The 57,671-nt window shown below is 53.6% G+C and carries 40 protein-coding genes and 1 pseudogene (2 of these 41 running past the window's edge); 7 read left to right on the top strand and 34 right to left on the bottom strand.

All coding sequences use genetic code 11. The annotated features are described in order from the left end of the window. The 31 genes and pseudogenes from xrtU to gmd all read right to left on the bottom strand — a co-directional run. Positions 1-752 carry the 5' end (the start) of an exosortase U gene (xrtU, locus tag VN12_RS06645; RefSeq protein WP_168164257.1) on the bottom strand. Its footprint begins 973 nt before the window's first position, so only the first 752 of its 1,725 coding nucleotides appear in the window; the start codon lies at positions 750-752; the stop codon falls past the left edge of the window. Between the two features lie 237 nt (positions 753-989). After that, complete coding sequence (locus tag VN12_RS06640) at positions 990-1,682, bottom strand: sugar transferase (RefSeq protein ID WP_205855207.1); 693 nt, start codon at positions 1,680-1,682, stop codon at positions 990-992. 18 nt (positions 1,683-1,700) lie between these two features. Continuing rightward, positions 1,701-2,906: a UDP-N-acetylglucosamine 4,6-dehydratase gene (locus VN12_RS06635; RefSeq protein WP_146676089.1), complete on the bottom strand. Its 1,206-nt coding sequence runs from the start codon at positions 2,904-2,906 to the stop codon at positions 1,701-1,703. 24 nt (positions 2,907-2,930) lie between these two features. Next, positions 2,931-3,581: an acetyltransferase gene (locus VN12_RS06630; RefSeq protein WP_146676088.1), complete on the bottom strand. Its 651-nt coding sequence runs from the start codon at positions 3,579-3,581 to the stop codon at positions 2,931-2,933. Further along, positions 3,578-4,774, bottom strand: coding sequence for a LegC family aminotransferase (locus tag VN12_RS06625; RefSeq protein WP_146676087.1), 1,197 nt, complete (start codon positions 4,772-4,774; stop codon positions 3,578-3,580). The genes VN12_RS06630 and VN12_RS06625 overlap by 4 nt, the downstream gene beginning before the upstream one ends. After that, positions 4,771-5,400 carry a DapH/DapD/GlmU-related protein gene (locus VN12_RS06620; RefSeq protein WP_146676086.1) on the bottom strand — a complete coding sequence of 210 codons (630 nt, stop codon included), beginning with the start codon at positions 5,398-5,400 and terminating at the stop codon, positions 4,771-4,773. Before VN12_RS06620 ends, VN12_RS06625 begins: the two co-directional genes overlap by 4 nt. 2,776 nt (positions 5,401-8,176) lie before the next feature. After that, positions 8,177-8,368 carry a hypothetical protein gene (locus VN12_RS25720; protein WP_168164256.1) on the bottom strand — a complete coding sequence of 64 codons (192 nt, stop codon included), beginning with the start codon at positions 8,366-8,368 and terminating at the stop codon, positions 8,177-8,179. After that, the gene (locus VN12_RS06615; RefSeq protein ID WP_146676085.1) at positions 8,369-9,115 is read right to left on the bottom strand and encodes an SDR family NAD(P)-dependent oxidoreductase; all 747 of its coding nucleotides are present in this window, start codon (positions 9,113-9,115) and stop codon (positions 8,369-8,371) included. It abuts the gene before it with no gap. After that, the gene (locus VN12_RS06610) at positions 9,112-10,458 is read right to left on the bottom strand and encodes an AMP-binding protein (RefSeq protein WP_168164255.1); all 1,347 of its coding nucleotides are present in this window, start codon (positions 10,456-10,458) and stop codon (positions 9,112-9,114) included. The genes VN12_RS06615 and VN12_RS06610 overlap by 4 nt, the downstream gene beginning before the upstream one ends. Next, positions 10,439-10,672, bottom strand: a complete 234-nt coding sequence (locus VN12_RS06605; protein WP_146676083.1) for a phosphopantetheine-binding protein — start codon at positions 10,670-10,672, stop codon at positions 10,439-10,441. The genes VN12_RS06610 and VN12_RS06605 overlap by 20 nt, the downstream gene beginning before the upstream one ends. After that, positions 10,644-12,755, bottom strand: coding sequence for a heparinase II/III family protein (locus VN12_RS06600; RefSeq protein ID WP_146676082.1), 2,112 nt, complete (start codon positions 12,753-12,755; stop codon positions 10,644-10,646). The genes VN12_RS06605 and VN12_RS06600 overlap by 29 nt, the downstream gene beginning before the upstream one ends. Positions 12,756-12,851: 96 nt before the next feature. Further along, positions 12,852-14,069, bottom strand: coding sequence for a glycosyltransferase family 4 protein (locus tag VN12_RS06595; protein WP_146676081.1), 1,218 nt, complete (start codon positions 14,067-14,069; stop codon positions 12,852-12,854). Between the two features lie 1,067 nt (positions 14,070-15,136). After that, positions 15,137-17,281: a bi-domain-containing oxidoreductase gene (locus VN12_RS06585; RefSeq protein ID WP_146676080.1), complete on the bottom strand. Its 2,145-nt coding sequence runs from the start codon at positions 17,279-17,281 to the stop codon at positions 15,137-15,139. 369 nt (positions 17,282-17,650) lie between these two features. Next, entirely contained in the window at positions 17,651-18,874 is a 1,224-nt protein-coding gene (wecC, locus tag VN12_RS06580) for a UDP-N-acetyl-D-mannosamine dehydrogenase (protein WP_146676079.1), read from the bottom strand. 234 nt (positions 18,875-19,108) lie between these two features. Continuing rightward, on the bottom strand, positions 19,109-21,055 hold the full coding sequence (asnB, locus tag VN12_RS06575; protein WP_146676078.1) for an asparagine synthase (glutamine-hydrolyzing): 1,947 nt from the start codon (positions 21,053-21,055) through the stop codon (positions 19,109-19,111). A gap of 347 nt (positions 21,056-21,402) precedes the next feature. Then, the gene (locus VN12_RS06570; protein WP_146676077.1) at positions 21,403-22,218 is read right to left on the bottom strand and encodes a class I SAM-dependent methyltransferase; all 816 of its coding nucleotides are present in this window, start codon (positions 22,216-22,218) and stop codon (positions 21,403-21,405) included. A gap of 147 nt (positions 22,219-22,365) precedes the next feature. After that, entirely contained in the window at positions 22,366-23,418 is a 1,053-nt protein-coding gene (locus VN12_RS06565; protein WP_146676076.1) for a glycosyltransferase, read from the bottom strand. Between the two features lie 234 nt (positions 23,419-23,652). Further along, positions 23,653-24,663 carry a glycosyltransferase family 4 protein gene (locus tag VN12_RS06560; RefSeq protein ID WP_146676075.1) on the bottom strand — a complete coding sequence of 337 codons (1,011 nt, stop codon included), beginning with the start codon at positions 24,661-24,663 and terminating at the stop codon, positions 23,653-23,655. Positions 24,664-25,029: 366 nt separating this feature from the next. After that, positions 25,030-25,746: a class I SAM-dependent methyltransferase gene (locus tag VN12_RS06555; RefSeq protein WP_146676074.1), complete on the bottom strand. Its 717-nt coding sequence runs from the start codon at positions 25,744-25,746 to the stop codon at positions 25,030-25,032. Between the two features lie 62 nt (positions 25,747-25,808). Then, positions 25,809-26,732, bottom strand: a complete 924-nt coding sequence (locus VN12_RS06550; RefSeq protein WP_146676073.1) for a hypothetical protein — start codon at positions 26,730-26,732, stop codon at positions 25,809-25,811. Between the two features lie 466 nt (positions 26,733-27,198). Continuing rightward, a complete protein-coding gene (locus tag VN12_RS06545) occupies positions 27,199-28,251 on the bottom strand; it encodes a glycosyltransferase (protein WP_146676072.1) in 1,053 nt (350 codons plus the stop codon). Positions 28,252-28,334: 83 nt separating this feature from the next. Further along, a complete protein-coding gene (locus VN12_RS06540) occupies positions 28,335-29,264 on the bottom strand; it encodes an alpha-1,2-fucosyltransferase (RefSeq protein ID WP_168164254.1) in 930 nt (309 codons plus the stop codon). A 209-nt stretch (positions 29,265-29,473) separates the two neighbouring features. Next, positions 29,474-30,217, bottom strand: coding sequence for an FkbM family methyltransferase (locus VN12_RS06535; protein ID WP_146676070.1), 744 nt, complete (start codon positions 30,215-30,217; stop codon positions 29,474-29,476). Between the two features lie 350 nt (positions 30,218-30,567). Continuing rightward, entirely contained in the window at positions 30,568-31,125 is a 558-nt protein-coding gene (locus VN12_RS06530) for a hypothetical protein (RefSeq protein ID WP_168164253.1), read from the bottom strand. Between the two features lie 386 nt (positions 31,126-31,511). Continuing rightward, positions 31,512-32,180, bottom strand: a complete 669-nt coding sequence (locus tag VN12_RS26785) for an FkbM family methyltransferase (RefSeq protein ID WP_146676068.1) — start codon at positions 32,178-32,180, stop codon at positions 31,512-31,514. A 104-nt stretch (positions 32,181-32,284) separates the two neighbouring features. Next, positions 32,285-33,598 carry a lipopolysaccharide biosynthesis protein gene (locus VN12_RS06520; protein WP_146676067.1) on the bottom strand — a complete coding sequence of 438 codons (1,314 nt, stop codon included), beginning with the start codon at positions 33,596-33,598 and terminating at the stop codon, positions 32,285-32,287. A 33-nt stretch (positions 33,599-33,631) separates the two neighbouring features. Next, positions 33,632-34,966 (bottom strand): nucleotide sugar dehydrogenase, encoded by a 1,335-nt coding sequence (locus tag VN12_RS06515; protein ID WP_240491340.1) that lies wholly within the window; start codon positions 34,964-34,966, stop codon positions 33,632-33,634. Beyond that, entirely contained in the window at positions 34,959-36,737 is a 1,779-nt protein-coding gene (locus VN12_RS06510) for an acyltransferase family protein (protein WP_205855206.1), read from the bottom strand. The genes VN12_RS06515 and VN12_RS06510 overlap by 8 nt, the downstream gene beginning before the upstream one ends. A 379-nt stretch (positions 36,738-37,116) precedes the next feature. Beyond that, on the bottom strand, positions 37,117-38,262 hold the full coding sequence (wecB, locus tag VN12_RS06505) for a non-hydrolyzing UDP-N-acetylglucosamine 2-epimerase (protein ID WP_146676065.1): 1,146 nt from the start codon (positions 38,260-38,262) through the stop codon (positions 37,117-37,119). 237 nt (positions 38,263-38,499) lie between these two features. Further along, positions 38,500-38,847, bottom strand: a pseudogene (locus VN12_RS26705) (four helix bundle protein). A gap of 177 nt (positions 38,848-39,024) precedes the next feature. Beyond that, complete coding sequence (gene gmd / locus VN12_RS06495) at positions 39,025-40,146, bottom strand: GDP-mannose 4,6-dehydratase (RefSeq protein ID WP_146676064.1); 1,122 nt, start codon at positions 40,144-40,146, stop codon at positions 39,025-39,027. A 417-nt stretch (positions 40,147-40,563) separates the two neighbouring features. On the opposite strand from gmd, the gene VN12_RS06490 reads away from it, so the two are divergent. Beyond that, positions 40,564-40,794: a hypothetical protein gene (locus VN12_RS06490; protein ID WP_168164252.1), complete on the top strand. Its 231-nt coding sequence runs from the start codon at positions 40,564-40,566 to the stop codon at positions 40,792-40,794. A 327-nt stretch (positions 40,795-41,121) separates the two neighbouring features. On the opposite strand, the gene VN12_RS06485 is transcribed toward VN12_RS06490, so the two are convergent. The 3 genes from VN12_RS06485 to VN12_RS06470 all read right to left on the bottom strand — a co-directional run bounded on the left by VN12_RS06485 (position 41,122) and on the right by VN12_RS06470 (position 48,519). Beyond that, complete coding sequence (locus VN12_RS06485; RefSeq protein ID WP_205855205.1) at positions 41,122-42,456, bottom strand: sensor histidine kinase; 1,335 nt, start codon at positions 42,454-42,456, stop codon at positions 41,122-41,124. A gap of 1,583 nt (positions 42,457-44,039) precedes the next feature. Then, positions 44,040-46,619 (bottom strand): YidC/Oxa1 family insertase periplasmic-domain containing protein, encoded by a 2,580-nt coding sequence (locus tag VN12_RS06475; RefSeq protein WP_146676060.1) that lies wholly within the window; start codon positions 46,617-46,619, stop codon positions 44,040-44,042. Positions 46,620-47,127: 508 nt separating this feature from the next. Beyond that, positions 47,128-48,519: a sigma-54-dependent transcriptional regulator gene (locus VN12_RS06470; RefSeq protein ID WP_146676059.1), complete on the bottom strand. Its 1,392-nt coding sequence runs from the start codon at positions 48,517-48,519 to the stop codon at positions 47,128-47,130. 2,577 nt (positions 48,520-51,096) lie between these two features. Here VN12_RS06470 and ccoN point away from each other — a divergent pair. The 6 genes from ccoN to VN12_RS06440 all read left to right on the top strand — a co-directional run. Beyond that, entirely contained in the window at positions 51,097-53,511 is a 2,415-nt protein-coding gene (gene ccoN, locus VN12_RS06465; protein WP_146676058.1) for a cytochrome-c oxidase, cbb3-type subunit I, read from the top strand. Positions 53,512-53,515: 4 nt separating this feature from the next. After that, positions 53,516-53,704: a hypothetical protein gene (locus VN12_RS06460; RefSeq protein WP_146676057.1), complete on the top strand. Its 189-nt coding sequence runs from the start codon at positions 53,516-53,518 to the stop codon at positions 53,702-53,704. Beyond that, positions 53,704-54,288 carry a cbb3-type cytochrome c oxidase N-terminal domain-containing protein gene (locus VN12_RS06455; protein ID WP_146676056.1) on the top strand — a complete coding sequence of 195 codons (585 nt, stop codon included), beginning with the start codon at positions 53,704-53,706 and terminating at the stop codon, positions 54,286-54,288. The genes VN12_RS06460 and VN12_RS06455 overlap by 1 nt, the downstream gene beginning before the upstream one ends. Positions 54,289-55,034: 746 nt before the next feature. Then, complete coding sequence (gene ccoG, locus VN12_RS06450; protein WP_146676055.1) at positions 55,035-56,585, top strand: cytochrome c oxidase accessory protein CcoG; 1,551 nt, start codon at positions 55,035-55,037, stop codon at positions 56,583-56,585. Further along, positions 56,585-57,067, top strand: a complete 483-nt coding sequence (locus VN12_RS06445; protein WP_146676054.1) for a FixH family protein — start codon at positions 56,585-56,587, stop codon at positions 57,065-57,067. Before ccoG ends, VN12_RS06445 begins: the two co-directional genes overlap by 1 nt. Next, a protein-coding gene (locus VN12_RS06440) for a sulfite exporter TauE/SafE family protein (protein ID WP_146676053.1) crosses the window boundary here: on the top strand, positions 57,064-57,671 show its 5' portion. The gene runs 418 nt beyond the window's last position; only the first 608 of its 1,026 coding nucleotides appear in the window; its start codon is at positions 57,064-57,066; its stop codon lies beyond the right edge, outside the window. The genes VN12_RS06445 and VN12_RS06440 overlap by 4 nt, the downstream gene beginning before the upstream one ends.

Here is a 57,671-nt window from a genome sequence, read left to right as displayed (position 1 = left end):
AATCGGAGGATGTTGCTGCACGAGGCCCACACGGGGACCATGCACAATGCTCCAATAGCGACCGAAAGTGGTTGACGCATCCAAAGAACCAGCGTCAGTGAAATGGCCATCAACGCATAAAGACTGTCAACGCCGCTGCAAGCCTCATCGACAAACAATCTCTTCTCCATCAACTGAAGAATGTTTCCTTCGCGGACATGGAGGATCCCAATCGCGTCGAGCACCATGCTCGCTGTGTAGCTCGATTGCGCTTGCAGATACTGAATGAGCTTGTTGTCGTAACCCGCGGGCAAGGGGACGGTGATCCAGAGCAAACTGGAGATTCCGAGCACCTGATGCCATCCCAATCTGGTTACGCGAAGCAACATCCAGGAGACGATGACCAAAACGCCAGCGACATACGAGAGCCACGGCGAAGAAATCAACACCGCCTCGACAGCGGCCACCAAGCTGACGAGCATGACTCCGATCGCAGCAACTTGACGCTGCGAATTGGCGATTCCCAGCACGCCCTTGCTGCGATCGAAGAGAAAATATCCAAATGCCAACCAAGCGAGCGGGAAGAACTGCAGGTGCGGGCGATTCCACAAACTGTTGGCTTGGAGCCAGACCATTGGCCCCAAACTCAGCAAGATCAACGCGTAAACGATGTCGATCGGGGAGGCGATGCGGACCGGACTCGAGGTCGAAGTGGTGCCCGATGTCGTCGGCGGCGTTGCCGCTGGAGTCGTGGTTGGAGCGTTATCCATCATTCCCATTCGTCTTTCGTAACCTACCAAGTACTCAACATCAGTCCTCGAAGCCGTCGCACAGTAGTAGCCGGTCCCCCGACCCGCGTTTCTGTTCCCGCGTTCTCCGAACGCGATACTTGCTCCCTATGATATCTTGAAAGAGATCACTGGGGATGCGAAGTGGGGTGGGAATGCCTGCCTGAGACAGGCTAAAACGGGACGCCTTTTTGAAAAAGGCTACTACTTGAGGCTGCTGGTTTACGGTGTAACGCCAAGGACATCTTGGAGGATCGGAGACTGAGGCTTCGGGATGCCTGGGAACCAATTCCAAAATCCTCGCCAGCGTGGAAAAAGGACTGCAATGGCGGTCGCGACGAGAATCTTGAAATCGGTGAGGATCCCCGGATGGTCCACATACCAACTTTCAAGCTCCCCTTTGAAAGGCATGATGTCCTCGCGGTAGCACTGCCGCAAATCCCGACCATCTTTTTGTGCCCGAGCGATGATCGCTTCTTCATCTCGAAAAACGAGCGAGCCGATCCCCGTCAAACCCGGCTTCACGTGCACGATTTTTTCTTGCACCCACTGCGGATAATCGGCAAAGCCCTTGGGCATCAGCGGTCGCCATCCGACCAATGACAGTTTGCCTACGAAGACGTCCCACAGCTGCGGTACTTCATTGAGCTTCGACTTGCGAAGAAACTTGCCAACGGGTAGGACGCGTGGGTCATTGCGCAACGTGATGTCCCGCGTCCCGATATTGGGACTGTTCTTGACCATCGTGACAAACTTCGTCACGGGAATGATCTTCCCCATGAAACCCACTCGGTCCTGAAAGTAAAAGGCTTCACGTTCTCCCGTCAGTTTGAGAATGAGAATGACCACTACTAGCACTGGAGATAACAGGAGGAGTACCGTCCCGGAAATCACCAAATCCATCAAACGCTTCACGTTCGCCTCTCTTTTCACTTACATCCGGTTATCAAGTGTCTTGCCGGTCTCTTTGTGGGCAAAGTTGGGTAGCAGTTTTGAAAACGCTTCCAACAATTCCCCCTTCGTCCACCGGTGGGTTTCTCGCATCCGCTGCAGAGTCGTTTCGAATTCGCGAAGGAGCCCGGCATCGACCAACAATTCGTTCTTCACCACTCCGATCTCCTTGTAGCGATCCCAATCGACTTCCTCGGTATCGGTGTAGAACTCTTCGAAATCCTTTTCGCCTGTCGTATCGCTTGGGAAAAAATAAACAGGCCATTTCTTTTGAGCCGCGAACTCCTCGACACGGGAACGCGCCTCTTCCTCGGTCTCGCATTCGACCGCTTCATAGCCCAGCGACGAGAGATACTTCACCGCCATCGATGAAAAGGTTATTAGGTGGAGTCGAGGACTCAGTTTCGGAAAGTAAATCTCTCGATCGTTCCCTTGCAAGATGGAGAACAAGCACAGGTGGGCGCCCTCTTGCGGAGTGACGAAGTATCGGCGGACATCGTTTGGCGCGGAGAGCGGCTGTCGCTTCTGAATACGCTGCGTCCAAGCGTGGGGCAGCGAACCATCCGAGAAAGCGACGTTGGCAAATCGTGCTGTCGAAACGGGTGTTTGGCTGTTCTCCCCCAAAAGGAACATCTCCATGATCCGTTTGGAGCCCCCCATCATGTTCACGGGATTGGCAGCTTTGTCCGTCGAGACGCAGAAAAACTTTTTTGCATGGCAGGCCCTAGCGAAGTCGAGCAGTTTCTTGGTGAGAAACACATTGACGTCGATCAGACGCATCAAGGTATACGGGTCCTTCTCGCTCCGCACATGTTTGAGCGCGGAGAAATTGAGAACGTAGTCGTATCCCTTCCCCTCTTCGAGCGTGTTCTTCGCAAATGACTCGAACTCGGGTCCCAAGCCATCGAAGCAATACGCGTGAAACTCGCCATCGATGTACCCGAGCGATGACCGCACATCGCGCACCATCTCGGCCAAGTTGTTTTCGGAGGTATCGATGACATGGAGCACTTTGGGATTCCGAGCGAAAATCTCGCGCACCACCGCGCTCCCAATCGATCCCGCGCCACCGACGACCAAGAAACGCGAGGAACGGACCAACTCGCTAAACTCCGCTTCCGACGCGCGCAAGTCCTCGACAAACAACGGTTCGTACCGACCGATCTGCTCCAATAGTTTCGTATTCATAAGGTCTCGCGATTACAGATGCGGTCAGGTCTGAGGAGGAAATGGCTTTGCGGGAACGCCGCGCACCCGGGAATGCGGTGAAAGAGAGGTGACGACGACGGAGCCAGCTGCGATCAAACTCTCCGCCCCAATCTCAATGTCGTGGATGACGGAGGCGCCTGTCCCTAAATGACAACCCGATCCGACACGAACGTTTCCGGATAAGGTTACGCCGGGAGCCAAATGGCAAAAAGAGCCGATGGTGCAGTCGTGATCCACGGACGCTTTGGTGTTGATCAATGCAAAAGGACCGATGGCCGCGCCGGGCTGGACAACGGCACCTGCGTGAATCTGCGCCGTCGAGTCGACTTTCGCTTCGGGGGCAACCCAAACGCAAGGATGTTGAAAACCGGTGAACCGGAATCCCTTCACTTGAAATTCGTGAACAATCCGTTGCGCCAGAGAGGAGGCGTTGTTGGGGGAAGTCCAGCCGATCCCTAATACCAACTCGATCTGGTCTGGGCTGTATCGTGAAAGTAGTTCTCCATCGGTCATGATTTCCCAAGGGAACATGGTCCGATCTACTTGTGTTGGATCCATACAGGTCGAAACAAGGATCGTTCGATGGAGCGCGAGCAAAGCGGACCGCACCACGCTCGCATGCCCACCACAGCCGATGATCGCGATGGGTTTCATAGGGGAGTCACGGCCTCTAATAGGTGGGAAGGTACGAGGTCGGCCGAACTGGGGATGTTGACGATCTCCCCTTTCAGTTGTTCGGTTCGGGGCAAGTCGTCACGGGGGCTGTTCGCGAACATCGGAAGTTGATGCATCGGCTCCCAGATTGGACGGCTTTGATATCCGGCGCTATTGAGCGCATCGAGTACTGCGTCTCGTTCGGCTACCGAGGCTCCAGGGATGCGGAATCCGTTGAGCCAATAGTTGCTTTGGCCATCGGATGGCTCGCTGAGCAAGGTGACTGGCTCGAGATCGCCGAACGCTCGTTCGTAACGGTCCTTCAACTCCCGTTTGGCCGCCAGAAGCTGAGAGAAGATTTCGAGTTGCGCTACGCCGAGCGCGGCGTTGATGTTAGGCATTCGAAAGTTCCACCCGATGCGATCGTGGTGGAATTCCCATCGGTGAGGGACTTTCGCAGTGGTTGTCACATGTTTTGCCAAATCGGCCAATTGCTCATCGTCGGTCAAGATGGCACCACCACCTCCAGTCGTGACAATCTTGTTCCCGTTGAAGCTCACCGCGGACAAAAGCCCGAGCCTGCCGGTGTGCGAGCCCCGGTAGTAGGAACCCAGCGATTCCGCCGCATCTTCGATGAGAGTGAGATCGAATTCCCGACAGATCGCGAGGAGGTCATCGAGTGCTGCGGGATGTCCAAAGCAATGCATCACGCATAGTGCACCTATGCGTCGACCTGTTTGCCTGTTTACCAGCTTTCCATGGCTTCCGGTCGTCGCAATCGCCTGCAAATACCGGCGCAATGCTTCAGGGCAAATGGAAAGCCGTTCGACCGAAACGTCGACGAAGTGGGGGATGGCTCCACAGTGGTGGATGGCATTGGCGGTGGCGACGAATGTAAGCGAGGGTGCGAGAACTTCATCGCCGCTCTGGACTCCTGCCAAACGAAAGCACATTTCCAATGCTGCGGTCCCATTGACGGTGGCAACCGCTCTTTTGGCACCGGTGGTTTGGGCGAGGAGCTGCTCGAAACGCGTGACATAGGAACCGGCGGAGCTTACCCACCCCGTGTCCACGCATTCTTGGACGTATCGATTGGTCGAGGGAGGGAAGTAGGGGCGATGCAGAAGGATCGTCTCATTGCTCCTCCCGATCGCTTGTTCGACCCGTGCTACGATTTGTTGAGCCAAATTCATTCAGTGACTCCAGAGAGATTGACTCGTGGAACCGGTCGTGGTGATCGAGTGGAAACAAGCATCCCCGGAGGTAAATGGCGGGAGACGTAGGTCAAGGCATCGACCTGCGAGTCTTCGCCGATGGAGATTCCTGCATTGAGAAACGCGTTGCTACCGATCAGAGCTCGTTTGCCGATTCGGACATTTCCGCTGACACGTGCGCCTGGGAGGACTGCGGAGTAGGCGCCTACGTGGGCATCGTGTCCGATGGAAGCATGAAGGTGGACAATGGCATGCTCGGCGACTTGGGCATGCGAAGAGATAACCGCGAGCGGACCGATGAAAACGCCATCCCCGATGTGGGCTGAAGACGCGACCACGGCTGAGGGATGGATGACCGTGGCGGGTTGCCAACCTCGCGCGGAGCAAGCGGAAATAATTCTCAGTTTAGCCATCACATCCGCGACACCCGCGAGGTAATGCACGGCACCCAATTGCGATTCTAGCTCCGGTGCGAGCGATTGCGAGAACTCGGGTTCCGCGAAGAATCGGACCAGGATGGTGTCGAACAAGTGCTTGCACCCAAGCTCTGCAGCCTCAGCAACTTCGACTGCCGTTCGATTTCCGAAGATGACTAAGCCAGCCATGCCATGGTTCCGTTTTCACGAATCAGCCGCCAAAGTAGTAGCCCTTTTTCAAACGGCGCTTATGGTAGTAGCCACTTTCCAAGCGGCGTTTGTGATCCTACCGTTTTCAAAACGGTATTCCGAGCTGCCCTCGGGCGGTCGGAATGCAAATACCGTTCTGAGAACGGTAGGAACAGAAACACCTTTCGGAGAACGGCGAATACTTGCCGGTCGCTAATCTAGCTCCCGGAACACCGGTTTGAAACCGGTTACTACTTAGGCTTGCGAAAATGGGCGTATTCGTCGGCCCGCAAATTCGCTTTTATCGGATTTTCCCGGGGAAATGAGCGGCGAGTGGCAATGTCGAACGGCTCGTCCTCGACCGTTCATGCGCCGAGTACCACCATACTATCGACTAAGCCACCTCTCCCGTACGCTGTCTTGGAAAATCCTGCACTCTGTCCGGGAAAGATACTTAACTTGCGTGATGCGTTAGGCGATGCAGATCTGTTGAGGACAACAGATCGACATTGTCGAACGGCTCGTCCCCGACCGTTCCTGCGCCGAGTACCACCATACCATCGACCAAGCCACCTCTCACTCACGCTGACTTGGCAAGTCCCGCAGGCTGTCTGGGAGAGCTTCCTAACTGGCGTGATGCGTTAGGCGATGCAGATCTGTTGGGGACAACAGATCGACATTGTCGAACGGCTCGTCCTCGACCGTTCTTGCACCGAGTACCACCTTTCTATCGACTAAGCCACCTCTCCCTCACGCAGTCTGGGAAAGTCCCGTATGCGGTCCGGGAAAGATACTTAACTTGCGTGATGCGTTAGGCGATGCAGATCTGTTGAGGACAACAGATCGACAATGTCGAACGGCTCGTCCTTTTGTCCTGAAAGGACTTGAGCCATTAGCCGGGGATTGAGCGCAAGCGACACCCCCGGTGTGTTTCCCAAGGTTTACGCATCCCGACGGGATGCAAGATGACTCTGTAATCCCTTCGGGATAGAAGAGGGTGTGGGGCGTGACCGGGGGTGTTGCTGCGCTCAACCCCCGGCTACAAGCTTTGATCCTTTCAGGATGAAAAGCCAAAGCGAATGTTCGCTCACCTTGCCGATGCTCTTACGGGAATCGCCCCGCCGCCATCCGGTACACGGGAATCTCCCCCCGAATGCTTCCTCAACGCACGGTTGCCGAAACGATCTTACCTTGTGCCATGCGTCAATCGCTCCAGATCTGTTGAGGACAACAGATCGACAATGTCGAACTGCTCGTCCTCGACCGTTCCCGCACCGAGTACCAGCTTTCTATCGACCGGACCACGTCTCGCTCACGCTGTGTGGAGATTCCCGTACGCTGTCTGGGAAAGATACTTTTCTTGCGTGATGCGTCAGGCGATGCAGATCTGTTGAGGACAACAGATCGACAATGTCGAACGGCTCGTCCTTTTGTCCTGAAAGGACTTGAGCCATTAGCCGGGGGTTGAGCGCAAGCGACACCCCCGGTGTGTTTCCCAAGGTTTACGCATCCCGACGGGATGCAAGATGACTCTGTAATCCCTTCGGGATAGAAGAGGGTGTGGGGCGTGACCGGGGGTGTTGCTGCGCTCAACCCCCGGCTACAAGCTTTGATCCTTTCAGGATGAAAAGCCAAAGCGAATGTTCGCTCACCTTGCCGATGCTCTTACGGGAATCGCCCCGCCGCCATCCGGTACACGGGAATCTCCCCCCGAATGCTTCCTCAACGCACGGTTGCCGAAACGTTCTTACCTTGTGCCATGCGTCAATCGCTCCAGATCTATTGAGGACAACAGATCGACAATGTCGAACGGCTCGTCCTCGACCGTTCCTGCACGGAGTACCAGCTTACTATCGACCGGACCACGTCTCGCTCACGCTGTGTGGAGATTCCCGTACGCGGTCTGGGAAAGATACTTACCTTGTGCCATGCGTCAATCGCTCCAGATCTGTTGAGGACAACAGATCGACAATGTCGAACTGCTCGTCCTCGACCGTTCCCGCACCGAGTACCAGCTTTCTATCGACCGGACCACGTCTCGCTCACGCTGTGTGGAGATTCCCGTACGCGGTCTGGGAAAGATACTTTTCTTGCGTGATGCGTCAGGCGATCCAGATCTGTTGAGGACAACAGATCGACATTGTCGAACGTTTGCTTGGTTTGTCCTGAAAGGACTTGAGCCATTAGCCGGGGTTGAGCGCAAGCGACACCCCCGGTGTGTTTCCCAAGGTTTACGCATCCCGACGGGATGCAAGATGACTCTGTAATCCCTTCGGGATAGAAGAGGGTGTGGGGCGTGACCGGGGGTGTTGCTGCGCTCAACCCCCGGCTACAAGCTTTGATCCTTTCAGGATGAAAAGCCAAAGCGAATGTTCGCTCACCTTGCCGATGCTCTTACGGGAATCGCCCCGCCGCCATCCGGTACACGGGAATCTCCCCCCGAATGCTTCCTCAACGCACGGTTGCCGAAACGATCTTACCTTGTGCCATGCGTCAATCGCTCCAGATCTGTTGAGGACAACAGATCGACAATGTCGAACGGCTCGTCCTCGACCGTTCCTGCACGGAGTACGATCATACTATCGACTAAGCCAAGCCTCCCGCACGCTGTCTGGGAAAGTCCCGTATGCGGTCTGGGAAAGATACTTAACTTGCGTGATGCGTAAGGCGCTCCAGATCTGTTGAGGACAACAGATCGACATTGTCGAACGGCTCGTCCTCGACCGTTCCTGCGCCGAGGAAAATCTTACGTGTGGCCCGCGAGTCTCTCTGATTTTTAAGGCCCTTCGCTCCATGCTCCATACTCCTCACTCCATGCTCCTCGCTCCATGCTCCTCACTCCATGCTCCTCGCCACTCGCCACTCGCTCCTCGCTCCTCGCTCCTCGCTCCTCGCTCCTCGCCACTCGCCACTCGCCACTCGCCACTCGCCACTCGCCACTCGCCACTCGCCACTCGCCACTCGCCACTTACAAACTTCCTGCGTCGACGATGATGTCTTGGCCGGTGATAGAACGGGCGGCGTCGCTCAAGAGAAAACAGACCGTCGAGGCTACGCTCTCCAAATCCGTTGCCTGCCGTAACGACGTGCGATGGTAAATCTTCTCTCGCTGCTCCACGGACAATCCACCCGACATGTCGGTCTCCATGAAACCAGGTACTACGCAATTGCTCCGTATCCCCTTGCTCCCCCACTCACGCGCGACTCCCTTCGAAAACGATTCCAACGCCCCCTTCGTGGCTCCATACATCGCTAACCCCTTGTACCCGGTCCGACTGCATATGGAACTGATATGAACCAACGAACCTCCGCGTCGGTGCAACAGCATGTTGCGAATAACAAATCGGGTCAGCTCCATCGGTGCGAAGACATTCACTCGAAAGCTATGCTCAAGCTCGCTCAGCGATAAATTCGTCACAAGATCGTCGTAAGCGATGGCCGCGTTGTTGACCAAGCCATCGAAGGGGATCGCGTTGCTATCGATTCCTTGCGATAAAGCCCCTTTCAGCCCAGCGATGTCGGACAAGTCTGCTTGAACCCAGTGCGTTTGGTCCCGCCACTTCGGCTCGCACTCCGCAGGCCACTCGGCTGGCCAATCCCGGGTTGAAGACTCCGAATCGCGGGCCAAGATCCACACATGGTCCCCCCGACGAAGAAGGGATTCGGCGATGGAACGACCGAGCCCTCGTGTTCCTCCCGTCAGCAAGATGTTCAACTTCGTCGCTCCTTCTTTCCCGTTGGCGAAATAACCAGCCCCTCGCGGAAGCTTATCACGCGGGGAATGGCATGCGTGGGCAGAATCCCTTGCAGGAGCTGACGGACATCGGCAACACGGAGCGAGGAGGAGGGTTCGATCGATAGTTCGGCCGCGACCAAGCTCCCAGTGACCGAATTCGGGACACCAAAGACCCTCGCATCGAGCACTCCGGGAAGAGAACAAAGCGCCGTTTCGACTTCATGCGGATTGACCTTCATCCCTCCCACATTGATCCAATCCGAACGCCGACCCGTGATGCGAATCTGAAGCGGCTCGTCGCCAAGGACTTCGACGGAATCCCCGGTATCCCAAAAACCATCGACACATTGGGAGCGAAGATTCTCCGCAACCAGGTCTTGATGAACCCAAAGTCGTTGCTCCTGGATTCGAATGGAATTGCGAACGGAATCGGGAACCAAAAAGGAATCGCCGTGGGAGTGAAAAAGAGTCCCCAACTCACTGGAGGCGTAGACGTTCCGGAATCGAGCGTTAGGAAAAAGCTGCCCCAGACGAGCTCGAATCGATGCATCCGCCACTTCCCCTCCCACCGTAACCGCTTGGACGAGCGGATAAGCCTCCGTATCCGCGGCAAGCAATCGGAAGTATGTCGGTGTGGCGCTCAAGTGCGAGACTTGGAAGCGGCGGATCCACTCCCGCGCCGTTGGCACCGGGAGACCGAAAAGGTTCACCAGCGTGTTCCCGTTGCAAAGGGCTTGCAGGAGAACTTGGATACCCGCAATCTTGGTCGGTTGGTACGCCAGACCCCAAACATCGTTCCCATGTTTCGGGGAGATTTGGACAGCTCGGGCAAGGTTTCCGATCGACTGCCGGATCGGCTTGGGATCTCCGGTGGTTCCCGAAGTCGATAGGACGATATGGCTCTTCGACGCTAGAACCCGCGACGAAAGTGCTTCGCCGTCGAAGGTGCCATCTGGCAATAGGAACGCCATGTCCGAACGATCTGCGTCCGACGACTGCGTCAAGCCTGACCATGAGGGTGGGTTTGAAAGAAGTTCGACTCCGGCCGAAGTCGACAAATCGCAGTCCCTATCGCGAAGGATCCTTGCGATCACCCCCAGCAAAAGGTAATAACCGTTCTCAGAACGGTGATCTTTGCTCTCGCCATTGCCCGAACGTCCCTCCACCGGCCCGTCGACTCCCCCCAACACACTCGTTTCCCCACGAGATAGGGCGGCGAGATCGGACAAAAGATCTCGGTAGGTCCAGATGGTGGGAGCGGATTGCTCGGCGAGGATTGGGTGATCGACGAAGAAGGGGCGATCAGCGTTGCATTTTCGCAAGGATCTCTCCGACGGTTTCGACGAGACCATCCGCAAAGATGTCGATTCCTGTAGCGGCCTCGATTTTCACGGTGAGGACTGCCAAGTCGAGGGAGTCCAAGTCGAGATCTTGCTTGAGGCGAGCGAGCGGCGTTAGCTCTGCCACTCTCTCCCTCCCCGACTCCTCCAGGACCTCGTTGATTTTGTTATGAAGGATTTGAGCGTTGGGCGTCATCGCAGCATTCAATACGCGTCTCTAATTCGCCATTCTGAAATCGAACTTCCATGACGGGCAGCTTCGATTTGCTCCCATAATAGAGGGATTCCCATCCCTCCACAATCTGCGTGTCGATGCGGCACGTGCTTCGGAACTCGATGCGGCATAGGGTCCGATCATCTTTCACCCCGACCCATTGTGGCTCGTTCCATTGCCATTGCCAATTGGGACTGATACGCCACCGGCAGACGTAATCGCCCTCTCCGTTCTTTCCATCGAGCGTTTGAAGTGAATCGCGAATGATGTAGAGCGAACCGTCTCGATCGATTTGGCGGCAATGCCGATAAGGAGTTGTCGTGTTGTAACGCACCGTGAGTTTCAGGTGAGTGGGGTGAACGATTCGCTCCTCGACGAACGGCCAATGGAACCAAAGAAAATTCGGGCCCTTGGTCATCTGCTCCCGCGATCCATATTGCACACTATTGTGCGAAGCGACTGAGTAAAAGAGTTTCTTCCACTGAGGATCTCGATGGTAGTAGAAGTAGCTCCCGGCATCCCGTAGGACATTTTCATGCTCATGCCATAGGTCGACATGCTGCATGTCGCATTGGCCTGGTCTGTCTCGGTAGTTCGATCCCTTGAGAAGCAAATAGCCTTTCCCATGGCGTAGGATGGCATAGCCTCCCTTCGGTGCATCCCAATAAGATTCTTCGGCAGGAGTCGTCGCAGGCTTGTTGGTCGCGATGGAGGCATCACCGTTCAACCAAAGGGACTTTTCCACTGCGAGTCCGTACTCTCGATCGCGTACGGGGATGCCAAGCATCGTGGAACCAGCCAGGAGTACCGGCCGATAATCGAGGTAGTCGCTGCAGGATAAAGGCAGGATATTCGCACCATCGTTCGAACCGAGGTTGGGGACTCGGCCTGTCGTATCGTCGACGAATTGATCCAACCAGCGAATTGCACTACCGACTCTCTCGATCGTCTCACTACGAAGCGGATCGTTGTTGATAGAACCAAGTCGGATCGCCCACAGCATGTCGTCGAGCATGACACGATGGTAGGACATCGAATGTTGCACGTAGGAACCGTCCTCGTAAATCTGCCGGGAGACTTCCGATTCGAGGGTTGTTCTGCCTTGGCGTTTCCATTGCTCTGCTTCCGGAAGTTCCGGGTACATGAGGCCGACCGTCCACAGCCCAACCGCTTCGCTCAACGCATGGTTGTTTTCTTGACTGATCGCGTAGTTGATATTGGACGCGATCCGTTTCGCGGACTGCCAAGCCAGGAGGTCAACCTTCTTGAGTCGGTCAGGGGTTGTGGCTGGACTCTCCAATACCGCGATGACGCTGAACAAGACGGCCATCCATCGAAACGCGACTTCTTGCCCGCACCCCCAAGCCACCGTTTGATTCACCGGATTCTGGTCCACCCAGGCTTCGATCAACTCCCAAACGGCCTGAGCAAACGTTTCGTCGCCATCGAATCGATAGGCACGCGCCAAGTGATAGAGCAGGGTAAGCCGCGAAGGCTCCCATACCAGTTTGATATCGTCGCGTTCTCCTCCCGATCGGGTGGTGCGCGGCCATAGGGGGCCGACGGGCCAATCGATTTGATGGGTTGCATCGGACTGGAAGTTCGGTGGCCAGCCGACAGGAGAGGTCCAATGGCTGAACATAGGATAATGGCCCGCCAAGGCGGATTGGATGGGTGCAACGACTTGTTCATTCCAAGTATCCTGTGGAACGATCGAACGAAGTTTTTCCGATTGGGGCATCGGAAAAAAGCGTTCGCGCCGTCGGTGCCATTGCGATATCCGGTTGGAGGGTTCTATCGATGCGAGAGGGCATCGATCCGAAGCATAGAGGCTTGGGTTTTGGCTCCGAATCAAACGACCGGAACGGAGTGCAAACGATTGAAGGAGCCGGCGAGGAACATTGTCCCATCCGACCCCTTTCGCGATCCAATAAGCTTTAGCGAGAGGATTCATCAAGTAATAGCCGTTTTCCGAACCGCGTTTATGTACCAGCCGTTCTCCGAACGGTGTCGCGCGTCCTAGCCAGTCTCTGACCGCAATCTTCGCTTTTCTTTTACCATCCAAGGGACGATCGCGATGCGAGATTGCGGGGAGGTGTTGCCTGTCGAAGACAAGCAGCAACAGAAACGCCGTTTGGAAAACGGCTATTACAAGCCGCTACTACTTGGCAGCTTGTTCGAGGACGTCGACGAAGGAGTCGGAGAGACGGTCGCGGTTGAACTCGCGCATCGCCAGGGCGCGGGAGGCAAGTCCCATGGCGCGACAGGCCTCGCGGTTGTCTGCCATCCAACACAGCGCGTCGGCAAACGCGTTGGAATCGTCCGGTGGAATGGCTTTGCCACACTGGTTCGCTTGGACTAAATCTGCAACCCATCCGGGGTAATTGTTGAGGACGGGTACCCCTGCGGCGAGATAGTCGAAGAATTTGTTGGGGGATGTTCCGTAGTAAAATGCAGGAACGTTGGCCAAGATCTGCATCCCCACATCGGCTCCCTGCAATAGGCCCGGTACCAGCTCCTTGCGAACATTGCCATGAAAGAGGACGTTGGTGATGTTCTCGTCGTTGACACGGCGGATCAATCGATCTTTGGTTTTCCCATCTCCGACCAGCAGAAGCTTGATATCGTTTCGTCCTCGTTGCTGGAGAACTTTACCGGCATCGAGAACGGCATCCAGACCGTTGGCGGGCCCGTGGGTGCCTGCGAAGATCGCTACGAAGTCATCCGAGGCGATCGATTCGGGGCGCCAAGGTTTGTTCGTTTCTGGATCAAAGAAATCCAGATCGCAACCGTTGGGGACCAAGGCGACGCGCTCGCGAGGAATATGCTTCGCAATGCCATCGACGATGCCGGGAGCAAGCCCAATGCATCGTTTCGAAGCTCGATACGCTCGCTTCTCCAAAACAGCCATGAGAAAGAGGACGACCGGGTTCTTGATGACTCCCATCGCCTTGGGAAGCTCCGGCCAGAGATCGCGGACTTCGAAAACAAAGGGACGCCATCGGAACCAGCTTGCTACCAAGCCTGGGATTGCGGCAGTCAAAGGAGTTGAGGTCGCGAAGACAAGATCGCATCGAGTTGTGAGCGCGATCCAGGAGCTGCGGAGCGAGTATTTCAGAAAGGTCCAAGTTCGTTGGAGCAGGCTATCGCGATTGGAAATGGGCAATTCCAGTTCGATGACATGGATGCCATCGACAGTCCCCTCGCGGCGTCCGTTTTGGAATGGGGCAGTAAGACCTGTATTCGCAGCCCCGTAGCTGGCGCAGACCATGGTGACCGAATGTCCTCGTTGGAGCAGCTTTTGCGCCATCTCATAGGATCGCGTCCCCGTGCTACCTTGTCGCGTCGAAAAATACTGATGGAAATACAATACGTGCATCTTGCTCAATTAGCGAGTAACGAGTGGTGAGTAGCGAGTAGTGAGTAGTGAGTAGTGAGTAGTGAGTAGTGAGTAGTGAGTAGTGAGTAGTGAGTAGTGAGTAGTGAGTAGTGAGTAGCGAGTAGTGAGTAGCGAGTAGTGAGTAGTGCATTGTCGAACGGCTCGTCCTCGACCGTTCCAGCACCGAGTACCACCTTTCTATCGGCTAAGCCACCTCTCCCTCACGCTGTGTAGGAGAGTCCCGCACGCTGTCTGGGAAAGATACTTAACTTGCGTGATGCGTTAGGCGCTCCAGATCTGTTGAGGACAACAGATCGACATTGTCGAACGGCTCGTCCTCGACCGTTCCAGCACCGAGTGCCACCTTACTATCGACTAAGCTACCTCTCCCGTCACGCTGTCTTGGAGAGTTTCCTAACTTGCGTGATGCGTTAGGCGCTCCAGATCTGTTGAGGACAACAGATCGACATTGTCGAACGTTTTCTTCGTTTGTCCTGAAAGGACTTGAGCCATTAGCCGGGGGTTGAGCGCAAGCGACACCCCCGGTGTGTTTCCCAAGGTTTTCGCATCCCGACGGGATGCAAGATGACTCTGTAATCCCTTCGGGATAGAAGAGGGTGTGGGGCGTGACCGGGGGTGTTGCTGCGCTCAACCCCCGGCTACAAGCTTTGATCCTTTCAGGATGAAAAGCCAAAGCGAATGTTCGCTCACCTTGCCGATGCTCTTACGGGAATCGCCCCGCCGCCATCCGGTACACGGGAATCTCCCCCCGAATGCTTCCTCAACGCACGGTTGCCGAAACGATCTTACCTTGTGCCATGCGTCAATCGCTCCAGATCTGTTGAGGACAACAGATCGACATTGTCGAACGGCTCGTCCTCGACCGTTCTTGCACGGAGTACCAGCTTACTATCGACTAAGCCACCTTTCCCGTACGCGGTCCGGGAAAGTCCCTCACGCTGTCTGGGAGTGAATCCTAACTTGCGTGATGCGTTAGGCGATCCTGATCTGTTGAGGACAACAGATCGACATTGTGGAACGGCTCGTCCTCGACCGTACTTGCTTACTTACACAAGGTGCGTGATGGTGGTATGGGTCGAGGCGGATTCGACGGCGGCGAGCGATGCGAGCGTTGTGTTGACGTAGCGACCTAAATCGCTTTCGAATGCCCGCTTGCCTTGCAATGCTTCGAGCAAGCCTGTGAATTGCTCTTTATGCCCCTTCTCCTGCCGGGCTGTTTTGAATCTTCGAAATCCCTTGAACCCATAACCGTGGGTCACGCGGAAGTTATCGATCTCCAGAACCCGATCATCCGAAAAGACGCGGTAGGTTTCTTTGGGATAGGCTTTGCTGCCATTGGCGAAGTAGCAAAGGTTGCCGATACTGCCATCTTCCAATGTAACATTGATGGTCATCTTGTCCTCGTGGATCGCTTCCCCGCCTGCCAGCTGTGATGCGGAAACGATTCGAATCTCGCTGTCGGTCACATAACTCATCCAGTCGAGGAAGTGACAGGCTTCTCCGATGATCCGCCCGCCACCGACCAAGGGATCGTGAACCCAGTGGTTCGCAGGGATGCTCCCGGCGTTGATCATGATCTGCATCGCTACCGGACCGGTACGTCCCCGAAGCAGTTCTTTGCAACGAACGGTGTGCGGACTAAACCGACGGTTGAACCCGACGATCAGTCTGCACGATGGCGCGTTCGCCGCCGTCGCAATGACGCTGTCGAGCTGTTCGCGAGTAATCGCTAAGGGCTTCTCCACGAAGACATGCTTCCCGGCCTCCAGCGATCGACAGATGAGCTGGGCGTGCGAATCGTGATTCGTGGTGAGGAAGACGAGATTGATTTCAGGATCCGACAGTACTTCGGTGAGATCGGTTGTTGCGCGTTCAAAACCAAACTTCTTGGCCGTATGCTGCACTTCCGAGGGAGTGGAACGTCCGGCGACAAATTTCCACCGGACCGGTAGCCCCTTCATCGCAGGCAACAGTGTGGCGCGTGTGAAGTTCCCTGCTCCGATCGCGGCTGCCGTTACCTGGGAGAGGGACGATGCAGAGGGGGACGCATGGGCGATCGACAGGGTCTGTGTTCGAGGAGTGTCCTGCGGAAATTCAAGGAGAACCCCGAGCGAGCTAGGGTTCTTTTGAATAGTTTCGTAGGCCGCGACCGCTTGATCGATCGGATATCGGTGCGTGAGAAGTTTGGTGAACGAAACTTGCCCTCTCCCCAACATCTGCAAGATCGCTTCGAAGTTGCGTTGCTCGGTCCAACGAACAAATCCGATGGGATAGTCGTTCCCTCCCTCTTCGTACGACGCGTCGTAGCGACCGGGACCATAGGAGCAGGAGACTTGGAAAGAGAGTTCCTTTTCGTAGAAATCGCTTCGGTTCAATTGAAGTCCGACGACACCCACCAATACGATACGCCCTCGTTTGCGGCACGACTTGGCGGCATGCCGGACAATGTCATCCGATTTGGCGGAAGCAGTGATCAAGACCGCATCGGCCCCGCGTTGCTGCGTGAGGTTATGGACCATGCCGCCGATATCACTGCATTCCAGGCCGTGAATCGTTTCGGCACCGAAGTCGCGTGCGAGCTTCAATCGGTCCGGGTGGATATCGATCCCGATGACATGGCATCCATTGGCGCGAAGGAGTTGAACCGTGATAAGGCCGATCAATCCCAATCCATAGACCACGACCGATTCACCCAGAGTGGGGGCAGCAAGGCGGATCCCTTGCAGCGCGATACTGGCCAGCACCGTAAAGGCGGCTTCCTCGGAAGGGACATTATCCGGGATCCGTGCGCATAGGTTTTTAGGTACTGAGACAAAGCCGGCATGCGGGCCATTCGAGACCACACGGTCGCCGATTTGAAATTCGGTGACACCGCTGCCGATATCAACGACGGTACCCGCGTTGCAGTATCCGAGTGGAAGGGGTTCCCCAAGCTTGGTGAATACGGCTTCGAGGGTGGGGAGCAAGCCATCGGTTTTGATTTTGTCGAGAACCTGCTTGACCTTCTCCGGTTGCGCTTTGGCTTTCCCCAGCCAACCTGCCTTCCCGAACTCGACCAGCATCTTCTCTGTACCTGCGGAGATAAGAGTCGATTCCGTGCGGATCAAGAGCCTGCCAGAGGAGACCGCCGGCACGGGAACTTCTTCGAGCATCGTTTGTCCATTACCGAGGTTTTGCAAAACTTGCAGCATAGGGGGGAACCGTTCTCCGAACGGTGTTCTTAGTTCTTAGTTCTTAGTGCTTAGTGCTTAGTGCTTAGTGCTTAGTGCTTAGTGCTTAGTGGCGAGTGGTTTTAGTCCCGGTAGGGACGAAAGAGCATCCCGGAATAGTGGAATTGTATCATCGCGATGTGAGGCAATATCGGATGGGCGCGGCTTCTTGTTTTGCGTCTTGCGCGAATGATCGTATCGGGGTGCCTTGAACAATGCGAGTTGCGTGTGGGCGAGATCTTTTACGAAGGCTTGAAAAACCATCTTTCGTCCCTAACAGGACTAAGGCCTCTCAACTCTCACTGCTTCTTTCTTATCTCGCTACTCGCTACTCGCTACTCGCTACTTTCTTCATTTCCAGCATCCTCGGGTGTCGATGACGACGCGTTGATCGAGGATACGTTTGGGGAGTTTTTTGAAGGGCTTGTGGTCGACCAACAGCAACACGATATCGGCGCGTTTGATCGCTTCATCGGCCGGTTCCAGTTTGGCCTTGCCGATGAGCGATTTGGGAAGCTCCTGGATATGCGGTTCGCACACGATCAGCTCTTCGCCGTAAAGGTCCGCGAGTTGTTCGGCGATATGGAGCGAAGGGCTTTCACGCAAGTCGTCGACATCGGCTTTGAAGGCGAGGCCTAGGCAGGCGATGACTGGTTTGCGAAATCGTTCGGCACGTTCTTTGACTTGCTCGATCACATGGTTTGGTTTGGAGTCGTTTACTTCCCGAGCGGTGCGAATGAGACGGGCTCGATCGGGGCAAGCGGCGACGATGAACCAGGGGTCGACGGCGATGCAATGGCCCCCGACTCCGGGGCCGGGTTGCAAGATCTTCACGCGAGGGTGACGGTTGGCCAGTTGGATCAATTCCCAGACATCGATATTGAGAGAATCGCAGACCATGGAGAGTTCGTTCGCGAAGGCAATATTCACATCGCGGTAGGAGTTCTCGGTCAGTTTCGCCATTTCCGCGGTGCGGGCGTCGGTGGTGAAGATCTCGGCGGAGCAGAAGGTTTCGTAGAGTTCCTTTGCCTTTTCGGAGGCTTCTGCGGTGAGTCCTCCAGCGATTCGATCGTTCGAGACCAGTTCTTTGAGCATTTGGCCGGGGAGAATCCGTTCCGGGCAGTGGGCGAAGAGGAAATCCTCTTCGGTGAATTGGCCTCCACACGCGTCGAGCAGCCAGTCCCGCATCAGTTCGGTTGTCCCAACGGGACTTGTCGATTCGAGGATGATGAGATCCCCTTTCTTCACGACAGGGGCGAGGGATCGGGTAGCGGCTTCTACGAAGGAGAGATCGGGCAAATTGGTTCCATCGCCATGATGGAAGGGAGTGGGGACCGCGACGATGAAGGTGGCGGCAGGTTGGGGGGCGGTAGCGGCGGTAAGATTTCCGCTTTGGACTGCAGCGCGGACGAGGATATCCAGATCAGGTTCTTCGATATGGATCCGTCCTTCGTTGATCGTCTGGACAACATGCGGTACCACGTCGACCCCGAGGACTTTCTTCCCTTTGGTTGCAAAGATGGAGGCAGTAGGAAGCCCGATATAACCGAGACCGAGAACGCAGATATCAAACATAGGGGAGTAGCGAGTAGCGAGTAGCGAAGGGCGAGTAGCGAAGGGCGAAGGGCGAGAAGTAGCCGCTTTCTAAGCGGCGTTTCTGTTTTCACCGCTCTCAGAGCGGTATTCGTTCACCCCTCTGCAGCCCAGTCGGTGGAAGGTGCAGGAAAGTGGTTTGCAGGGTGGTTGGACGGCGGCATACCTGTCGGAGACAGGTAGGAATAGAGATCGCCTTTTGGAAAACGGCTATTGTTATGCGGCTGTCGTTACGAGGCGGCGAATCTTTGCTGATCCATCGCCCATGAATTGATTCATCCACGAGTCGACGGCCAAGACAGCCAGAAGAGAATAACTACCGTCGGTTTCGCCGCGCTTGGTTGCTTGAACCAAGTCGTTTACGGCGTTGGTGTCGAAGACTTTTTCGAAACCATGTTGTTGCAAGTTCCGAAAGCGAACATCCAATTTACCATCGACAAGCCATTTTCGGACCGGGCCACCAAATCCGGTCTTGGGCCGATAAATCACATCGTGAGGTAAGTACCGCTCGGCAACTTTGCGGAGGATGTACTTTGTCGTTTTACCTCGCATTTTGAGGTTAATCGGGAGTTCGCATGCGAACTTGACAAGATCGAGATCGAGGTAAGGGACCCGGACTTCCACGCCCTCTGCCATGCTCATTTTGTCGGTGTAATTCAGGTTATGGTCGGCCAAGAAGTATTTCAGGTCCCAGAAAAGCATTTGGTTGAGAAGGGACGATTCGTCGGGGATCTTCGCAAGGGATTGAATGAGGCAATTCGACGGATCGTAGTCTTTCAATTCGCATTGGATGGAGCGGTCGAATAGCTTCGCAACGCGAGACTTATCGAGCCAGGTGTAGAAGCCGGCTGCGCGTTCCAAGCTTTGTTTGCCAAGCTGGAGAAGCAGCTTCTTCGCCCTGCGAGCTGTGGGGTTGGTGTTGGGGAGGTATCCGCCAAGAGATCGCAAAGCAGATTGGATGGGAGTAGGGATCCAAGACAAAAACCTCTCAAGGGATTCCGCTTGATGGCGGCGATAGCCACTAAACAAATCGTCTGCGGCGGTACCTCCGATAAGGACGATATCTCCTAGAGAGCGTGCATGCCGGCAAATATTACGAACATGGAGAGGAGCGACGTCCGCTTGCGGTTCGTCCAGGTGCCATATCATTTCGTCGAAGTGGTCGAGGACTTCGTGGTTACCGTCGACCACTTGGAGGTCCAAGTCGAGAGATTGGGCTACTTTCTGTGCGTAAGTAAAATCATCCACAAAGCCGTCGGAGGTTTTTCCATGGGGGCCCCCCTCGTTGGGATTACCAATTGTGTAGCAGCGGAACGATTCGCCGATTTGTTTTCGTGCGATGGCGGCGAGAAGGCTGGAATCTAGTCCTCCGGACAGGAAGAAACCGACCGGCACATCCGCAAGGAGTTGACGCTTGACCGTTTGTTGGAGGAGTGAATCGAGTTGGTCGACGCAATCATCGGTGGAGCGGAATGAGGTACGTTCGCCGGAGAAAGGGAGTTCGTAGTACTGTTGAGGGCGGACCGACCCGGAGAAGGAGGTTAAGTCAATTTCCAGGAAGTGACCTGCTTCGAGTTTTTTGATCTTGGCGAAAGGAGTTTGTTCGCCGGGAGACCAAAGAAAGGTCAGGTAGTTGGAGATTGCCTGATGGTTGAGGGATTTGTCGATGCCAGGGAGAAACGCGAGTGACTTTAGCTCCGAGGCGAGGAAAAACTCGTCGTTACTGCTGTAGAAATATGCTGGTTTGACGCCCAGTGGGTCGCGTGCGATGGTCAATTTTTGGGATCGTTTGTCGAAGACAGCGAATGTAAAAATCCCGTTGAGTTTTGGAAGGGCATCGAGCCCGAGGGTTGCGAATGTGTGGAGAAGGGTTTCGGTATCGGAATGCCCTCGGAATGAGACATGGGAAAGAAGCTGTCGTCGAATATCTAGATGGTTGTAGATTTCCCCATTGAATACGATGGTGAATCGGCCATCGGGGGTCCGCATAGGCTGGCTCCCGTTTGGGGACAGATCCTGAATCGCCAGCCGTTGGTGGCCGAGTGCGAGCGGGGATTCGAAAAGAATCGCATTCTCGTCAGGGCCACGGTGATCCTGAAGATGAAAGAATGGCGTCAAATGGGGCGTCGCTCTGTTGGCAAGGGCGACAAAAATACCGCACATACGGTAATCTCGGCGTTAAACGGTGAGGATGCGTGGACACCGAAACAAGTATTCATGTGGATTCAAAATTTGCAAGAAATCGGTACGACAAAATGTCGTGCTTTTCGGTTTTTGTTTGCGCGGTCAACCAAGCGACCAATTCCAAAGCGTTTTTGTTGTCTGATGCGAGGCACACTTCTGTCCCGGCGATGGCATAGGAGGTTCTAGCGAACACATGAAACAGCTTCACTTGCACGGCAGCTACCACCGGACGAGATTCCACGGAGTAGTTCGACTAGTCACCGGTTCGCCCAAGCACTCAACGTGCTTGTGATTGAAGCCGGTAACTTCTGTTTACTTTCAGCAGCTTATTTCGGCTTCTCAACCTCGATCATCAACTGCAATCCGTGGCCTTTAAGGAACCGTTTAATGAACGACCTCGGCCAAATGGCTTTAGCGAATTTCAAAAGTTGACCGCGGTGCCGTTGCCCTGCTTCAGAAGTCAGAAGATCCGCATGGGTCAGATTCGTCTCGATTCCCTTTACGTCGAAGCGGCTAAAAAGCGATCTTGCCTCATTAATCGAATAAGCCTTTGTTCCGGGGCTTTCGAGGTAGTCTGAATAAATGGAGTCCAGCGAAAGAAAAGGACGCCCGCGGAGAAGTGCGTACCGACTCCAAAGCATATACCCAACTATCGAATACTTGTGGTAAATCATGATCTTTGCGAAGCCGCCTGGCTTTAGCACTCGGTAGACTTCTTGAATAGCCTTCGGTGTGTCGGGTGAGTGATGTAGCACACCCCAAGAATAAACAGCATCGAAAGAGCAATCATCGAACGGCAGGTTCTCAGCATCTGCAGTCAGCAATCTAGATTTTAGTCCCAATTGTTCGAATCGGCGCTGGCAATGACTTACAGCGCGCTCAGTTAGGTCGACTCCAGTAAGAATCGCTCCTGACTCCGCAAGTCGCTGATGATCGGCCCCCAGCCCTACTCCAATCTCAAGGGTGACTTTCCCTGAATATCGTTCGAAGTCTCCAAATGCCAAGATCTCGGGTTCAAGTTCGTACCGGATCCGAGAATGTTCTAAATAATCATCTCTAGAAAAACCATCTAGATACAGGTGTTCTCCGCAGGAGCCTGACTCCCAAAACTGCTGAACGTTTGATTTTTCCGGTGTAGACATGACTCACACTTCTGCAGCGAAACAGTCACGAGAAAGTACTGAAAGAGAGTCTGTATCGACTCCAATACGCAAATGATTGCGGATCCATGACAAAATCTTAGCGATCGAACAATCTATAGTGACTTTGAGCGTGGCATAATGGCATCACTAGCAAGCGTATCCCGACAGCAGGTCACACACCACGTCAATTTTGTCCTCGATTCTCCGAATTGCTGGCTTCTGTTCCTCTTCGCTCAAACAGCGAATAATGGTTCGACCGATTGACTCCGGTGAGCTTGGATCGAACTTGTAATCCGTGGATACGATCTCGTCGATCCAGTTCGTGTTGCTTGCCACGACGGGTTTTTTGAGCGTTGCGGCTTCTACCAATCCAAGACCGAGTGTTTCCAGAACAGATGGAAACACAACGGCTTTGGATTCCCGCATGACTGAAAAAACTTGATCATGGCTGATAGTTCCCAGTAGTCGAATATCCGCGCCGTTGGAAATCGCAGAGTTCAATGCACTTTGGAATGACGGGTCAGCCACTTCCCCAAGGGTTAGACCAAGCGTAAATCGCTGGTTATGATCTTGGCACCAAGAAATTGCCCGGATCAAATTGCAATGATTCTTGTGGTAAGAGAAATTGCTTGGATAGAACAGGTCAAGTTTATGATTAATGTTTTGGGCATCAATGGAAAATTGTGGCGGCCTAAAAAAGGGAGCTACGACGACTTTACCGTCTTCAAGCCGCAGCCACTTCGCAAGACGACCCTTTACAAAATTAGTTTGAACAATCCATGTGTCTGTATTTACCTTTAAAAACTTAATGCTCAATTGGATTGCAAGAATCCGGAGACGTACACGGAGGGGTATTGCTTTAGGTGCTAATCCAGGTAAAAGATATGCATTATGAAAAAAAGTTAGATGGCGGCAATTTGGAAAGCGCTTTCGCAATGGAATGTTTCCAAAAGACAGTATGGAGTCTGGTTTGTACTGTGTTGCAAGCTTCTCGATCGCGGCCTGCCGCCTCGGATCAAATGGACCGAAGGAGTTTATTTGGTAGGATCGGTTAAGTTCTTTGGTAAACTGCTTGGGAACTACGAAGAAGCAACTGTGACCGAATTCAACTAGCTTATCATTGAGATACTGAGCCAGAATGTTGGATCCGCCCCCGCTGTTGCTTGCATCCACCAAAATAGAAGCACGCTTGCGATTCACTTATATCGCCTTCAAAACAAATAAATTGTGAGAAAGGTGTTGTTCGAAGCCAAAATATCGGCGATCGGCCGGCACGATGCGCATTAGAAAAGATATTTCGACGTACTGCTTGAAATGTACGATAGTAGACCGCAGTGTAGGATCAAAGAAGAAAGATGCCGTGGCGAATCCTCTAGGCAAGTAGTCACTAGGGGACTATACGTCGTGGTATTCCGTGCATCGTACTGTCTTGAATTAACGCGTCTCGAGCATCTCTCTATAGAGATCACAATACTTTGCAGCGATGATTTCCGGCTGAAATCGACGAATGTTCAAAAAGCCTTTTTCGACCATCGCTCGTCTAGATTCATGATCTGTAATTAGTTTTGTAATGGCGGCACGTATCTCAAGTGGGTCTTCTGGGTTCACTAAAATAGCTGCGCCTCCGGCAACTTCAGGCATGCTACTTTTGCTAGAGGTTATTACCGGGACACCACAGGATTGTGCCTCGAGAATAGGAAGTCCAAAACCTTCACTGTGGCTAGCGAAAAAAAGTATATCATTTTCATGATAAATAGCTCGCATGCGCTCGTCGGAAACGTCCGATTCGTTCTTGAAGAGCACACCATACTCGTTTAGAAGCTTTAGATTTGAGTCCGAAATGGCTCCTACAATATGAAGTTTGCACTTTAGTCCTCTTACTGCCTTTATCAGGCCATCGAGGTTCTTTAGCCGAGCAGAACCTATTTGTAGAATACTGGGAGTAATACTGTCGAATTCGCGATTGGTGGGCGCCGTAGAGAGGGTAACGCAGTTCTCGATTACGACTAACTTCTCACCTAGTTGTCCGACTTCTTTTTCAAGCTCTTTTCGCGTTGACTCTGAGATGACTGTAATGCGTCTTGCGAAGATACAGGGGAGTTTAAACCAGACAAGCTTGTATATAGCTCTCTTGATCCCCTTGAAGGATCGCAACCTTTCGCAGTCGTGGATGGTAAGTATAGTCTTCTTTCTTGTCGGTATGGCGAGGTAGTGAGCATCCCCAGTGATATGTAATACGTCTGTCGAATGGAAGTATACGTGCGCAATGTTAGCGATTAGGTTGCGTAACGAAATTCTGGTCTTTGGAAGTGTGAGGAATTCACAGTGATAGTCACGGCTTATTAGGGGTTCCAGGGTCCGAAAAAGGCGCTCAATACTATGGATTCCAGGCCTTGGGCAACGCAAAACGAGTGTGACGTGAGGCTTGGGTTGCGTGTCTGTCATTCTTTCTTACGATTGGGACGGTGCGGGCTGCGGCATGTTTCGATGGTGTTTTGTCAGTCGGACTTGAGATTTCTAACGTTGATGTGTGATATCAAGGCGAATTAGTTAATTAACCAACTGAATACATGCGAGGGGGAGCCGGATAGAAACGTGACTCAAGTAAATACAACAAAGCGAAAAAAATTTCTGCACGATTGAAGCCACTTGCTCGCAAATTCGCCTGTATTTATGGTACATGCGGAACAACACCGGAATTTAGCCATCGACTCGATAGCAATAGTGGCCTTGGTCACTTGGCGCTGCGATAATGCCAGGGGTTTATAAAGCAATGCAAAATGGGATGGATTGGTGGCGTTACTTAGCAAGTTATACAGTTGGGTTCTGCTTCCTTAGAATCGCAACGGCATTAGGGTCGAGGGGCAATCTCTTCGAATAATACGTGTAGCCAAGTATGATTTCAATGAGGTCTCTTAGCAGAAAGAACAGTCTCTTTGCATAGCGGTAGCGAGATTCGTTCGCGACGCGCGACGCATTGCGGTAGGTTTGAATCGCGAGGCCGGAATTGATACACAAATGTTCAAGTTTTGCACGGCAAAGCCAGGAACGATGTGTATGGTCGCCGTTTAATAGAGGTATGGAAAACGGACTTTCGCCATTCGGAAAGCGCAAGATGACGCGTCCGTCATCACTCAATAAATCCCGCACCTTCTTGAGAAAATGCCTGATTTCTTCTGTTGAAAGGTGTTCGATGACGTCAAACGCGACGATACAGTCGAACTTTCTCCCTGCGAGAGAGTTGTCTTCGGACTCGGATGCGATATTGCTGTGAAACGCCTCAAATCCCTTTGAGACTGCAGCGGTCACTAACTCAGGAATAATTTCCAATCCCGTAATGTTGAGATTTTGAGTCTTTGCCCACTCTAGAAACTCCCCGTTGCCGAAGCCTATTTCTAAAAGAGAATTCGGCTTTCTCGTGAGATCTCTAAAGATCTCCTTTTCAAAGTACCGGGCATTTGCTCCAGATAAGGCGTTTTCGCGGCCCCAACCCTTCCATTCTCGGTAATCGATATATTCTGGATTCATGGTATGCGTTCGACATATTCGTCGATGAGTTCATCGGATCGAGTGAAGCGGCACAGGCAGTCTCATGCAAAGGCTTCAGGTTTTGATGCCTGATTGTTCCCGAGGCTCTTTGCGACTGCTGTGAATACATAGAATAGAACAAAGCACATTATTGCTTCGAGGACCAACAGGCGAGTTGCGCCGATTGCACCGTTGTCCATTAGTCTTGTTGGGCTGCAAATAACGACTTGTAGGATTAGAAACAATGACATGTTTTTCGGAGCGATATGTCTCGCCGCGCCATGCTCAATCAGCAGCAATACAGTGTATGTCATTCCACAAAAAAGGAAGCCGTATATCCATCCACCCCGGGCATACCCATCAACAAACGGAGGAAGTTCAACACTGCTTACTTTCATGCCGTCGCTTCTATAGTGGACTGCAAAACCAAAGGGTTGGAGTCGCATGTGTGCAGAATACATGCTTCCGGATGTTTGGTCGGAGCCAATTCGGATGCTTCTGGTTGCTTCTATTTCGTCATATAGGTCATCGAAGCCCCAATAGGGAACGATTTCCGGACTCATGCAGGGGACGACAAGTGGAGGCCAGAGTGTTAAGCGATTAAATGCGTTAAAGAAAACATCTCCCGCTTTACTCATCGTATTCTCAATTGCATTTGCGCTCACTCGGCTCGTGAGTGATCCCGACTCAAGGGCGCTTGCGAGGTCCTTTCTGCCAACAATGTCGCGAGCTACGCCAATGTAAGCACCTGCAAACAGAAGGAGCGCGGCAACCGGAATCAGAATGGTTGTTCCAATCTGGAATCGCAATTTCCAGCTTGGTAATCCAATCGCAAATCCAACGAGAAAAAGAATTAGTGGGATAAAGGCCTGTCCGCGTGTGCCGGTAATTACCGAGATTACGATTTGACAAGCGAGCACAACGAGCCAGAAGCGAAACGCGATTTTAAGCCGGAACGCGGTCAGGCCAACAAAAAACGGAGTCATGTTCAATGCTCCGTCTAGTCGCCTCGCTATGTAATATATCGGATTGGAAAAGTCAGTTATTGCTACCCAGTAGAATAGATTGAGAAATCCTGCCAATATTAGGAATATCTCAAAAGTTCGGTCTGCGTGTCTAAAGAGATCGAGGTTGAACGTCTGCTGGTTCGATGGTGTACGTCGGAGTGGAAGCACAACGAGCAGCATCGCGATGGTCCAGTTTGCAGCTGACGCTCCAACCGCAGCTCTACCCGGTGACTCAAGCAACGCTTCACTCCAAGGAAGTGTATGGGAGTCAGAAAGTAAGACAGAGCAGCAGAGCATTAGCAGGAAGATCTTTTGTAATGCATTGAATACGAAGACTGTTTTGGCGGCGAGTGATGTTGACGACTTGACTATTCGCGTCCATAAAACTGCATCGAGGACTAGGAACAGCGCTACCAAAAGCATTAAGAGAGATAACACGATGGGCTTAAGATTTATTCGAGGACAGGTATTTTAAGACTGGTTGTAACCGTTCGGCATTCGAATATCCAGATATGATACATCGTTGCCTTCCTGCATTCGCGATTGTTTCGCGTTTGGCAGGATGATCTAAGTAATACCGTGCCTTATTGAAGAGTTCTTCATTGCTCGCAAAAAACTCTGCTTCCTCGCCCTCTTTAAATAGTGCCAGATGTTCTTGAGTTCTCTCCGCAAGCATGAAGACTCCGCAGGCTGGAACTTCGATAGAGCGGGTGGTTTGAAGGTCTCTGTTCTGCTTTCTGAGAAATCCGAGTGCGATTTTCGAAGCACATAGTGCTTTCGCATAATTTGCATCTACGATAAAACCCGGGTGAATCGATACGTTGGGGTACAAGTTTTCGTACCTGTTCCAAGCGCTTCCGTTCCCGAATAATGCGATCTTGAGGCCTCTAGAGGCTAGGTATTCAATGGACTGATCCCTCTCCATCTCGGATGCTCCAATGAAAACGATATCGCTGCCTAATCTCTTTACTTCCTCGGGTGTTAGATCATAAGGTTTGTGGATCGTAGGTTCATACGCATTACCAACGAAGAGAGCGTCCTTGGCCCCCGCATGTATAAGTTCGGGAATGTTATATGTTTTAGTTGATACGTGAAGATCATAAAGGGGGATTCCTAATGTCCAACGCACGGTTTGGTTGACTGGGTTGAACATATCATCGGGAGAGTAATTCACAAGTTTCGCTTGCGGTTGGCGAGCTTTAAAGAGACGAAGTGTCTGCGGATCTAGCTGTTGCCCCTTATCAACCCAAAGTATGTCCCATTTGTCGTTCTTGGAAAGACGATGAAGATTACTGTCTACACGTTTCCAGTCTACAAATTGATTTGTGCGAAACGCGATTGAAAGCATAAGCCGTTTGAAGCGGTTGGTACGGCCATAGCGTCCAAATGGCAACGTTGTGTCAATTGCATATACTTGACATCCCAGTTGCTGCAGAGCCCAGAGGCGGTGAAGCGCGGTGCTACCGTGGCATAGTTGTCCTACATATATGGTTTTCATGCTATGACCGTCCACTTGCGTTTAGTTTCCGTCACATCCTTGCAGGTGTCGTGGCACGCAAGTAAACTACTCGACGGTAAGTATTAGGCTGGTCCATATTCCTGCGAATCCATTACCTCCTCCGTCGCTAAACTTTTCTCTCGTACCTCGATTATTTGCCAAGTTCTCGGGAGAATTTCGGAACTGTCAACCCAAATAGATTTCGATGGGGCAATCACGATTTTGTCGGGGGAACGCCCAAGCCAAGCAGCCCACCAACTGAACGTGCTGTTCGGAATGATGAAATGGGCGCATAACGATAGAAGATGAAAATCATCGATTGCCGTCTTGCCAATACGCGAGACAAATTCAACATCCGGGAGGTCGCCAAATTGATTCCGCCACCACTCGAAATCGTCAGAGAATACAAAAAACCTAGGCGAGGCAACTTGCTCACGCATTCGTTGCATTGCAACCCTATAGTAATCCGATGACAGACATCGAGCATAATCATTTCGCCTAACGTGTATTCCTACCGAAGAGGCGCCTTTCAGTTGAACCGAGATGTTTTCTTCGTCTGCGACAATACCAGGCTTAAGCGTAAGTTCATCTTTTAGCGCATTCTCAATCGAATCGAAGTATTGGGGACACTGCCAATATCCCTTAAGTGTTATCGAATGAACAGGAAAAAGGTTGTATTGGGATTCATCGAATACACCGAGATGCGATTCTTCAATAAAATGCCCCTTCGCCCATCTAGCTGGGAGCTGACCAGCGAAATGGCGATATAAGTAAAAGCGAGCACGCTCCAGCAATCCGGAGGTATTCGAGTACTCAACGTCGCTACTGAGATTGAAGGCGGCGAGTTCATAACGACGACGATAGCGAGTATCGGTTTGGAATAGTGTTTTCGTATCAAGAACGAGTTTGGAGCCGGTCCGAACGGCGAGACAACGCGCATAAGCATATTGAAAAAGCTGGTTTCCAAGTCCTCCGCAAAGAAGCAGCTTCACAACAGGTTTTCTCTTGTGCATTATGTTGGTTAGTAGGAAAGCGTAGGTGTTTTGACGCATCCAGTGCGTATCTAACGCAGTAGCCGCAAATGGGAATGATTCACCGCAACATTTGGCGATATGTCAATAAGTGCGATGGACGGAAAAATCTGGGAAGGAGCTTGTGATCTCACTCCACGTGTGACAATGCGCGCGATTCATTGGAAACTTACCGTCTAGTCGCTGGTTTTCTAATTGAGCTGTCTCAATAGATTGCGATTCGCGCAAATATAGTTAGTGGTAACGAAATGTTCATCCTGTTCTCGGTACTTTGGAACAGGAAGTGCGCCAATCGGCGAGACTCTGTAAAACAAGAATCTTGATGACAATAGGTTCCAAAAGTCTCGGAAGTAAGTTCGGGAGTCAAGATTGGAACCACCGAATTCAAACTGTATAACACCTATATTGTCGAGGAACGCTATGGGGATTGATTGAAGCACGCTTAGTTCATGTCCCTCGATGTCCAACTTAAGAACGTCGATGTTGTCAATAGAGTAGTGCTTAAGAAAGCTCGCAAAACTCAATAAATTCACTTCCTCTAATTCGTCATGTGAAAGTCCATGGCTGCTTAAGTCACGATGATGCAAGCTTGCTAAACCACTTCCCGGGGCGTCGGAGAATAATTTGCCAAGTCCGTCGGTGTCCGACAGAGCAAATGGCAAGATGCTTACATTTGGCTTGAGCTTGAATCGTTCGGAAAGTTTAGCCTGATTGAATCTTGAGGGTTCGAATACATACACCATCTCGGGGGCACTCCTACTAAGAAGCTCTCCCGTCCAGTCACCAACATTACCACCCACATCGAGAACAATTTTGGGGCGGGGTGCAAATCTAAGCGTCTGTTTGACCTCGTGCGTACATGTTGCGGTTCCCCAGCCTTTTCCCTGGATGGAATTGAGTCGGGCAATTACCTTCGTGAGAATCTTATTCAGCATTATTTAATGCACCTTTGTTGAACGCCCGTCGCCAGGAATAATGTATTGAGTATTTCACCCGCACGCAGTATCCGCCCTAATGAGTATTGAACCTGTGTTAATAACATAGGAACGACCCTGTGGGGGCCTAATCAGATTAATCACGAACCAGAGTTTACGAGGCGAGTGGGCTACCCGTTGAGCGATCAGACTGCGCTGTCTTGAAATTGTTTTGGATATAGACGCGAGCATCCTCTCGATTTTCGCCGATGTTGAACGATGGCGGTATTACGCCTGGAAAGTAAAATATTGTCAATCTCTATGGTTGATAAATGTGTGTTACGATGCGGCTGTACGGACGTAATCGGTTGCTATCCCGATTTTTTAGAAAGGGAAGAAATACATGCGTGTGGATCTTTGCAAATTTCTTGAATACGGATCATGTCATTCGCGACGTTGAGTGATACGGCTCGCTGATTGATTTTGAAAAAATCTCCGATTGCGTCTACGGTTGGATATGCTGGGTGGCTACCAAAACACCTTGCATCATCGATTAGAATAAGCCAGTCAGTTTTACAAAGTGAAATAATGGCAGATAGTTCGCGGAAAATGGGACACTCTTCATCGCCAATTCCCGTAATTCCTCCAGAATAATGTCCGTCCAGCCAGAACACCGTCCGCCCGCTCAGATCCGTCAGGAAGTCACTCAGAATAGCCCCTGAGTCACCTTCCGCAATCGTAACGTTGTCAACTTTCTTAAAGCGTTGCCGTGCGAGGTCTGCTAGGGGTGGATGGACTTCAATCGAAATTATTCGCCTCAGGTGCTTGCGGAGGTACCACGGCGTGTCTCCCAGGTAGGTTCCCGTTTCTACAAAGTTGTCCGCATTGAAGTCCTTAATCTCCTGTAACAGGATTGCTCGTTTAAGCAAGCTTGGATAGGGAATCGAGATGCCCCTTTTTCTCCATCCTGATATGTTTGATGTAAAGCACATGGTTTCGTAGAAGTCGAAGGCCCATGGGAACGCAGAGATTAGTCGGTTTCTCAGCTTAATTCGGTTGTGCGGCAAGTTTTTTTCTCCGGGTACGCGTTCGCTTATCTCTGTTTTTCTACATCTGCAAAACAATGGGGGGCGGGTTCGCAATCATCAATGTGCGAATGTAGACACTATGGCGTGGTAGAAGCACTTTGCGATTTTCAGGTATAGGCAATCGCACTGGATAAATACTCAGAAAAGTTACGATTGTTGAAAGACTGGGCCAGACGTATTTCTCCTGTTAAGTACGGCAAGGGGATACCGCAACTTCGCCGAAAAAATTAAGACCAGCCAGTATTCGATAAGAGGCCTGTCTCCGAGTTAGCAAAGAGAACGTCTGATTGGGTAAGTCTAAAGTCTTTAGGGCGTTGTGCATACGTACAAATGTCTACAATGTGGAAATTGTTCGCAGCTAGAAAGGAAATGATTGTATCCGCTAGTGGAGCATTTTCGTAGAGAGGAATCCATGACACTTCTACTAGTAAGAACTTACAGGATCGCAGGTTAGACGCGAATCCCCGAAGTAATGAGAGTTCGTACCCTTGCACATCGATTTTGACACAATCCGGTACAATTCCAGTCTGCTTGATTACGTCATCAGCGGTCATAATTGAAATCACCTCTTCGTGACCTTTCCACTCCTGTGATGTGAGGATGCTGCTTTGGCCCTTATGCGCATTGAGAATTGCGCTCCCATTCGTATCACCGAGAGCACAAGGAAAGAAATGAATTTTGGAATCGGTTGCACCGATTGCGGTCAGTTGATTGCGATGTGCTTTGAGTGGTTCAAATAGAAAATAGTCGGACATTGGAAACACTTCTCGGCATTCTTTTGTCCATGAAGCATCGCTCGCACCGACATCCCAAATGTTTTTTAAGTCAAAACCCTGGTCCCGAATAGACTCGAATGCAGTAGCGAAACCTCGTGGACCCCATCTTGAGGAAACCATACGCACACCGAAGGATCTAAGGAATTTGTTTAGGTGCGATTTTATATACTCGCGGAACACGAACGATCCTTTCGATTGTGTTTATGAAGCATTCGGATGTGTCTCTAAAATGTTGTAATTGGGACTCTGCTTGACGGTTGGGCCTGCGTTCCGCTTTTCCTTGTGATGATTACCATCCAGAGTGCATAAGTGACGGAAAACGCAAGAGACCCATAGGCGACGCCAACCGGTCCACCTAAATACGCACCAATTATATTGAAAGCGATTCCGGTGACGGCTGTTCCAATTTTTGGTGCAAGAATCGCTCTCGAGGTAGAGACGGAGAGGATAGTTATGGTTAGCATTTGGCCAATAGCAAACAATCCACCGCTTGCGATGAGTATATATACGATGCTCAGGGAATCGTTGTACCTGCTATCGAGTATGCTGTTCTTTAATAAGGTGTTAATAAGCGAAAATCCGGCAGATCCCAGGAGAGTTGTGACGAGAATTAGAATGCAAAATTTGGAAGATAGAGAATGCAGTCGCTGTAATGTTGCATCGCTTGAACGGCTTCCAAGCTGGAAGAAAATCGGAGTGATGAAAGTACTACCGATATTTGTTAGTATGACAATCGGGGAGTAACCTATCTGAAATGCGATTGCGTAAATAGCGATGTCTGCCGAGGAACAGAACATCTCTAAGGACCAACGATCGGAAACTTGCTGCACCGAGGTTAGTATGCCCCACGTTGTGTAAGGCCAAGCAAAATGCAGCACCTGTTTGACAAAGTCTCCTGATCTGGCCTCGGTCGCGATCTCAGGGATTTGAATTCGCGAGAGGTGGCGCCGCCATCGCATTAGCAATGGGATGCTCAGTACGAGTCCGGGTATTAGGAAGGCTAGAAGGAATGATTGAGAGGTCGCGCCGAAATAAGAAGCGATTATCGGCAATATTACAACCCGACTTCCTGATTCGATGACGCTAGAAATCGCGACTGTCATCCGCATCCGAGCGGCAGCAAAAAGTCCTAGATGGAGCGAGTTCAGCGATGAGGTAATTGCATGCGTTCCAAGGAGCAATACCGTTATGTAGGAGTCAAGGACGTGAAAATACAGAGCAAGAAGGGATAGTAGTACTGTTGTAATCGAGGCGCAACACGTTGCCATGGCTATGACCAAATTAGCACTCTGTCGAAATGCCCACAATGCGTTGGTTTCGCGTGCGGAAGCGAATTGCTTTTGGAGCCCAGCTCCCACACCTCCCGTGATTAGTTGCCCCGATAGGCCTGTTATTGTCGTTGCAAGGAGTGCCTTTCCCAACGGTGCCGCATCAAAAATGTCTGTTGCGTATTTTATTAATAATAACGACGCAGCGATTGATAGCGTTTGCCCTGAAAAGACGACCAATGCCTCGCTAGTAAGTTTTCGAAGCTGCATGAAGGTTTGTTGGAGACAGGCGTACTTGGTCGTCTATGCGCGAATGATGCCAGGGTTGGTCTGGCTGTTTTTTATCACGTTGCGCGTGTCTACCAGCAATGATGCGTTCCTCGCTATTTCAGAGAAATCAATATTTGCGTGCGCTGTGGAAATCAGTACTGCGTCGAAATGGGAGATTTTCAACGGATCCCACTCAATACTTCTCAGACCTGCCCAGTGGCTGTGCTCGCGGCTGGGTTTGATGACGGGGACGTAGGGGTCGTAGTAGGAGACTTTGCCCCCCTTTTCTTTTATAAGGTCCATCAACACGTAGCTCGGGGACTCGCGGTCGTCGTCGACGTTGGCTTTGTACGCCAAGCCTACGATGAGGATCTTGCTCCCATTGATGGGCTTCTTGACGCTGTTGAGCGCTTCGGTCAACTTCTGAATGACATACTTGGGCATCGACGTGTTGATCTCGCCCGCTAATTCAATAAAACGGGTCGCTTGACCATACTCCCGAGCCTTCCAAGTTAAGTAAAACGGGTCGATGGGAATGCAGTGACCACCCAATCCGGGACCGGGATAAAAAGGCATGTAGCCAAAGGGCTTCGTCTTTGCCGCTTCAATCACTTCCCAAATGTCGATGCCCATCGCGGCATAGACCATCTTGAGCTCGTTCACGAGCGCAATGTTGACGCTCCGGAAAATGTTCTCGAGCAACTTCGTCGCCTCGGCCGCCCGGCAACTGCTAACCGGCACAACCGTCTCGACGGCTTGCAAGTACAACGCTTTGGCTTTCTCCAAACAAGCGGGCGTGTAACCACCTACGACCTTGGGAATCTTGGCAACTTTGCTGCTGGGATTACCCGGATCCTCCCGCTCAGGACTGAAGGCCAAATGGAAATCGATGCCTGCTTTCAAGCCCGAACCGGACTCGAGAACGGCTCGAAGGTCTTCATCGGTCGTGCCGGGATAGGTCGTGGATTCCAGAATGACGAGCGTCCCCTTTTGCAAATGGGGAGCGATCGATTTGCCGGTGTTGAGCACGTAAGAAATGTCCGGCTCGCGGTTCTTGCTCAAGGGAGTTGGAACGCAGATGACGACCGCGTCGGCTTCCCGGATGCGGGAGAAGTCGGTGCTGGCCGTGAAGCGTCCTTCGGAGACTTGCTTTTGTATCTCTTCAGAAGGGATGTGATGGATATAGGACTGGCCGCTGTTGAGTGATTCGACCTTGATCGGATCGATATCCAAGCCAAGAACCTTCACACCGCACCGGGCGAATTGAAGGCCTAGTGGAAGGCCAACATATCCAAGTCCGATGATGGCTAGCATGCGCATCGCGCAGACGGAATCAGTTGAGCTCGCAACTTTGTAGCTGTTACTCATTGTTGCTATCGCTTTCCCTTTTCGGGTGCAATATTGAACGAATCCGACTCTCAAGCCGTCGCGCAAAGAACGTTGCGCCTGCCTTAGTCAGGTGACGGCAATCTTGCGAAATGAGCTTTCCTTCAGGAGTGATAACATGCACTCGTTCTCCATCAGCTTTTACCTCGCTGAGTAGATCGACAAATTGCGATCCCCAGTCGCTCCTAAGCTTGGCATCTACTTCCCAATGCTCATCATCGATCTCCGTTGTCTGGCTTATGTAATTATCACCTCGGTAGTTGTAGAATATCCCAGCTGTCGTTCCGAAATTCTTGGTTCCGATGACATATATTCTTGGGTCTTCCGTCGATACACCCATGTTGGCGATGTCGCGGCGGGAAGCGGTGGAAAAGAAGACAATGTCAGCACGTTGGAACTTGGAGAGGAACGTTGGATCTGACATCGGATGTTCGACATACTGTATTTCGATCGATTGAGCCTCAGAACTTTCGAGCAAGATATTTGCCCAATCCCGTGCGAAGCTATTCCCAACGATCAGAACTCTCTCAAGTTGACTAACCTCTGTAAATCCTTGGTTGAGCTCTCGGATTTTGTGATTGTAGCGAGAGTGAACTCCCTTCGTCGCATCTGTAATTCTGATGTCCAACTCGGGAACATCGCGAACAATACCACCTCGCGAATTCAAGTAATAGCCAAATGCGGTTGTTGAAGAAATCGCTGGTATGAGGACCAGGAATAGCAACCAAGTGGGAATAGTGTTCGGTGAACGGAACGGCTTCTCGATCACATGGTAGCTTGCAATGGATAAAATGAGCGTCAGTGAAAGTAATGCGATTCCTGAAATTGCATTGATCTCTGGACTGACTGTGTATCTGTAAAATGCTATAAGCGGCTGGTGCCACATGTATAGGCTATAGCTTGTTAAGCCCACCAGAATCGAGATTCGGTTCTCAAGTACTTTTCGTGCAAACTTCGAATTTCCTGGTTGGGCTACCAAAACAAATGCGGCCAAGGCTACCGTCAGTGGGATAGTAACAATCGGTCCAGGCAAAGCGACTGGTGAAAACACAATTGCAATTAGTGCTGCGATCCCTATAGGTAGGAAATGTGTGCTCAGCGAACGTTCCCCGAAACATAGCTTGGCGATTCCTCCGATGGCAATCTCAAAGAATCGACAGGGCAGTTGGTAGAATCGAATGTGCTCCGGAACCGGTGAGTAGAAAAGTACTAATGAAAAGACAGAAAGAACAGTTAGTACAACTGCAAATGCTTTTCTCGTTCGAAAGAAGAGGGAAGCGAGGATCGGGATGAACAAATAATATTGCTCTTCTACCGCCAAGCTCCAGGTATGCAGAAGTGGTTTGTGTTCGTTCGTGACGTCCCAATAATTGCCGGTAGTTATCGATTGAAGAATGTTGTTTGAAAATAAGTTTGTCGCAACTGCCGATTGCCCTAGGTTTTCCAGGTCATCGGGAAGCATGACAAAGAAGCCGATGATCAGCGAGAAAGCGACCGTGAATGTGCACATGGGTAAGATTCGCCGTACACGTCGCAGATAAAACTTGATAATGGAAAAGCTGTTTTCTTGGGTTTCCTTGTGAATGATTCCTGTTATTAAGTACCCACTTATTACGAAAAAAATATCTACGCCGAGATATCCTGCAGGTAACCAGCCAAAATGAAATAGGATAACGGACAGGACTGCAATCGCTCTTAGCCCGTCAATATCTTTTCGATATTCTTTCTTTTCTGTGTGAGGCTTCCCTGGCACGAGCATACGCGTCGGACTTGAACAGAGTCTAGTAGTTCGCGGGACGTGAAAGATTAAGGGAAACGTGCGCCGACCGGTGGCCACCGCTAGACGCAACCGTTTCGCGAGCGGAAAACACAAGTGATCGGCGCTGGGGACTCGTTGTAACAGTCGGATGGCTAAGCGCCGTCAGCCGCAGGGCGATAGCCCCTTGACGTCCGTTCAGCAGATTCTTAAGTAATCGGTGCAACTTGAATGTTATTTGCGTGGTAACTCGACGCTAGCGCGTTGTGGCTGAGGCAACGAAGCGGGATGCAGGGGCTGGGGGAACGCCGTTCTGAGAACGGTTAGTGCATAAACACCGTTCGGAGAACGGTTATTACTTGCCGCTCGCCACTCGCTACTCGCCACTTATTATTCTTGTGATTTTTTGGGCGGCGGTGCCGTCGCCGTAGGGGTTTTGGAGTTGGCTTCGCTGTTGGTATTGGGCTGGGTCGGAGAGGAGCTGATGGGCTTCGCTTAGGATCTTGTTCATGTCGGTGCCGACCAATGTGCAAGTCCCTGCATGGACCCCCTCCGGTCGCTCCGTGGTCTCGCGGGTGACTAATACGGGCTTGCCAAAGCTGGGCGCTTCTTCTTGGATACCCCCCGAATCACTGATGATGAAGTGACTGCGGGCCATGAGCCACACGAAGTCTTCGTAACCGACCGGATCGATGAGCTCGATGCGATCCACTCCGCCTAACGCCGGAAGAACGGTTTGCCGGACAGCGGGATTCAAGTGAACGGGGAACAAAATCCCTAGCTCGGGATAATCGACAATCAATTGCTGAAGGGCATTGCACAGTTCCGCCATGCCTGCCCCGTGCGACTCACGCCGGTGCGCAGTGACGAGCAAGAATGGGGCGCCGCCGTCGACGAGATAGCGATCTCGAAAAGCATCGGAGATGTTCAATCGGGTGCAGAGCTCACTCGCGACTCCTTGCCGGGACGAGAGGATGTCGTTCATCCAGTGCAATGCGTCGATGACGGTGTTGCCGGTCACGTGGATCGTGGCGGGATCGATCCCTTCACGCACCAAATTCTGCTTGCTCCACTCCGTGGGGGCAAAGTTGTAGCGGCAAAGAGGGGTGGTCAACCGCCGGTTCATCTCTTCGGGATAAGGGGAATAAATATCCCCCGTTCGCAGGCCGGCTTCGACATGTCCAATTGGAATTTTGTGATAGAAGGCTGCCAACGCGCCGGCGAGGACGCTGGTCGTGTCTCCTTGCACAAGGACTCGATCGAGTTTGGACTCGCTGAAGTAGCTGGAGAGGGCGGTGATGGCTCGGGCGGTGAGTTCGGGAAGGGTTTGGTTAGGGACCATCAAGCCGAGATCGTGATCGGGCTGGAGTCCGAAGGCCGCGAGCGTTTGGAGGAGCATCTCCCGATGCTGCCCGGTGGAGAGGAGGATGGGCTCGACCGCAGGCTGCCCCCGCAGCTCGCGATAGATCGGCGCCATCTTGATGGCCTCGGGACGTGTCCCCACGACAAGGCAGATTTTCATTTATTTAAAAAGTAGCGAGCGGCGAGAAGCGAGCGGCGAGAAGCGAGAAGCGAGAGGCGAGGGAAGAAAAGACAAAAGTAGCGAGTGGCGAGAAGCGAGGAAGAAGGAGAAAGTTGCGAGGAGTCAGGGACGGCAGAGCGGGGACAAAAGTGGGTAATTAAAAGGTTGTGTTGGGGACGCTGGCCTTTAGCGACGCGACTAGATTGGCAAAGGCTTTACCTCGCCACTCGCTTCTCGCTACTCCTGATTTCTTAATTTTCTGATGAGGGCACCTAAAATTCGGGATATCTGCGTTGCTTCGTCGAGCCACGCTTCGCCGATCTCTTTCGGAATGAACCCGACAGTCAATCCAATGATTATCTGTGTCCGGAACTCGCCTGCGGATCACTTCGCAATGTTTAAAAATTGAGACTTTTCTTTATTCGACTGACGCTCGTATCCCTCCGCAATGTTGGAAGGAATACTTAGTCCGCTTCGTGTGAGCTGGTCTCGGAATCCGAAATCGCTGATCTTTGAAGTTTGTCGATAAACTTCACAACTCAACGCCACAGCACGCTTCCAAACCTCTAAATCTTCGAAATTCATTTTTAAAGAAAGCTGCGAGAAGCGAGTGGCGAGAAGCGAGGAAAAGAAAAAAGGGGTGAGAAAGAGTGAGGAAAGGGATTTTGTGGGGGGCTGGTTTTGTGTGTGGAGCGATGCGGCGAAGGGAGTTGCTACTGGTTGTATTGAACTTTTACCTCGCTACTCGCCACTTTTTTCTCGTTATTCTTTTGCGACGCTGACGGTGTGGCCGTGGCGTTGGAGGAGAGCGTGCTTGCGGGCGTGATTGAGGTCGGAGGCGACCATCTCGGCACACATCTCTTCGCAAGTGATCTCCGGGACCCAGCCGAGCTTCTGCTTCGCTTTGGTGGGATCGCCGAGCAAGGTTTCCACTTCGGCAGGTCGGAAGTACCGTGGATTGACCTTCACAATGGTGGCTCCCACTTTCACCGCGGGGGCTTTGTCGGTGTCGAGAATCTTGGCGACTTTCGCGTACTCCTCGGCTCCTTGGCCGTGGAAGGTGACTTCCATTCCGGCTTCCAAGGCGGAGATGCGGACGAATTCGCGGACGCTCATCTGACGGCCGGTGGCGATGACGAAGTCTTCAGGCTGCTCCTGTTGCAACATCATCCACTGCATGCGGACGTAATCCTTGGCATGTCCCCAGTCTCGCAAGGAGTCCATGTTGCCCAGGTAGAGGCATTCCTCGAGGCCTTGCGCGATGTTCGCGATCCCCCGCGTGATTTTCCGGGTGACGAAGGTCTCGCCGCGGCGTGGGGATTCGTGATTAAAGAGAATGCCGTTGCACGCGTACATCCCGTAGGACTCCCGGTAGTTGACCGTGATCCAGTACGCGTACAGCTTGGCCACCGCGTAGGGGGAGCGTGGGTAGAAGGGGGTGGTTTCCTTTTGCGGGATCTCTTGGACCAGCCCGTAAAGCTCCGATGTGGAGGCTTGGTAGAAGCGTGTTTTCTTTTCTAGGCCGAGGAAGCGAATGGCTTCGAGCATCCGCAAGGTGCCGATGGCGTCGACGTCGGCAGTGTATTCGGGGGATTCGAAGGAGACCGCGACGTGGGATTGAGCACCCAAGTTGTAGACTTCGTCGGGCTGGACTTCGTTGATAATCCGGGTGAGGTTCGAGCTATCGGTCAAGTCGCCGTAGTGGAGCCGGAATTTCGCGTCGACTTGGCTCGGGGGCTGGTAGATGTGGTCGATGCGCTCGGTGTTGAACGAGGAGGCGCGCCGCTTAATCCCGTGGACTTCATAGCCCTTTTCGAGCAGGAATTCGGCAAGGTACGAGCCGTCTTGACCTGTGACTCCGGTGATAAGGGCTTTCTTTGGCATGGTATTTCAGTGGCGAGTAGCGAGAAGAAAGGAGCGAGTGGCGAGTTGCGAGTAGCGAGACAATAGTCGCCGTTTTCTACACGGCGTTTATGTTCCAACCGGTCTCAGACCGGTATTCCACGTTGGGCTAACTGCAGAATCCTAGCAAAGATGAGGGGGGTAGGGGAATGGCAGTGAGCGCGCACTTCGTTCCTGTCGGTGACAGGGGATGTACCGATAACGCCGTTTTGGGGGCTGATGGGGCGATCGGGATGGAGGCCAATCCTATGCCGTTCAAGGTGCCTGGGCAAAGGCTTGTACTCATGGACTGAATGCAACTTGCTAGCATAGACCACGTCGTCATTCCCGCAATTCGGCTTGGGACTAGATCAACGTTAAACTCTGGTGAACAGGAAAAGCACAAGGAATGGATGGGTTGTGAGGGATAGAGTGGCATGGAGCATGGAGCATGGAGTATGGAGTATGGAGTATGGAGTATGGAGCAGGGAGCATGGAGCATGGAGCATGGAGCATGGAGCATGGAGCATGGAGCAGGGAGCAGGGAGCAGGGAGCAGGGAGCAGGGGGAACGGTCGGGGACGAGCCGTTCGACATTGTCGTTCTGTTGTCCTCAACAGATCTGGAGCGCCTAACGCATCACGCTGGTTAGAAAACTTTCCCAGATAGCGTACGGGACTTTCCCACACAGCCAGAGGGAGAGGTGGTTTGGTCGATAGTATGGTGGTACTCGGTGCAGGAACGGTCGAGGACGAGCCGTTCGACGGTGTCGATCTGTTGTCCTCAACAGATCTGGAGCGCCTAACGCATCGCGCCGGTTAGAAAACTTTCCCAGATAGCGTACGGGACTTTCCCACACAGCCAGAGGGAGAGGTGGTTTGGTCGATAGTGTGGTGGTACTCGGTGCAGGAACGGTCGAGGACGAGCCGTTCGACAGTGCCTCCAGCCTCGCCACTCTCTACTTTCCACTCTCTAAACTCTACTTTCTCGCGCAGCGCGGGAGGCTGACGAGGACTTTTGTGCCTGCGTCGGGCTGGCTGGTGAGCTGAATCTGGCCACCGCTGGCGGTGATGACGCGGCGGACATTGGCCAATGAAATGCCCAGTCCGCGGCCATGCTCGCGGCCGCTGTAGTAGAGCGAGAAGGCCTTCTCTAACGCGGTCGCGGACATCCCGCACCCGGTGTCTTGCACGGCGATCTCGACGGTAGGATTCGAGGCGTTTGGTGCAGCGAGCTGCGAAAACGCAGGATCTGTGAGGGAGACGTGGCGAGCAGGGTTTGCCGAGGCGCGGACTTGGAGGGTGACGGTGTCGCCAGGAGAACAGGCGTCCAAGGCGTTTTGGAGCAGGGAGGCGATGGCTTCCTGCAATTCGGCGGGCTCGGTACGAACGCGGATGGGAAGGTCGACGCCGGTAACTTCCCACGTGATTTGGCGGGCTTGGAAGAGGGGCGTGAATCGTCCTACCAAGGGTTCGAGGGACTCGGACAGGGGGACGACTCGGGGGTTCCAGGCCTTGGGCTTCACCGCCCGCATCATCTCGGCGAGCATCTCGTGGGCACGCATGGATTGGTCGACGATGGTCGCTAGGGACTTCTGGTCGGCGGGGACGCGGGATTGGGTCAAAAGCTGCTGGGCCCGGGCGGCGATGTTGGCAAGCGGGTTGTTGATTTCGTGGGTGAGGCCATATGCGAAGTCGTAGATGGCCTGCTCGGTTCTTCGTGCGACCGCTTGATCGACTCGCTCTCGGTCCACGACGGCTCGCAATGCGACGTGGGCTGCGTCCAGGAGCATACCCAATACAGCTTGATCCTCATCCTTTGCGGGCCGGCCTAGAAGTTGGTCACTGCCGCGGGGGCTGGAGAGTTGGGAAATGAGGCTTGCAAGCTGCGTAGCCGGAGTCGGCAGCGACGAGGGTACGGGCTTCCGGGGCGGAGAAGGGGCAGGTGGGCGGTGTTGGAGGGTTGGGGAAAGGGCCAAGCGTGGTGGAATAGGGAGATCGTTCTCCGGTTCGGCCGGGTCTTCGAGGAGGCTGCCCGTTTCGGGGGTAGCCGAGGGGGAGTCGAGCTGGAACAGTCCTGGAAGGTGCTGTGCCTGTTCGGAGAGCCATTCGGACCAGATTGCGTCGATGTCGCTAGCGTGCGCAGCGGTATCGGTCCGTCGGATACGATCGGCGGCGAGAAACAAACGATGGGCTGCGGAAGTAAGAGGCAAAATAGTTTTGAGAAGCGAGAAGCGAGTAGCGAGTAGCGAGTAGCGAGTAGCGAGTAGCGAGTAGCGAGAAGCGAGTGGCGAGAAGCGAGAAGCGAGGGGCACGGAGCACGGAGCAGCGGTGGCGGACGGTTGTACTTGAACGCAAATGAGTGGGGAATATACGTCGAACGGTCGTCCTCGACTGTTCTTGCGTTAGGAAAATATACCGCAAGGCTTAGTGTGCGTCTCCCCGGTAGTAACCGTTCTGGGAATGGAGCATGGAGCATGGAGCATGGAGCATGGAGCAGGGAGCAGGGAGCAGGGAGCAGGGAGCATGGAGCATGGAGCATGGAGCAGGGAGCAGGGAGCAGGGAGCAGGGAGAACGGTCGGGGACGAGCCGTTCGACAATGTCGATCTGTTGTCCTCAACAGATCTGGAGCGCCTAACGCATCACGCTGGTTAGGAAACTTTTCCAGATAGCGTACGGGAGAGGTGGCTTAGTCGATAGCAGGGTGGTACTCGGTGCAGGAACGGTCGGGGACGAGCCGTTCGACAATGTCGATCTGTTGTCCTCAACAGATCTGGATCGCCTGACGCATCGCACCAGTTAGGAGACTCTCCCGGATAGCGCACTGGAGAAGCGGTCTGGTCGATAGAAAGGTGGTACTCGGTGCAGGAACGGTCGGGGACGAGCCGTTCGACAATGTCGATCTGTTGTCCTCAACAGATCTGGAGCGCCTGACGCATCGCACCAGTTAGGAGACTTTCCCAGATAGCGTAAGGGACTTTCCCTGATAGCGTACGGGACTTTCCCTGATAGCGTACGGGAGAGGTGGCTTAGTCGATCGTATGGTGGTACTTGGCGCTGGAACGGTCGAGGACGAGCCGTTCGACAATGTCGATCTGTTGTCCTCAACAGATCTGGAGCGCCTGACGCATCCCACCGGTTAGGAAACTCTCCCAGATAGCGTACGGGAGAGGTGGCTTAGTCGATCGTATGGTGGTACTCGGTGCAGGAACGGTCGGGGACGAGCCGTTCGACATTGTCGTTCTGTTGTCCTCAACAGATCTGGAGCGCCTAACGCATCGCACCAGTTAGGAGACTTTCCCAGATAGCGTAAGGGACTTTCCCAGATAGCGTACGGGACTTTCCCAGATAGCGTACGGGAGAGGTGGCTTAGTCAATCGTATGGTGGTACTTGGTGCAGGAACGGTCGGGGACGAGCCGTTCGACATTGTCGTTCTGTTGTCCTCAACAGATCTGGAGCGCCTAACGCATCGCACCAGTTAGGAAACTTTTCCAGATAGCGTACGGGAGAGGTGGCTTAGTCGATAGCAGGGTGGTACTCGGTGCAGGAACGGTCGGGGACGAGCCGTTCGACAATGTCGATCTGTTGTCCTCAACAGATCTGGAGCGCCTGACGCATCACGCTGGTTAGGAAACTTTCCCAGATAGCGTACGGGAGAGGTGGCTTAGTCGATCGTATGGTGGTACTCGGTGCAGGAACGGTCGGGGACGAGCCGTTCGACAATGTCGATCTGTTGTCCTCAACAGATCTGGAGCGCCTAACGCATCACACCGGTTAGGAGACTTTCCCAGAAAGCGTGAGGGAGAGGTGGTTTGGTTGATAGTATGGTGGTACTCGGTGCTGGAACGGTCGAGGACGAGCCGTTCGACATTGCCTACAGCCTCCAGCCACCTCGCTTACCGCGGTTTGTTATTTCTGGGGGAGCGGTTGGTTTTTTTTTCGGAGTTGCCACCGGCGTTAGATGGGGGTGGGGTATCTTTGGCAGGTTTCTTGCCGAACCAACCGGGGAAGAGATCGGCCAGGGTTTCGGGTGGCTTTTGATACTTCTCCTTCGGCTTGTCCGACTGTGTGGCGGTCGTGCGTTGAGGAGCGGCTCCGGTGCCGGCTTTGTTGATCGTTTGAATGATCTCCGCAGCGGCGTTTTCGGATAGCTCGACCTTCGTCCCCTTGGGGGTATTGCGTCGGATCAACCATCGCTCCACCAAGGACCATGTCGAGGAGGTGATGAAGTAAATACAGAGACCAGCAGGGACTCGGAAGAACAAGACCCCCATGAAGACGGTCATGAACATCATCATCTTCTGCGCAATCGCCGTCTGCTCATCCGTCGCCTTGGGCATGAGCACTTTCTGCTGGATGATGAACAAGGTGATGGTGATGATCGGGAGAATATTGAAGTAAGGCCCGAAATATCCGGTTCCCCGACCTGCGATAAAGTCGGGCATCCAACTGTGCCACTCGAAGAGCATGTCGGGGCCGGCCAAGTTCGAGCACCAATCCAAGCCCGGTATCAACGCTTGCTGACGCAGCCCGACGTCGACCGAGACGCAGCGGTATAGACCGATGACAATGGGGAGCTGAATCAAAGCGGGGAGGCAACCGGCGAACTGATTGACGCCTGCCTTCTTCATGAGCATTTGTTGGGCGGCCATCATTTTGCGAGGATCGTCCTTGAACGCTTCCCGCAGTTTGGCGGTATGGGGCTGAACCGCCTGCATTTTCTGGGCATTGAGCGCCATCTTGCGGCTGACCGGGAACATGCAAGAGCGGACCAGCACGGTCAACATCATGATGGCGATGCCAAAGTTGCCGACGAGGTAATAGAAGAGGTGTAGGATCCACCCAAGTCGCTTGGCAAAAAAACCGAAGATATGCCAGCCATACTCGAGGGCCTCATCCAGCTTGTATGCTCCCAAAAGCTCCGGATCTTTGGGGCCGGCGAAGAGGTAGTAGCTGCTTTGAATCTCCCCTTTGGGGGCCAAACTCACGGAAGGGGTGTCGATCCAGAAACTGACATTCACGGCTTGCTGTTTGTACGAAACCAGTTTCGTGGTGTCTCGGTAGACGGAGTTGAGCACCCGTGCTCGGCCTCGTTCAAGCGCCTTGAGGGCATCCGGATCGGACGGGCTGGGAATAAGGGCCGAGGTGAAAGATTGGGTATCGAGGCCGATGTACTTCAAGCTCCTTTTGGCTTCGCTATTGGCGGGCCCGAAGAGTTCGAAGTCGGGGCTGGCTGGGGTATTGATCGCGTGCGAAACGATACTGCGGGTGGTGGTCAGCGCGTGCGAGACCGCTTGGTCGCCGACGATGATGTCCCGCGCCCCGGCAGCGCTGAAAAAGTAGGGCGAGATCTTGGTCGGATACCACCAACCTTCGAGCGAGATGCCATTCACGCCGTCTTGGCGAACCGCAATCTTGTGCTCTTTGTCCCCCAAGTTTCGGACCGAGGTCGAGTATTCGATGTGAAACTGCCAGTGGTCTGGGGAAGTGACGGCCTCCGATTTGTTCGGTTTACGCAGTTTGTACTGTTTGACCAGCTCGATTTGGGCATCGGACCCGAGGACTTGGAGGTAGGGGGTGATGTTCAAGCTGAATTCGACACCTTGTCCACCCTCGACGTCGATCGGCTTCGCATTCCAATTTCCTTCGAGGGTCTTTTCGAGGCCGAGGATGACCGACTCCCCTTCGCCGATATCCAGGCCATCGAGTTTGGCGAGAGTCATGAGGCAGGAGCGAACTGGATCGTTCCCGGGGACTTGCTCTTTGGCCCAATCGTCTTCGGCTCGGACGATATCGAGCGGTTTTTCACCGAGAGTGAGTTGGTAGGTCGCTTCCGGCGCGCCTTCGCGCTGGATCTTCAGCTCGATTTCTTGACCAGGACGCCACTTGTCGGACCATTGTTCGAATTTGGAGCGGGAGAGATCGCCATCGAGGCCCTTCCATCCGACGATTCGATCACCGGGTTGGAGGCCGGAGCCATTGGCATCGTCAAGATTTTTGGCGAGGGCAGCGGGGCTTCCTGGCGGGACAGCTCGAATGGTCAATCCGGAGGGGGTGTTTTCGAGAGCCGTGTTTTCAAGTGCCAAATAACCGGCGTATCCCTGTCTCTCTTTTTCTTGGAGGGATCGATACTGGAGGGTCCCGTCGGGGTTGCGCTGGACAACTTCGATCCGTTCGATACCCGCTCCGCGGTTATCAAGGCAGACGACGAGGGAGTAGCCGTCTTCGGGTGCCATACTTCCCAGAACGAAACGGGCGCGGTCTGGCTCGGCAGGTGGTTTCCAATCGGCGTTCTGTTCCGCTTTGGCACGGATTTCTGCAAGCTTCTCGTCTCGTTTTTCTTTCTCAGATTGCAAGCGTTCGGCGTCCGCTTTGGCTTGCAAGGCCGCGAGGTCACGCTGGCGTTGGAAGCTATTGAAGAGAAGGAATATCGAGATCCCCAGAAGGAGGTAAGCGAAGAATCTTCTGTTGTCCACGTCGAATTACTCGGGTGAAGAATGGGGGGATTCGGTGTCCCCATCATAGGGCACGCCGATTGCAAACCCCGAATTTTCGGCGGGTTAGGTTGATTTGCCTAGTGCAAATGGGAGGAAGCTCGAGGCGAGGGGCGAGGGGCGAGGGGCGAGGGGCGAGGGGCGAGGGGCGAGGGGCGAGTGGCGAGTGGCGAGTAGCGAGTAGCGAGTAGCGAGTAGCGAGTGGCGAGGGGCGAGGGGCGAGGGGCGAGGAGCATGGGGCATGGAGCATGGTGGCGGGAGGCAATGTAGAACCGTCGTCCCGACGGTTTCCCAGTGGTGAGCCGTCGTCCCCGAATGGGCACCCGGTCGTCGCCGATAGGGTACAGACGGGGGAACGCCGGTCGGAGACCGGCTAATACAAACGGGGCGGTCTATTCGCCGGTAGGGTGCTGGCGGGGGAAGCAGTCGAGGACGACTGCTCGACAGGGGGCTCGCTCCTCGATACTTACTTCTTATTTCTTACTTCTCGCTACTCGCTACTCGCTACTTGATTCCCGTCTTTGGCGGCGAGGTGGTCAAGGATCCGGTAAAGGCTGCGTCGGGCGATGCCGAGCTCTTTCGCTGCCTTCGTTTTGTTTCCTTTGTTTCGTTTGAGCACCTCCAGAACGTGTCGATGGGAGAGAAGCTCCAGCGGAATCGCGTCTCCAACACGGGGTTCATGCTCCCCCACTGCATCGACGTCATGACCTGCTGCACGTCTCAGTTCGCTCGGCAAATTATCAATCTCAATGATGTTCTTGTCCGCCAAAATTTTGGCGCGTTCCAAGGCATTGATGAGTTGCCTCACATTCCCTGGCCAACGGGAGACGCGGAAAAGCTCGACAACTCCGGGACCGAGCGTCCAGTCTTCCCCGAGCCAATGATGCACTAGGAGCGGGATGTCATCGAGCCGCTCGCGCAACGGGGGAATCGAGATGGACAGAACATTCACGCGGTAGAACAAATCTTCTCGGAACCGGCCCGCTGCGACTTCTTGATTCAAGTCCCGATTGGTGGCGGCGATCAATCGGACTTTCACTTTTCGCTCTTTGGTCGATCCGATCCGACGCATTGACCCATCTTCTAGTACGCGAAGCAATTTGGCCTGCAATCCCCCTGCCAGCTCCCCGAATTCGTCGATGAACAAGGTCCCGCCGTCGGCGATCTCAAAAAGTCCCGGTTTGGCATCGACGGCGCCGGTGAAGGCCCCTTTTTCGTAGCCAAACAGCTCGCTTTCGAGAAGGGACTCGGGCAATGCGGCGCAGTTGATCACGACCAGTGGCTTATCGGCGAGCGTGCTTTGAGCGTGGATGGCCCGAGCCACCAGCTCCTTGCCCGTACCGCTTTCCCCCAGGATCAGCACGGGTTTATCGCTAGGTGCGATCCGTCCGATCAGTCGCTTTACCTCTTGGATTCCCTGGGAATTCCCGATTAAGGGCTTGGGCCGGTTTTGGTCGGCGAGTTGTCGCTTGAGGTGAATGTTCTCCCGTTCGAGCGTGACGGCTTTCGAAACACGGCGGACCAAATGGTCAAGCTCGTCGAGACCGAAAGGTTTCGAGAGATAGTCGACGGCCCCCCGTTTCATCGCTTCAACCGCCGAGCCGATGCTCCCGCCCCCTGTGAGCATGATGACTTTCAAGTCGGGATCTTCATTGCACAAGCGGGGGAGGAGTTCCAGCCCGTTCATGCCCGGCATGTTTTGGTCGATGATGGCGACGTGGAAGTGCTGGTTGGCTTGGACCGCGATGGCTTGCTCGGCATTCGCGGCAGCCACAACTCGATATCCTTGCCGCTGGAAAAAGCGACAGGCCGGTTCGAGGAAATCGGGCTCGTCGTCGACAAGCAGCAAATCGATCGGGTCACTGAGTGCGGCTAACACCATAATAGAGATGTCGGTAGGAAAATAGGGTGGTTGATTGCCCGCGAAACGTGGCAAACTTCGATGCAGAAGGAGGCGCTCGTCGGTAAGCTGAGAGAGTGAGCAAATGGGGTACCAATGGGTTTCAAAGACCGAAAAAGGAAGTAGTAACCGTTCTCGGAACCGAATTCTTGGGAGTGGCGAGGGAACATTGTCGAACGGCTCGTCCTCGACCGTTCTTGCACCGAGTACCACCCTACTATCGACCAGACCACGTCTCGCTCACGCACTCTTGAAGAGTCCCGTATGCAGTCAGGGAGAGATACTTACCTTGCGCGATGCGTTAGGCGATGCAGATCTGTTGAGGACAACAGATCGACAATGTCGAACGGCTCGTCCTCGACCGTTCCAGCGCCGAGTACCACCTTACTATCGGCTAAGCCACCTCTCCCGTACGCCGTCGTGGAAAGTCCCGCACGCTGTCTGGGAGAGCTACTTATCTCGCGTGATGCGTTAGGCGATGCAGATCTGTTGAGGACAACAGATCGACAATGTCGAACGTTCTTCTCTTTTTGTCCTGAAAGGACTCGAGCCATTAGCCGGGGGTTGAGCGAATGCGATACCCCCGGGTGGATTCCCCATGGATTGAGCATCCCGACGGGATGCGAGCCGCACGACTGAGCATCTTCGCGTTGTTTTCTGGATCAAGCCATGGCATTTCTTTAATCCCTCCTGGATAGAAAAAGGGGTGGGGGGACCGGGGGTATCGCTTGCGCTCGACCCCCGGCTACAAGCTTTGATCCTTTCAGGATCGACATAGGGATCTGTTGAGGACAACAGATCGACAATGTCGAACGGCTCGTCCTCGACCGTTCCAGCGCCGAGTACCACCTTACTATCGGCTAAGCCACCTCTCCCGTACGCCGTCGTGGAAAGTCCCGCACGCTGTCTGGGAGAGCTACTTATCTCGCGCGATGCGTTAGGCGATGCAGATCTGTTGAGGACAACAGATCGACAATGTCGAACGTTCTTCTCTTTTTGTCCTGAAAGGACTCGAGCCATTAGCCGGGGGTTGAGCGAATGCGATACCCCCGGGTGGATTCCCCATGGATTGAGCATCCCGACGGGATGCGAGCCGCACGACTGAGCATCTTCGCGTTGTTTTCTGGATCAAGCCATGGCATTTCTTTAATCCCTCCTGGATAGAAAAAGGGGTGGGGGGACCGGGGGTATCGCTTGCGCTCGACCCCCGGCTACAAGCTTTGATCCTTTCAGGATCGACATAGGGATCTGTTGAGGACAACAGATCGACAATGTCGAACGGCTCGTCCTCGACCGTTCCAGCGCCGAGTACCACCTTACTATCGGCTAAGCCACCTCTCCCGTACGCCGTCGTGGAAAGTCCCGCACGCTGTCTGGGAGAGATACTTATCTTGCGTGATGCGTTAGGCGATGCAGATCTGTTGAGGACAACAGATCGACAATGTCGAACGGCTCGTCCTCGACCGTTCCAGCACCGAGTACCACTTTACTATCGGCTAAGCCACCTCTCCCGTACGCCGTCGTGGAAAGTCCCGCACGCTGTCTGGGAGAGATACTTATCTTGCGTGATGCGTTAGGCGATGCAGATCTGTTGAGGACAACAGATCGACATTTTCGAACGGCTCGTCCTCGACCGTTCCAGCACCGAGTACCACTTTACTATCGACCAGACCACGTCTCGCTCACGCACTCTTGAAGAGTCCCGGATGCAGTCTGGGAGAGATACTTACCTTGCGCGATGCGTTAGGCGATCCAGATCTGTTGAGGACAACAGATCGACAGTGTCGAACGGCTCGTCCTCGACCGTTCTTGCACCGAGTACCACCTTCCTATCGACCAGACCACCTCTCCCTCACGCGGTCTGGGAAAGTCCCGCACGCTGTCTTGGAGAGATACTTACCTTGCGTGATGCGTTAGGTGATGCAGATCTGTTGAGGACAACAGATCGACAATGTCGAACGGCTCGTCCTCGACCGTTCCTGCACCGAGTACCACCTTTCTATCGACCAGACCACGTCTCGCTCACGCAGTCTTGAAGAGTCCCGGATGCAGTCTGGGAGACATACTTACCTTGCGCGATGCGTTAGGCGATGCAGATCTGTTGGGGACAACAGATCGACATTGTCGAACGGCTCGTCCTCGACCGTTTTTGTTGTAGATCCGTCGAGGACGATAGCTAGACAGGGGGGACGACCCTAGATAGGGGTGTGACAAAACGGCGCGCTTGGGGGCTGATGGTGGCGCGCGGGATTGGAGTGGGGTGTGGGGCTGGGGCGGACGCCCACCGAATGGGACCGGTTGCGACAATTTGTTCCGTTCGCGCTTCCATCGGCGTTTTTTCCTTCCCTGTCGGCTCATTCCTTTCGCGACTGGGAACTGCCCACGTATTGGGGGGAGGAGAAGGATTTGGGGACCTGTGACAGCTTGACGCTGGAAAATGGATTTGAATGGGGGCTGGGACGGGTTCGAGGAATTGCAAAATCCTTTATAACTGGCACATGGGTTGCGTTTCTCGAGAACGCATCGTTTTCCCACTTCTCCCCCGACACGCACTGAATCATGTCATTTGCAGAACAGCCGCTGGGTTCCCACGCGGCAACCATGGACGAATCGGCAGGCTCCTCCTCTCCCGGTCGCGAGGCGCAGGCGCTTGAGACGTTCAGTTACGACGACGGCATCGTTCGCATGTTTATGGTGGCTACCATATTCTGGGGGCTCATTGCGACGACCGTGGGGCTGTTGGTCGCGTTGCTCTTGGTCCTCCCCAATCTTTGGCAGGGGATGGACCCAAAGTTCAGCTCGCTCCTCTCCTTCAGTCGACTCCGGCCATTGCACACCAACGCGGCGATCTTCGCATTTGCTGGGAATGGAATCTTCGCCGCCATTTACTACAGCACGCAAAGGCTGTGCAAGTGTCGGATGTGGAGCGATACGCTAAGCCGGCTTCACTTCTGGGGGTGGCAAGCGATCATCGTAGCCGCTGCCATAACGCTTCCGATGGGGATTACGCAGAGCAAGGAATACGCTGAGTTGGAGTGGCCCATCGATTTGGCCATTGCCGTCGTATGGCTCGGATTCTTTGGCGGTAACTTTTTAATGACCCTTTGGGTTCGCCGTGAGCGCCATATGTACGTGGCCCTTTGGTTTTATATCGCCACGATTGTTACAGTCACCGTACTCCACGTTTTTAATAACTTGGTCGTGCCGATTTCTTGGGGGAAGAGTTATTCGGTGTACGCGGGTGTTCAAGACGCGTTGATGCAGTGGTGGTATGGTCACAATGCGGTCGCTTTCTTCTTAACAACACCGTTCTTGGGGTTGATGTATTACTATCTCCCCAAGGCGGCGGAGCGGCCGGTATTTAGTTACAAACTCAGTATTATTCACTTCTGGTCGCTGGTATTTATTTATATTTGGGCCGGCCCTCACCATTTGCATTACACCGCGTTGCCAGAGTGGGCGAGCACGTTTGGAATGCTTTTCTCGGTCATGCTTTGGATGCCTTCGTGGGGGGGGATGATCAACGGATTGCTTACCTTGCGGGGGGCTTGGAATAAAGTCACCTCGGACCCGATTTTGAAGTTCTTCGTTGTCGGGATCACGTTTTACGGCATGGCGACCTTTGAAGGTCCCTTGTTGTCGGTCAAGAGTGTCAACGCTCTTTCGCACTACACCGATTGGACGATTGCCCACGTGCACGCGGGCGCGCTCGGTTGGAATGGTTTCATGATATTTGGGATGACCTATTGGATGTTGCCGCGGCTGTTCCAGACCAAGCTCTGGAGCAAGAGCATGGCCGATTGGCACTTTTGGCTGGGAACCATGGGGATCTTGCTGTATATCATTCCCATTTACATGGCCGGTATCACACAGGGCTTGATGTGGCGAGCGATGGATGATCTCGGTCGCCTTCAGAACCCGGAGTTCGTCGAAACCGTGCAGGCTATTGTTCCGTATTGGTGGGCTCGATTGATTGGCGGCGGGTTGTATATCGTTGGCGTATTGATGTTGGCTCTGAATGCGTTTATGACTTGGACGACCCGTCCTGCGAAATACGATGTACCTGTCTACACCGCGCCACGCTTGACGAAGAACTACCGCGACGAGCCGATCGGCAGCAGCAAGCTTGAAGGGGTCCCTGTTATCGAGGCCGCCAAGGTGTTGGATAAAGTCGGTGCGATGGATTGGCACCGCCGTTGGGAGCGATTGCCAATTCGCTTCACGATTCTCACCACGTTAGCGGTAGTGATCGCCAGTTTGTTTGAGGCGGTACCGATGTTTTTGATTCGAAGCAATGTGCCAACCATTTCGACCGTAAAGCCTTACACGCCGCTGGAATTGGCGGGCCGTGATATTTATGTCAGCGAAGGCTGTTACAACTGCCACTCCCAAATGATTCGGCCTATGGTTGCTGAGACCCAACGTTATGGGGAGTACAGCAAGGCGGGTGAATTCATTTATGACCGTCCGTTCCAATGGGGTTCGCGACGCATCGGTCCAGACTTGGCCCGAGAAGGGGGCAAGCAGAGCAGCTTCTGGCACTGGACCCACTTCGAGAACCCGGGCCAAGCGTCGCCTGGATCGGTGATGCCATCCTACAAACACTTGCTCACCGAGCGCCTCAACTTCGGGGAGATCCCCAAGCGGGTGGAAGCGGCCAAGTTCCTCGGGGCTCCTTATGACTTCGAAATTTCCGAGTCGGAAGAGATCGCCAAGAGGCAGGCGGAGGCCATCGCTGCGGACATCATTGCCCAAGGTGGACCGGTGATTTTCGAAGGGGAGTTGATCAAGGATTCGACCGCCATTGCGTTGATCGCGTACATGCAGCGGATTGGGAAGGACCTGTTCGCACCGGCGACTCCGGCGGCGGCCCCAGCGGGTGGAGCGGATGCAGTGCCCCCCGTTTCGGCACCTGCCGCAGAGGGGGCCTCGGAATCGGCCAGCGAGAGCCCTGCTGCCGAGAATAAGGAGTGATGCGATGCTGAAAGATGTCATCTCCCAATTGGATTACTCCCATTTCGACGAGATCGCCGTGGTGATGTTTGCGATCAGCTTTTTGGCCATTATCTGGGGTGCGCTACGGTTGCGTCCCGAAGCCGTCGAACGGTTTAGCAGCATTCCCATCCATGACCACGTCGTTGATCCACGGAAAGGCGATCAAGAATAATGAATCAGTCGAATACGAAAGAAGTCTCGCTCGGCCACAGTTACGACGGCATTCAAGAATACGACAATCCGCTTCCCGGTTGGTGGAAATGGATGTTTTGGGGGACGATCGCTTTTTCTCCGCTCTACTTGATGTATTACCACAACGGAACGCCGGGGCGGTCCGTGGCAGACCAGTACACCGAAGGGGTCAATGAGAATACGCGCAAGCAATACGCGGAAATCGGGGACTTGCAGGGGGACCAAGCGACGATGGTGAAGTTTTTGAAGGAGCCCAAGTGGGTTGGTGTGGGGCAAGCGATTTTCAAGGCGAATTGCGTCTCGTGCCACGGTCCTGAGGGTGGTGGAAATGTCGGGCCCAATCTTTGCGATGATTCCTTTAAGCACATTAAGACATTGCCGGATATTGTGAAGGTGATCAATGAAGGGGTCGCAGGTGGAGCCATGCCTGCTTGGGGGAATCGATTCTCGCACAAGAACGACGCGATTTTGGTATCGATATACGTCGCCAGTTTGCGAGGCACGAATCCATCGACTGGCAAAGCACCCGATGGCAGCCCGATTCCCGCTTGGCCCAAGGATTAAGTCCATCCCATTTCACTTCGCGCGGTTGCGAGAAACAGGAGTGAAGAAAGTGGCTCGCGACGGCGCAAAGTCCGCAAAGTGGGATCCCTTTGAAAGGCCGATGTGGGCTGATTCAGGTTCGATTATCTACTTGTCAACCTATCCACACCTTCCCTTTCCTCACTCTGCGCCGCCGCGCCGTTGCGAGAACCAGGTTTGAAGAAAGTAGCTCGCGACGGCGCAAAGTTCGCAAAGTGGTGTCCCTTTGAAAGGCCGATGTGGGCTGATTCAGGTTCGATTATCTACTTGTCAACCTATCCACACCTTCCCTTTCCTCTCTTTAGCGCCGCCGCGCCGTTGCGAGAACTGGGTTTGAAGAAAGTGGCTCGCGACGGCGCAAAGTCCGCAAAGTGGATCCCTTTGAAAGGCCGATGTGGGCTGATTCAGGTTCGACTATCTACTTGTTAACCTATCCACACCTTCCTTTTCCTCTCTTTGCGCCGCCGCGCCGTTGCGAGAACCGGGTTTGAAGAAAGTAGCTCGCCACGGCGAGAAATCTGCTTGGCATGGGGATTGCTCTTGGGAGAAAGTAACTCTCGGAGAGTTGGCAATCGGCACTCGGATGTGTTTCGACGACGAAGCGGATTGCTCGCGGTAGAATGGGCAGGGAGCGGTTCTTTTCGAGCCGCCCCGAAGTACAAAATGGAAATGGACCCGACTAGGGTTCGCGAGGCGATTTTCCAATCCCTCCATTGGATTGCAAATTCATGACTACAAACGAATTCTCCCTCCCGATCCTGTCGAAGGAGCAACGGGAAGCCAATATTGCCGCTTGCTCCAAAGGATGCGGCAACTGTGGCGGAACAAAGCGTTGCGCCGAAGAGCCTGCGGCGACTTCGGAGATGTCCGGGCCTGCCGGTTCGATTTTGCGGGCGGATGAGCAAGTCCTGCCGACGCTGTCGCGAGACGGCAAACGCCGTTGGATTACGCCTTCCCTGGAGAAAGGAAGGAAGTGGCATGCTCGGCGATGGGTCGCATACGGGCTGATTGCATTTTTTGTCACGCTTCCGAATCTGCGGATCAATGGAAAGCCCTATGTCCTCCTGGACATTGCGTCCAGGGAGTTTACGTTCTTGGGGTATACGTTTTATCCAACGGATACGCCTTTGTTGGCCTGCATCATGCTCGGCGCATTTTTCTCGATCATGCTAGTGACGAGTTTGGCTGGACGCCTTTGGTGCGGATGGGGGTGTCCCCATACCGTTTACTTGGAGTATTTGTTCCGGCCGATCGATCGATTGTTCGACGGTACGATTGGGAGGGGAGGGAAACCGCGTAAGCCCATGAGCGGGGCCGCACAGTTGTTGCGATTGCTGGTTTATCTCGTTTGCTGCATGTTTTTGGCGCACACCTTCTTGAGTTACTTCGTGGGTACCGACGAGCTGCGCCGTTGGATCATGACGCCTCCCACCGAGCACCCGATCGCCTTTTTGGTGATGGCCGGGGCGACCTTAGGGCTGATGTTCCACTACCTTTATTTTCGCGAGCAACTCTGCTTGATCGCATGCCCGTATGGCCGCTTTCAATCGGTTATGTTGGATCGGAAATCGTTGATCGTGGCGTATGATCTCAAGCGAGGCGAGCCGAGAAAAAAGGGGAAGCGCAAGCCGTTGCCGGAGGTCACCGATGCACCGCGCGAGGCAGGCGACTGCATCGATTGCGGCCGGTGCACGGCTGTATGTCCGACCGGGATCGACATTCGAAACGGATTGCAATTGGAATGTATCCATTGCACGCAGTGCATCGACGCTTGCGATGCGGTTATGACGAAGGTTGGATTGCCCACGGGATTGATCCGCTATACCAGTCAAGATGGATTGGAAGGTAAACCGCAGCGATTGATTCGACCCAGGACGGTGATCTACGCCACGTTGGTAACGGTCCTGACGGGACTCTTCTTTTTTATCTTGTCCTTCAAATTCGCTTTCGACGCCCGCGTTTTGCCCGCGAGCGGTGGAGCACCCTTTGTGGTCGCTTCGAACTTGGTTGTCCAGAACAATTTTAAATTGCGATTGGTGAACCGAAGTCAAACAGCGCAAACGTATCAGTTCAAGGTGGAGGACGAGGCCGTTACGGTCAAGAACAGCGATGGGGCGGATGTCGTTCTCCAGCCCGGTGAAACCGTGCGGTTGCCGATCGATGTTCATTTTCCTGTACGATTGACCGCAGGACGCGGGGCTACGTCCACCAAGCTGATTGTGTCCGACAGTGCAGGTGCGAAACGGGAGCTGACGCTTCGATTGCTGGGGCCTCGATAATGCAAGAAAAAAGCTCGCGTCGGTTTTGGGTTGCTTTGGTCTTAGCGTTCTTTGCGATCGATATCACCATTGCGGTGATCGCCATCTCCATGGCTGCCGGGGACCCTTCGTTCCGCACCATTCCCGGCTTCGGTCAGCGCTCAGTCGACTGGGAGGTTCGCAAGAAGGAAGAGCAGCGAATCGCCGACCGCGGGTGGACGGTGGACGCGCGGGCATCGACGGCGAATCCCCGAAAGTTGTCCATCTCGGTTCTTGATAAGGATCGCCAGCCCGTTCCCGATTTGAGCCTAACCGTCACGCTGTTTCACTACACCCGCGTCGCAGAGCAGCAAGTTGTACCGATGACATGGTCGGGCTCGGCGTATGAAGGAGATGCAGACTTGGCCAAACCGGGGCTTTGGCATCTTGATATCGCGGGTGCTTTGCCGGATGGGACGCAGATTTGGACGCAGCGCACACTCGAATTGGATCCGGTTCGATGAGTGGATTGTGGGCGTCGTGGGAATTGCTCGGAGCGACCATGATTGCTTCGTTGCTGGGATCGCTGCATTGTGTTGGGATGTGCGGGCCATTTGTTCTGTTGGCGACCGCAGAGCCAGCGAGGAGGTCGCCGTCGCAGGTCGTCCCTTCGCCCCGTCTTCGGTTGGCGGCTTATCATTTCGGCCGGTTGACGACGTATGGTGGTATGGGGCTAGTCGCAGGAGTGATTGCCACGACGCTCCAACGTGCCCGTTTGGTCCAGATTGCAGGCGAGTTTCATCAGTTGGGGGTTGCGATCGGATTGGTGTTGATCGGGATTGGGGTGTGGCAATTGGGCACGCCATGGTTCCGTTTTGGCACAGTTGCGCGCGCCCGGGAGGGGAGCAATCGATCGGACGGCAGCGTCAAATCGGCGCACTTGGCAGAAATGGGTCCCAATCGGAATAGGTCGACAGATGGAACGCGGCCTTTGAGGGAGCCGTTGCACCGAAGTTGGGTGGAGCATTGGGGGCGCGGGTTGAGAAAGCTACGAGAGGTATTTCCGAAGGGATCGGCCTTGGGAAATGCCTATTTTTGGGGGCTGACATCGACGCTCCTGCCCTGTGG

The organism is Pirellula sp. SH-Sr6A, from assembly GCF_001610875.1.
GTDB lineage: Bacteria > Planctomycetota > Planctomycetia > Pirellulales > Pirellulaceae > JBKCUI01.
Note: the sequence above shows the minus strand (reverse complement) of the source record. Positions and strands in the feature narration are given on the sequence as shown.

Coding starts and splice junctions, on each gene's coding strand:
- VN12_RS06630 (WP_146676088.1), bottom strand. CDS start 3,581: ATGAAACCCATCGCGATCATCGGCTGTGGTGGGCATGCGAGCGTGGTG.
- VN12_RS06545 (WP_146676072.1), bottom strand. CDS start 28,251: ATGAAAACCATATATGTAGGACAACTATGCCACGGTAGCACCGCGCTT.
- VN12_RS06470 (WP_146676059.1), bottom strand. CDS start 48,519: ATGGTGTTAGCCGCACTCAGTGACCCGATCGATTTGCTGCTTGTCGAC.
- VN12_RS06570 (WP_146676077.1), bottom strand. CDS start 22,218: ATGTCTACACCGGAAAAATCAAACGTTCAGCAGTTTTGGGAGTCAGGC.
- VN12_RS06445 (WP_146676054.1), top strand. CDS start 56,585: ATGCAAGAAAAAAGCTCGCGTCGGTTTTGGGTTGCTTTGGTCTTAGCG.
- ccoG (WP_146676055.1), top strand. CDS start 55,035: ATGACTACAAACGAATTCTCCCTCCCGATCCTGTCGAAGGAGCAACGG.
- wecB (WP_146676065.1), bottom strand. CDS start 38,262: ATGAAAATCTGCCTTGTCGTGGGGACACGTCCCGAGGCCATCAAGATG.
- asnB (WP_146676078.1), bottom strand. CDS start 21,055: ATGTGCGGTATTTTTGTCGCCCTTGCCAACAGAGCGACGCCCCATTTG.
- VN12_RS06585 (WP_146676080.1), bottom strand. CDS start 17,281: ATGCTGCAAGTTTTGCAAAACCTCGGTAATGGACAAACGATGCTCGAA.
- VN12_RS06560 (WP_146676075.1), bottom strand. CDS start 24,663: ATGACAGACACGCAACCCAAGCCTCACGTCACACTCGTTTTGCGTTGC.
- VN12_RS06555 (WP_146676074.1), bottom strand. CDS start 25,746: ATGAATCCAGAATATATCGATTACCGAGAATGGAAGGGTTGGGGCCGC.
- VN12_RS06635 (WP_146676089.1), bottom strand. CDS start 2,906: ATGAATACGAAACTATTGGAGCAGATCGGTCGGTACGAACCGTTGTTT.
- VN12_RS26785 (WP_146676068.1), bottom strand. CDS start 32,180: ATGGTTTCCTCAAGATGGGGTCCACGAGGTTTCGCTACTGCATTCGAG.
- VN12_RS06625 (WP_146676087.1), bottom strand. CDS start 4,774: ATGAATTTGGCTCAACAAATCGTAGCACGGGTCGAACAAGCGATCGGG.
- VN12_RS06595 (WP_146676081.1), bottom strand. CDS start 14,069: ATGCACGTATTGTATTTCCATCAGTATTTTTCGACGCGACAAGGTAGC.
- VN12_RS06520 (WP_146676067.1), bottom strand. CDS start 33,598: ATGCAGCTTCGAAAACTTACTAGCGAGGCATTGGTCGTCTTTTCAGGG.
- VN12_RS06620 (WP_146676086.1), bottom strand. CDS start 5,400: ATGGCTGGCTTAGTCATCTTCGGAAATCGAACGGCAGTCGAAGTTGCT.
- ccoN (WP_146676058.1), top strand. CDS start 51,097: ATGTCATTTGCAGAACAGCCGCTGGGTTCCCACGCGGCAACCATGGAC.
- VN12_RS06540 (WP_168164254.1), bottom strand. CDS start 29,264: ATGCACAAGAGAAAACCTGTTGTGAAGCTGCTTCTTTGCGGAGGACTT.
- wecC (WP_146676079.1), bottom strand. CDS start 18,874: ATGTTTGATATCTGCGTTCTCGGTCTCGGTTATATCGGGCTTCCTACT.
- VN12_RS06460 (WP_146676057.1), top strand. CDS start 53,516: ATGCTGAAAGATGTCATCTCCCAATTGGATTACTCCCATTTCGACGAG.
- gmd (WP_146676064.1), bottom strand. CDS start 40,146: ATGCCAAAGAAAGCCCTTATCACCGGAGTCACAGGTCAAGACGGCTCG.
- VN12_RS06455 (WP_146676056.1), top strand. CDS start 53,704: ATGAATCAGTCGAATACGAAAGAAGTCTCGCTCGGCCACAGTTACGAC.
- VN12_RS06535 (WP_146676070.1), bottom strand. CDS start 30,217: ATGCTGAATAAGATTCTCACGAAGGTAATTGCCCGACTCAATTCCATC.
- VN12_RS06605 (WP_146676083.1), bottom strand. CDS start 10,672: ATGACGCCCAACGCTCAAATCCTTCATAACAAAATCAACGAGGTCCTG.
- VN12_RS06550 (WP_146676073.1), bottom strand. CDS start 26,732: ATGACTCCGTTTTTTGTTGGCCTGACCGCGTTCCGGCTTAAAATCGCG.
- VN12_RS06515 (WP_240491340.1), bottom strand. CDS start 34,966: ATGAGTAACAGCTACAAAGTTGCGAGCTCAACTGATTCCGTCTGCGCG.